At 71.1% G+C, this 55,498-nt stretch carries 52 protein-coding genes and 1 tRNA gene (2 of these 53 cut by a window edge); 18 read left to right on the top strand and 35 right to left on the bottom strand.

Annotated elements, in window-relative coordinates; all coding sequences use genetic code 11:
• Both QBJ89_RS05775 and QBJ89_RS05770 read left to right on the top strand, forming a co-directional pair.
• Positions 1 to 215: the end of a YcgN family cysteine cluster protein gene (locus QBJ89_RS05775; RefSeq protein WP_277979575.1), read on the top strand. The gene continues 229 nt to the left of window position 1, outside the view; only the last 215 of its 444 coding nucleotides appear in the window; its start codon lies beyond the left edge, outside the window; its stop codon occupies positions 213 to 215.
• 7 nt (positions 216 to 222) lie between these two features.
• The gene (locus QBJ89_RS05770) at positions 223 to 945 is read left to right on the top strand and encodes a M48 family metallopeptidase (protein WP_277979574.1); all 723 of its coding nucleotides are present in this window, start codon (positions 223 to 225) and stop codon (positions 943 to 945) included.
• Here QBJ89_RS05770 and QBJ89_RS05765 read toward each other — a convergent pair.
• The 6 genes from QBJ89_RS05765 to QBJ89_RS05740 form a co-directional block, all read right to left on the bottom strand.
• Positions 891 to 3,092 (bottom strand): transglycosylase domain-containing protein, encoded by a 2,202-nt coding sequence (locus QBJ89_RS05765; protein ID WP_431522513.1) that lies wholly within the window; start codon positions 3,090 to 3,092, stop codon positions 891 to 893. The two genes, QBJ89_RS05770 and QBJ89_RS05765, sit on opposite strands and share 55 nt — an antisense overlap.
• 281 nt (positions 3,093 to 3,373) lie before the next feature.
• The gene (locus QBJ89_RS05760; RefSeq protein WP_277979573.1) at positions 3,374 to 4,456 is read right to left on the bottom strand and encodes an NAD(P)/FAD-dependent oxidoreductase; all 1,083 of its coding nucleotides are present in this window, start codon (positions 4,454 to 4,456) and stop codon (positions 3,374 to 3,376) included.
• A complete protein-coding gene (locus QBJ89_RS05755) occupies positions 4,438 to 5,088 on the bottom strand; it encodes a methyltransferase domain-containing protein (RefSeq protein WP_277979689.1) in 651 nt (216 codons plus the stop codon). The genes QBJ89_RS05760 and QBJ89_RS05755 overlap by 19 nt, the downstream gene beginning before the upstream one ends.
• Before the next feature lie 41 nt (positions 5,089 to 5,129).
• Complete coding sequence (locus QBJ89_RS05750) at positions 5,130 to 6,185, bottom strand: type III polyketide synthase (RefSeq protein ID WP_277979572.1); 1,056 nt, start codon at positions 6,183 to 6,185, stop codon at positions 5,130 to 5,132.
• A gap of 112 nt (positions 6,186 to 6,297) precedes the next feature.
• A tRNA-Leu gene (locus tag QBJ89_RS05745) sits at positions 6,298 to 6,384 on the bottom strand.
• Positions 6,385 to 6,476: 92 nt separating this feature from the next.
• Complete coding sequence (locus QBJ89_RS05740; protein WP_277979571.1) at positions 6,477 to 7,298, bottom strand: zinc-ribbon domain-containing protein; 822 nt, start codon at positions 7,296 to 7,298, stop codon at positions 6,477 to 6,479.
• 143 nt (positions 7,299 to 7,441) lie between these two features.
• On the opposite strand from QBJ89_RS05740, the gene ftsE reads away from it, so the two are divergent.
• Genes ftsE through QBJ89_RS05720 form a run of 4 tightly spaced genes read left to right on the top strand, consistent with a single transcriptional unit; the run spans position 7,442 to position 10,261 of the window.
• Positions 7,442 to 8,152, top strand: a complete 711-nt coding sequence (ftsE, locus tag QBJ89_RS05735; RefSeq protein ID WP_277979688.1) for a cell division ATP-binding protein FtsE — start codon at positions 7,442 to 7,444, stop codon at positions 8,150 to 8,152.
• On the top strand, positions 8,149 to 9,021 hold the full coding sequence (locus tag QBJ89_RS05730) for a permease (protein WP_277979570.1): 873 nt from the start codon (positions 8,149 to 8,151) through the stop codon (positions 9,019 to 9,021). The genes ftsE and QBJ89_RS05730 overlap by 4 nt, the downstream gene beginning before the upstream one ends.
• Positions 9,018 to 9,557 carry a YdcF family protein gene (locus QBJ89_RS05725; protein ID WP_277979569.1) on the top strand — a complete coding sequence of 180 codons (540 nt, stop codon included), beginning with the start codon at positions 9,018 to 9,020 and terminating at the stop codon, positions 9,555 to 9,557. Before QBJ89_RS05730 ends, QBJ89_RS05725 begins: the two co-directional genes overlap by 4 nt.
• Positions 9,554 to 10,261, top strand: coding sequence for a lysophospholipid acyltransferase family protein (locus tag QBJ89_RS05720; RefSeq protein WP_277979568.1), 708 nt, complete (start codon positions 9,554 to 9,556; stop codon positions 10,259 to 10,261). Before QBJ89_RS05725 ends, QBJ89_RS05720 begins: the two co-directional genes overlap by 4 nt.
• A gap of 139 nt (positions 10,262 to 10,400) precedes the next feature.
• Here the strand turns inward: QBJ89_RS05720 and QBJ89_RS05715 are convergent, their stop codons facing one another.
• Genes QBJ89_RS05715 through QBJ89_RS05705 form a run of 3 tightly spaced genes read right to left on the bottom strand, consistent with a single transcriptional unit; the run spans position 10,401 to position 13,339 of the window.
• Positions 10,401 to 11,309, bottom strand: coding sequence for a prephenate/arogenate dehydrogenase family protein (locus QBJ89_RS05715; protein ID WP_277979567.1), 909 nt, complete (start codon positions 11,307 to 11,309; stop codon positions 10,401 to 10,403).
• A complete protein-coding gene (gene hisC, locus QBJ89_RS05710; RefSeq protein ID WP_277979566.1) occupies positions 11,309 to 12,457 on the bottom strand; it encodes a histidinol-phosphate transaminase in 1,149 nt (382 codons plus the stop codon). Before hisC ends, QBJ89_RS05715 begins: the two co-directional genes overlap by 1 nt.
• Positions 12,458 to 12,505: 48 nt before the next feature.
• Positions 12,506 to 13,339, bottom strand: a complete 834-nt coding sequence (locus QBJ89_RS05705; RefSeq protein ID WP_277979565.1) for a formate/nitrite transporter family protein — start codon at positions 13,337 to 13,339, stop codon at positions 12,506 to 12,508.
• A gap of 104 nt (positions 13,340 to 13,443) precedes the next feature.
• Between QBJ89_RS05705 and metX the strand changes: the two genes are divergently transcribed.
• From metX to QBJ89_RS05690, 3 genes are read left to right on the top strand one after another with little or no spacing between them, the layout of a single operon-like run.
• Positions 13,444 to 14,574, top strand: coding sequence for a homoserine O-acetyltransferase MetX (gene metX / locus QBJ89_RS05700; RefSeq protein ID WP_277979564.1), 1,131 nt, complete (start codon positions 13,444 to 13,446; stop codon positions 14,572 to 14,574).
• Positions 14,571 to 15,170 carry a methionine biosynthesis protein MetW gene (metW, locus tag QBJ89_RS05695; protein ID WP_277979563.1) on the top strand — a complete coding sequence of 200 codons (600 nt, stop codon included), beginning with the start codon at positions 14,571 to 14,573 and terminating at the stop codon, positions 15,168 to 15,170. Before metX ends, metW begins: the two co-directional genes overlap by 4 nt.
• A gap of 45 nt (positions 15,171 to 15,215) precedes the next feature.
• Positions 15,216 to 15,617, top strand: a complete 402-nt coding sequence (locus tag QBJ89_RS05690; RefSeq protein WP_277979562.1) for a response regulator — start codon at positions 15,216 to 15,218, stop codon at positions 15,615 to 15,617.
• Here the strand turns inward: QBJ89_RS05690 and QBJ89_RS05685 are convergent.
• The 4 genes from QBJ89_RS05685 to QBJ89_RS05670 form a co-directional block, all read right to left on the bottom strand.
• Positions 15,595 to 17,076, bottom strand: a complete 1,482-nt coding sequence (locus tag QBJ89_RS05685) for a sensor histidine kinase (protein WP_277979687.1) — start codon at positions 17,074 to 17,076, stop codon at positions 15,595 to 15,597. The genes QBJ89_RS05690 and QBJ89_RS05685 overlap by 23 nt on opposite strands.
• A gap of 435 nt (positions 17,077 to 17,511) precedes the next feature.
• A complete protein-coding gene (locus QBJ89_RS05680) occupies positions 17,512 to 18,768 on the bottom strand; it encodes an NAD(P)/FAD-dependent oxidoreductase (RefSeq protein WP_277979561.1) in 1,257 nt (418 codons plus the stop codon).
• Positions 18,769 to 18,793: 25 nt separating this feature from the next.
• Positions 18,794 to 19,111, bottom strand: a complete 318-nt coding sequence (locus tag QBJ89_RS05675) for a 2Fe-2S iron-sulfur cluster-binding protein (RefSeq protein ID WP_277979560.1) — start codon at positions 19,109 to 19,111, stop codon at positions 18,794 to 18,796.
• A 74-nt stretch (positions 19,112 to 19,185) separates the two neighbouring features.
• Entirely contained in the window at positions 19,186 to 21,630 is a 2,445-nt protein-coding gene (locus QBJ89_RS05670; protein ID WP_277979559.1) for a TonB-dependent receptor, read from the bottom strand.
• Between the two features lie 211 nt (positions 21,631 to 21,841).
• Between QBJ89_RS05670 and QBJ89_RS05665 the strand changes: the two genes are divergently transcribed.
• From QBJ89_RS05665 to QBJ89_RS05655, 3 genes are all read left to right on the top strand, one after another.
• A complete protein-coding gene (locus QBJ89_RS05665; RefSeq protein ID WP_277979558.1) occupies positions 21,842 to 22,222 on the top strand; it encodes a hypothetical protein in 381 nt (126 codons plus the stop codon).
• Positions 22,223 to 22,335: 113 nt separating this feature from the next.
• Positions 22,336 to 22,665: a UrcA family protein gene (locus QBJ89_RS05660; RefSeq protein WP_277979557.1), complete on the top strand. Its 330-nt coding sequence runs from the start codon at positions 22,336 to 22,338 to the stop codon at positions 22,663 to 22,665.
• 93 nt (positions 22,666 to 22,758) lie between these two features.
• Positions 22,759 to 23,685, top strand: coding sequence for an MBL fold metallo-hydrolase (locus QBJ89_RS05655; RefSeq protein ID WP_277979556.1), 927 nt, complete (start codon positions 22,759 to 22,761; stop codon positions 23,683 to 23,685).
• 184 nt (positions 23,686 to 23,869) lie between these two features.
• Here QBJ89_RS05655 and QBJ89_RS05650 read toward each other — a convergent pair whose 3' ends face one another.
• The 21 genes from QBJ89_RS05650 to QBJ89_RS05550 form a co-directional block, all read right to left on the bottom strand.
• The gene (locus QBJ89_RS05650; RefSeq protein ID WP_431522512.1) at positions 23,870 to 24,817 is read right to left on the bottom strand and encodes a Vgb family protein; all 948 of its coding nucleotides are present in this window, start codon (positions 24,815 to 24,817) and stop codon (positions 23,870 to 23,872) included.
• Positions 24,814 to 25,707 (bottom strand): sterol desaturase family protein, encoded by an 894-nt coding sequence (locus tag QBJ89_RS05645; protein WP_277979555.1) that lies wholly within the window; start codon positions 25,705 to 25,707, stop codon positions 24,814 to 24,816. The genes QBJ89_RS05650 and QBJ89_RS05645 overlap by 4 nt, the downstream gene beginning before the upstream one ends.
• An 88-nt stretch (positions 25,708 to 25,795) precedes the next feature.
• On the bottom strand, positions 25,796 to 27,373 hold the full coding sequence (locus QBJ89_RS05640) for a tetratricopeptide repeat-containing sulfotransferase family protein (protein WP_277979554.1): 1,578 nt from the start codon (positions 27,371 to 27,373) through the stop codon (positions 25,796 to 25,798).
• A 7-nt stretch (positions 27,374 to 27,380) separates the two neighbouring features.
• On the bottom strand, positions 27,381 to 28,310 hold the full coding sequence (locus tag QBJ89_RS05635; RefSeq protein WP_277979553.1) for a response regulator transcription factor: 930 nt from the start codon (positions 28,308 to 28,310) through the stop codon (positions 27,381 to 27,383).
• Positions 28,297 to 29,763, bottom strand: coding sequence for a hybrid sensor histidine kinase/response regulator (locus tag QBJ89_RS05630; RefSeq protein WP_277979552.1), 1,467 nt, complete (start codon positions 29,761 to 29,763; stop codon positions 28,297 to 28,299). Before QBJ89_RS05630 ends, QBJ89_RS05635 begins: the two co-directional genes overlap by 14 nt.
• A complete protein-coding gene (atzF, locus tag QBJ89_RS05625) occupies positions 29,760 to 31,544 on the bottom strand; it encodes an allophanate hydrolase (protein ID WP_277979551.1) in 1,785 nt (594 codons plus the stop codon). Before atzF ends, QBJ89_RS05630 begins: the two co-directional genes overlap by 4 nt.
• Positions 31,541 to 35,152 carry an urea carboxylase gene (gene uca, locus QBJ89_RS05620; RefSeq protein WP_277979550.1) on the bottom strand — a complete coding sequence of 1,204 codons (3,612 nt, stop codon included), beginning with the start codon at positions 35,150 to 35,152 and terminating at the stop codon, positions 31,541 to 31,543. Before uca ends, atzF begins: the two co-directional genes overlap by 4 nt.
• The gene (locus tag QBJ89_RS05615; RefSeq protein WP_277979549.1) at positions 35,152 to 35,778 is read right to left on the bottom strand and encodes an urea amidolyase associated protein UAAP2; all 627 of its coding nucleotides are present in this window, start codon (positions 35,776 to 35,778) and stop codon (positions 35,152 to 35,154) included. The genes uca and QBJ89_RS05615 overlap by 1 nt, the downstream gene beginning before the upstream one ends.
• A gap of 10 nt (positions 35,779 to 35,788) precedes the next feature.
• A complete protein-coding gene (locus QBJ89_RS05610) occupies positions 35,789 to 36,598 on the bottom strand; it encodes an urea amidolyase associated protein UAAP1 (RefSeq protein WP_277979548.1) in 810 nt (269 codons plus the stop codon).
• A complete protein-coding gene (locus QBJ89_RS05605; protein ID WP_277979547.1) occupies positions 36,595 to 37,386 on the bottom strand; it encodes an ATP-binding cassette domain-containing protein in 792 nt (263 codons plus the stop codon). Before QBJ89_RS05605 ends, QBJ89_RS05610 begins: the two co-directional genes overlap by 4 nt.
• Complete coding sequence (locus tag QBJ89_RS05600) at positions 37,383 to 38,201, bottom strand: ABC transporter permease (protein WP_277979546.1); 819 nt, start codon at positions 38,199 to 38,201, stop codon at positions 37,383 to 37,385. Before QBJ89_RS05600 ends, QBJ89_RS05605 begins: the two co-directional genes overlap by 4 nt.
• A gap of 172 nt (positions 38,202 to 38,373) precedes the next feature.
• Positions 38,374 to 39,471 carry a putative urea ABC transporter substrate-binding protein gene (locus QBJ89_RS05595; protein ID WP_277979545.1) on the bottom strand — a complete coding sequence of 366 codons (1,098 nt, stop codon included), beginning with the start codon at positions 39,469 to 39,471 and terminating at the stop codon, positions 38,374 to 38,376.
• Positions 39,472 to 39,636: 165 nt separating this feature from the next.
• Positions 39,637 to 40,575, bottom strand: a complete 939-nt coding sequence (locus tag QBJ89_RS05590) for a LysR family transcriptional regulator (protein WP_277979544.1) — start codon at positions 40,573 to 40,575, stop codon at positions 39,637 to 39,639.
• A 248-nt stretch (positions 40,576 to 40,823) separates the two neighbouring features.
• Positions 40,824 to 41,435 (bottom strand): hypothetical protein, encoded by a 612-nt coding sequence (locus QBJ89_RS05585; RefSeq protein WP_277979543.1) that lies wholly within the window; start codon positions 41,433 to 41,435, stop codon positions 40,824 to 40,826.
• Between the two features lie 34 nt (positions 41,436 to 41,469).
• The gene (locus QBJ89_RS05580) at positions 41,470 to 42,450 is read right to left on the bottom strand and encodes a sterol desaturase family protein (RefSeq protein ID WP_277979542.1); all 981 of its coding nucleotides are present in this window, start codon (positions 42,448 to 42,450) and stop codon (positions 41,470 to 41,472) included.
• Between the two features lie 397 nt (positions 42,451 to 42,847).
• A complete protein-coding gene (gene ssb, locus QBJ89_RS05575; RefSeq protein ID WP_277979541.1) occupies positions 42,848 to 43,408 on the bottom strand; it encodes a single-stranded DNA-binding protein in 561 nt (186 codons plus the stop codon).
• 110 nt (positions 43,409 to 43,518) lie between these two features.
• Positions 43,519 to 45,387 (bottom strand): ferrous iron transporter B, encoded by a 1,869-nt coding sequence (feoB, locus tag QBJ89_RS05570; RefSeq protein ID WP_277979540.1) that lies wholly within the window; start codon positions 45,385 to 45,387, stop codon positions 43,519 to 43,521.
• Positions 45,388 to 45,400: 13 nt separating this feature from the next.
• A complete protein-coding gene (locus tag QBJ89_RS05565; RefSeq protein WP_347342822.1) occupies positions 45,401 to 45,697 on the bottom strand; it encodes a FeoA family protein in 297 nt (98 codons plus the stop codon).
• A 74-nt stretch (positions 45,698 to 45,771) separates the two neighbouring features.
• Positions 45,772 to 46,449: a COQ9 family protein gene (locus QBJ89_RS05560; protein WP_277979539.1), complete on the bottom strand. Its 678-nt coding sequence runs from the start codon at positions 46,447 to 46,449 to the stop codon at positions 45,772 to 45,774.
• The gene (locus QBJ89_RS05555) at positions 46,449 to 47,420 is read right to left on the bottom strand and encodes a DMT family transporter (protein ID WP_277979538.1); all 972 of its coding nucleotides are present in this window, start codon (positions 47,418 to 47,420) and stop codon (positions 46,449 to 46,451) included. The genes QBJ89_RS05560 and QBJ89_RS05555 overlap by 1 nt, the downstream gene beginning before the upstream one ends.
• 88 nt (positions 47,421 to 47,508) lie before the next feature.
• Positions 47,509 to 48,162 carry a hypothetical protein gene (locus tag QBJ89_RS05550; protein ID WP_277979537.1) on the bottom strand — a complete coding sequence of 218 codons (654 nt, stop codon included), beginning with the start codon at positions 48,160 to 48,162 and terminating at the stop codon, positions 47,509 to 47,511.
• A gap of 212 nt (positions 48,163 to 48,374) precedes the next feature.
• Here QBJ89_RS05550 and QBJ89_RS05545 point away from each other — a divergent pair, with 212 nt between their 5' ends.
• Both QBJ89_RS05545 and QBJ89_RS05540 read left to right on the top strand, forming a co-directional pair.
• The gene (locus QBJ89_RS05545) at positions 48,375 to 49,385 is read left to right on the top strand and encodes a histone deacetylase family protein (RefSeq protein WP_277979536.1); all 1,011 of its coding nucleotides are present in this window, start codon (positions 48,375 to 48,377) and stop codon (positions 49,383 to 49,385) included.
• A 16-nt stretch (positions 49,386 to 49,401) separates the two neighbouring features.
• A complete protein-coding gene (locus QBJ89_RS05540; protein WP_277979535.1) occupies positions 49,402 to 50,772 on the top strand; it encodes a sugar porter family MFS transporter in 1,371 nt (456 codons plus the stop codon).
• 144 nt (positions 50,773 to 50,916) lie between these two features.
• Here QBJ89_RS05540 and QBJ89_RS05535 read toward each other — a convergent pair whose 3' ends face one another.
• Positions 50,917 to 51,852, bottom strand: coding sequence for a ribose-phosphate pyrophosphokinase (locus QBJ89_RS05535; RefSeq protein ID WP_277979534.1), 936 nt, complete (start codon positions 51,850 to 51,852; stop codon positions 50,917 to 50,919).
• 80 nt (positions 51,853 to 51,932) lie between these two features.
• Here QBJ89_RS05535 and QBJ89_RS05530 point away from each other — a divergent pair, with 80 nt between their 5' ends.
• The 4 genes from QBJ89_RS05530 to QBJ89_RS05515 all read left to right on the top strand — a co-directional run.
• Positions 51,933 to 53,297, top strand: coding sequence for a glutamate--tRNA ligase (locus QBJ89_RS05530; protein WP_277979533.1), 1,365 nt, complete (start codon positions 51,933 to 51,935; stop codon positions 53,295 to 53,297).
• Between the two features lie 17 nt (positions 53,298 to 53,314).
• Positions 53,315 to 53,662 carry a hypothetical protein gene (locus tag QBJ89_RS05525; RefSeq protein WP_277979532.1) on the top strand — a complete coding sequence of 116 codons (348 nt, stop codon included), beginning with the start codon at positions 53,315 to 53,317 and terminating at the stop codon, positions 53,660 to 53,662.
• A 244-nt stretch (positions 53,663 to 53,906) separates the two neighbouring features.
• Positions 53,907 to 54,950 (top strand): bifunctional diaminohydroxyphosphoribosylaminopyrimidine deaminase/5-amino-6-(5-phosphoribosylamino)uracil reductase RibD, encoded by a 1,044-nt coding sequence (gene ribD / locus QBJ89_RS05520; protein WP_431522511.1) that lies wholly within the window; start codon positions 53,907 to 53,909, stop codon positions 54,948 to 54,950.
• A 9-nt stretch (positions 54,951 to 54,959) separates the two neighbouring features.
• Positions 54,960 to 55,498, top strand: the 5' portion of a protein-coding gene (locus QBJ89_RS05515; RefSeq protein WP_277979530.1) for a riboflavin synthase. The gene runs 85 nt beyond the window's last position; 539 of the gene's 624 nt are visible here — the first part of the coding sequence; it begins with the start codon at positions 54,960 to 54,962; its stop codon lies off the right edge, out of view.

Raw genomic sequence — 55,498 nt, 5'->3', positions numbered from 1 at the left:
GGCTGACGACGAGCAACGTCGACTCGATCGACTGGCTGCCCTCCACCTGCGCCTATCGCCTGCGCGCGAATGGCGAGCCGCTGCCCGACTGGCATTATCTGGTCAGCGGTGACCGCGAGGCGGTGCATCGCGCGGGCCAGTCGGTGCGCGGCTGGACGATCAGCGAGGACGACGCGGGCGACCTGGAACATCATATCGTCGATCGCGATCTCTGATCCGGCCGTGACCGGCGCGACGATCCCCGCGGACTCGATCGAGCTGGTCCGCAACCCGCGCGCGCGGCGGGCCCGGCTTTCGTTCGATCCGACCAGTGGACGCGTGCGGCTGACGCTGCCGCCGCGCGCCTCCGCTGCCAAGGCGCTGGCCTGGGCGGTCGGGCAGCGCGCCTGGCTCGACGCCCAGCGCGCTTTGCTGCCGCAGCCGCGGCCGTTCGTCCCCGGCGCGACGCTGGCGATCGACGACGCGGCGCTGACGATCACGTGGCGGGCGGGCGCACCGCGGCTGCCGCGGGTCGAGGGCGATCGGCTCGTCGTCGGCGGCCCGGCGGAGATGGTCGAGCGGCGTGTTGCGGCATGGCTGCGACGCACGGCGTTGGCGATGCTGGAGGAGGATACCGCGTATTACGCCGCGCTCGCCGGCGTGACGGTCAGCGCGGTGAGCGTCGGCGACCCGCGCGGGCGCTGGGGCAGCTGTGCGCACCATGGCGCGATCCGCTACAGCTGGCGGCTGGTGCTGGCGCCGCGCGCAGTGCGTCGCGCCACCGCCGCGCACGAGGTGGCGCATCGGGTCCATATGGACCATTCGCTGCGCTTCCACGCGCTGGTGGCCAAGCTCTACGGCCGTGATCCTGCGTCTGAGCGCGCCTGGCTACGCGCCAACGGCGCCGCACTTCACTGGTACGGGCGATCGCCCGATGGGTCTCCGGAGGGCGCGCGCGACGGCTGACCGCGCGGTGCGGCGCGGTCGCGGCCCTGATCGCGGCCCTGATCGCGCTGGGGCCGGCCGGTGACTCGATCGAGCCAGTCCTGGTCGAGTCGCTGCGCCGGGGCCGGCGGCGGGGTGGCGCGCGCGTCGGTGCCGTCGTCGGGCGCGGCATCGTCGTCGCGCGCGCGCGGCACCGGCTGCACCACCGGTCGCTCGGGGCCGAACACCGGCGCCTGCGGCTCGGCCGCAGCGCCTGGGTCGATCGCGAGGCCGTCGTCGCCGACGAAGCTGCTGTTGTCGGGTGCGCCGTAATAGCTCTCGACGTCGGGCTCGAGCTGCGCCTCGGGCAGCGTCACCTGCGTGTCGAACGGCTCGATCGGCCGATTGGCCACCGCCTGGCGCATGAATTGCGCGAAGGCGCGCGCGGGCGCAGTGCCGCCGTGCAGCCCGCCGACCGGCTTGGCATCGTCGCGCCCCATCCACACGCCGGTGGTCAGCCCCGAGGAGAAGCCGAGGAACCAGCCGTCCTTGCTGCTGGTGGTGGTACCGGTCTTGCCCGCCACCGGACGGCCGATCTGCGCGGCGCGGCCGGTACCGGTGTTGACCGTGGTCTGGAGCAGGTCGATCATCTGCGCCGCGACGTTGGGCGCCACCAGCACGTGGCTGCGATCGACCTCGTGGCGGTAGATCTCCTCGCCCTCGGCGGTCACGCGCGTGATCCCGAACGGCGTCACCGCCACGCCCTTGTTGCCGACGCTGGCGAAGGCGCGCGTCATGTCGATCACGCGCACCTCGGAGGTGCCGAGCACCATCGAGGGATGCGTGTTGACCGCGGTGGTGATGCCGAAGCGCCGCGCCATGTCGGCCACTGTCTGAAAGCCGACCGCATAGCCGAGCTTGGCGGCGATGGTGTTGAGCGAGAAGGCGAAGGCGGTGCGCAATGTGACCTCGCCCGAGAAGCGGCGCGAGTCGTTGCGCGGGCTCCAGCCGTCGATCGTCACGGGCTCGTCGATCTCGCGGTCCTCGGGCGTGCGCCCGGCCTCGAGCGCCGACAGGTAGACGAACAGTTTGAACGCCGAGCCGGGCTGGCGCTGCGCCTTGGTGGCGCGATTGTAGTTGGAGCCGACGTAATCGGTACCGCCGACCATCGCGCGCACCGAGCCGTCGCGGTCGAGCGCGACCAGCGCGCCCTGCGCGCCCGCAGGGGCATTGGCGCGCACCGCCTCGTCGGCAGCGCGCTGCATCGCCGGGTCGAGCGTGGTCCACACTTCGAGCGGCTTCTCGGTCTCGTCGATCAACAGCTCTAGCTGGGGCAGCGCCCAGTCGGTGAAATAGCGCACGCTGTTCTGCCGCGGTGCGGGCGCGAGGCGGACGTCGTTGGGATCGGCCGCGGCGGCCTGGCTCGAGGTGATGAAGCCGTTGCGCACCATCTGCTGGATCACCACCCCGGCGCGGCCGACCGCGGCTTCGGCGTCGGCGGTGGGGGAGTAATTGGACGGCGCCTTGACCAGCCCGGCGATCACCGCGGCCTCGGTGAGGCTCAGCTGGCTCGCGCCATGGCCGAAGAACTTCCGGCTCGCGGCGTCGATGCCATAGGCGCCGCCGCCGTAATAGACCTTGTTGAGGTACAGCTCGAGAATTTGGTCCTTGCTGAACTTGCGCTCGATCGCCAGCGCCAGGATCGCCTCGCGGAACTTGCGGCCGAACTTCTTCTGGTTGTTGAGGAAGACCGTACGCGCGAGCTGCTGGGTGATGGTCGAGCCGCCCTGCACCCAATGGCCGCGCTCGTAGCGGACCCCGACCGAGCGGATGATGCCGATCGGATCGACCCCGACGTGGCTGCGAAAGCGGCGGTCCTCCACCGCGATCGTCGCGTCGGACATCACGGCGGGAATGCGATCGTAGCTCAGCCACTGGCCGTAGCTCGGCCCGAGCGAGACCAGCACGCTGCCATCGGCGGCGTGGACCCGCACCATCTGGCCGTTGGGCGAGGATTTTAGCGATTCGAAGCTCGGCAGCTGCGAGCGCGCGATATAGACCGCCACGACGAGCGCGCCGATCGCGAGTAGGGCGAGCGCCAGCAGCATCTTCAGCGCGACGCTGAGCCGTCGCCGCCACGGGGAGCGCGCCTGTCGCGAGCGGGAGGTGCGGGAGGGGGCGCGGGCCATGGCGTCGGCGTTGGCGGATAGTGGCTTGAGCCAAGCTTAACAAGCGGATTGGCGCGCGATTAACTCGCCGCGGTGATTGCGAAGCGGGGCGGCGTTGTCGCCGCTCGACACGACGGTTTAGGCGCGGAGTGCTTCGAGACGGCGCTTCGACGAACGCAGCGCCTCCTCGGCACAAACGGGAGAGAAACCGGGTTGTCCAGCGCCGCTTGGCTACCGATGAGCTTCCCCATTCCCGCAGGGGCTGAGCTCGGCGAAGCCTCTTCTCGAAGCGTAGCCGCGCACTACTCGCCCCCGATCCGTGTCCAGCGCGCCAGCCGCTCAAGCATTCCAGCGCGGGCGAGCGGCGCCAGCAGCGGCGCGGCGAGCACCGGATGCTCCGCCAGCGCGCGCACCGCCCCCGCGATCGCCAGCGGCGTGCTCGCGCGGCGAGCGAAGCGCGCCTGCCATGATGCCGCCGCCATCCCGCCGCCGTCCTGCCACGCGCGCGCCGCGCTCATGCCGCTCGCCAGCGCGATTCCCATGCCCTCGCCGGCGAGCGAAGGGATCACCGCGGCCTGGTCGCCGAGCCGGAACAACCCGGTTTCACCCGACCGCGCGCGCCAGCCATAAGGCACGTTCGCGACCGCCTCGATCGCGCCCGCGCTCGCATCGCCGAGCCGCTCGCCCAGCGCCGGCGCCTCCGCGGCGAGCGTCTCGAGCAGGCGCGCGGGCGTTCCCGCCGCGCTCAGCCGCGAGCGGCGCAGCGCGAGGCAGATGTTGGTGCTGCCGTCCTCCTGCCGCACCACGCCGGCATAGCCGCCGCGGAACAGGTGGAGCTCGACCGCGTCGCCGACCAGCCGCGCCAGTGCGGGTGAGTCGGCCCGGCGCGTGCGCAGTCCCAAAGCCGGGTCTTGCTGAGGCGCCGGCCGCGCCGAGCCGCGCACGTCATGCTTGCCGTTGGCAAGGAACAGCGCGTCGCTCGCCAACAGCGCGCCGTCGGCGGTGCGCACGGCGCCGTCCTCGACCGCCCGCGCCGCGACGCCGCGCTCCACCGCTGCGCCCGTCGCCACAGCGTGCGCGAGCAGCAGCGAGTCGAGCCGGTGGCGCGAGACGCCGCGCGCGGGCGCGGGCAGCGGCGCCTCGACCACGCGCCCCGCGGCGAACAGGCGCACGCGTCGCACCACCGCGGCGCCGAGCGCGTCCGGGTCGATGCCGAGCCGCTCCACCGCCGCCAGCGTGCGCCAGCTAAGGAAACCGCCGCAAAGGGCGTCGCCGGTGTCGCGCGTGCGCTCGATCACCAGCGCACGCGTGCCGCGCTGCGCCAGCGTGATCGCCGCGGCCGCACCCGCGGGACCGCCGCCAAGGATCAGCGGCGCTCGACGCATAGCCGGAACGGGAAGGCGCGATAGACGCGGGCGTCACGCACGCCCGCCGCGGCGAGCAGCGGACTCCACTCGTCGGGCCGATAGCTGCGCGCGATCGAGACATGGCCGTCATGGCGCACGATCGGGTGCCAGCCGAAGCCGCGCGCCAGCACCGGCCAGGCGCGGTAGGCGACGACGTGTCGGTGAAGGTCGCTGACCAGCCAGCCGACGCGCGCGTGCCGCTCCATCCAGGCGAGGAAAGCGACCAGCTCGTCGCGCGACATATGGTGCGCGACCAAGCTCGAGATCACCAGGTCCCACGGCTCGTCGCCGAGCGCGTGATAGTCGCCGACGCGCCAGTCGATTCCGAATTCTGCCGGACTGTGCGCCAGCGCGGCGGCGCGGCTGCGCTCGTTCTGGTCGATGCCGACGAGCTCGAGGGCGACGCCGCGTCGCGCCCCCCAGCGCGCGATCCGCCGCAGCATGTCGCCGTCGCCATAGCCGACGTCGAGCAGCCGATAGCGACCGCCAGGCCGGCAGGTGCGGCGCAGGAAAGCGAGCGTGGGGCGCGCGGCGAGCGTCACGACATTGACCCGGGCGAGATCGGCCACGACCGCCGCATAGGTCGCGGGCGCAAGATCGTCCGCGTCCATCAGCTCGTCCGCGATTCGCCGCTCGGCGAGCGGGGACGCGCTCACGGCGCGGTACGGAAGGCGATCCCCTCCGCCGCCATGCCCGGACCGAAGGCGAGCGCCACGCCGTGTCGCACCGCCGCACCGCGGAGCACGCGCGCGAGCACGAAGAGCAACGTCGCCGAGGACATGTTGCCGCAGTCGCGCAGCACCGCGCGCGATTCGGCCAGCGCCTCGCGGGGCAGCGCCAGCGCCTGCTCGACCGAATCGAGGATCGAGCGACCGCCGGCATGCACCGCCCAGCGGTCCACCGGCGCGCCGCCGGTGAGCGCGTCGACCAGCGCGCGGTCGCGCAGCGCGCCGCCGAGCCGCCCCGGCACCTCCCCCGAGAGATGCATCGCGAAGCCGCGGTCGGTGATGTCCCAGCGGATCAGCGAGTCCGATTCCGCCAGCGCGGCGCTGAACGGCCGCTCCAGCGCGAGCCCGCCCGGTGCGGCGGTGACCAGCGCGGCGGCGGCGCCGTCGCCGAACTGGAGCATGGCGAGCAGCGGCTCCAGCTCGTCGCTCGCCTGGAGGTGGAGCGTCGACAGCTCCACCGTCACCACTAGGACGCGCGCCGCCGGTTCGGAGCGGACGATGTGGCGCGCGGTGCGCAGCGCGACCACCGCGGCGTAGCAGCCCATGAAGCCGATCAGCGTTCGCTCCACCGTCGCCGCCAGCCCGAGCCGTCGCGCGATGATCTGGTCGACCCCCGGCGCGACGAAGCCGGTGCAGCTTGCCACGACGAGATGCGTGATGCCGTCTAGCCCGACCTGCTCGGCCAGTGCGCCGACTGCGGCGAGCGCGAGGACCGGGGCCGCCGCGGCGTACAGCGCCATGCGGGCGCCGGTGCCGGGCAGCGTCTCGGCGGCATAGAAGCCCCCCGCGGCGACCGGCGAACCCGCGCTCTCGGGCAGCACCGACCAGCGATGCACGATGCCCGCCCGCGCGGCCATCCGCTCGAACAGCCGCGCGGGCCGCTCAGGCAGGCGATGGCGTGCCCAGTCGACAAAGTCGGTGTGGATGTCGTGCGTCGGCGTCGCGGTGCCGATCGCTTGCAGGTACGCGGTACAAGTCATACGCGAGGCATAACGCTCGGGAGCGGCGCTCGGCGCCGACGAGCGGCTGTTCCCGCTTGGGACGAGCCGCGCGGACCGGCCGGTCCGCGGTTCCCGCGCCTAGGCGGGAAGGTGGTGCGGTCGAGAAGACTCGAACTTCCACGTCCTTTCGGACACAACGACCTCAACGTTGCGCGTCTACCAATTCCGCCACGACCGCACGTGATGTCCGCCGGGGCAGGCCCGGCGGCTGGCAGGAGCGGGCCCCTAGCAAAGCCCTGGGGGGCTGGCAACACGCTTTCGTCGCCCGGCTCAGCTTTCCTCGCCGACGAAGCTGAGGTCGAGCCGCTTCGACGTGGCGGGAACGTCGACTTGCGCCGAGTTGAAGTCGAGTTCGCCATTGGGCAGCAGGGTGCGCTGCTGCGGGGTGATCGTCCAGCTGAACACGATCTTGCCCTGCGCATCGCGCAGGTCGGCGCGGATGTCCGGAACGCGCTGGCGCGTCGCCGAAGGGTTGGTGATCTGCCCGCTGACCGCGAACAGCTCCGAGCCATTGGCCATCTTGCGGCGCTCGATCGGGTGATCGACGATGCGCAACGGCAGCTCGGCCGGCCCGATCGAGAGGCCGACCTGCTGCGCCAACCCGGGCGCGGTGGTCCACAGGATCACCGCGACCGCGGCGAGCATCAGCAGCCCGGCGGCGAGGCTGGCGATGGTGCGCATCCGCGCGGTGTTGCGCTCGGGCCGGAACGGCGGGCGGTGCGCGAAGGCGTCGTAGCCGGCGGCGACCGCGGAGGGCTCGGGATCGGCCTCGACCAGCGCGGGCGCGATCGGCGAGGGCGGGGTTGAAAGCGGCGCCGGTGCCGCGATCGGCGGCGGCACGGCGACCGGCTCGGCAACGCGCGAGGCAGGGACGGGAGCCGGCTCGGGCTCGGACGGGTAGGCGGCCGGAACGGCGACACCAGGGGACCCGAGCTCCTCTTCCTCCTCATAGTCGTCGACGAGAAGCTCGTCCTGCGGCTCCTGGTACCAGCTGTGGCGGCAATTGGCGCAGCGCACGGTGCGGCCGGTCGCACCGACCGTGCCGTCCGGCACCTGATAGCGCGCGCGACATTCGGGACATTCGATGATCATGGCGGGCCACCGGCAGGAACTGATCGCGATTCTAAGCACGTGCGAGCCACCTGAGGCAAGCGGCCCGTCGCCTGCTTGATGCGCGCGGGCACGCGTGCGATGGCGGGGGAGCGATGCGCAGGCGAGAGGTGGTGAGCGGCCGGGTGGCGGGGATCGTCCAGTTCGAGAATGTCGGGCTGCGCTACGGCCAGGGCGAGGAGGTGCTGCGCGACGTCAGCTTCGCGCTCGCGCCCGGCGAATTCTATTTCCTCACCGGCGCGAGCGGCGCGGGCAAGACCTCGCTGCTGAGCCTGCTCTACCTCGCGCAGCGCCCGAGCCGCGGCATCATCCGGCTGTTCGGCGAGGATGTGGTGACGCTGCCGCGCGCGCGCATGCCCGGGTTCCGCCGCCGCATCGGCGTGGTCTACCAGGACTTCCGCCTCGTGCCGCACCTCAGCATCGCCGACAACGTGGCGCTGCCGCTGCGCATCGCCGGGGCCGACGAGTCCGACGTCGCCGAGGCGGTGCACGAGATGCTCGCCTGGGTCGGCCTGTCACACCGTGCCACGGCCCGGCCCGTGACGCTCTCGGGCGGCGAGCAGCAACGGGTCGCGATTGCGCGCGCCGTAGCGGGGCGGCCCGAGCTGCTGCTGGCCGATGAGCCCACCGGCAACGTCGACGAGGCGATGGCCGATCGGCTGATGCAATTGTTCACCTCGCTGAACGGTCTCGGCACCACGGTGGTGGTGGCGACGCACGACCCGCAGCTGCTGCGACAGGTGAAGGCCGCGCAGCTGATGCGGCTGGCCGACGGGCGTTTGCTCGACCCGACCGGCGCGCTGCGCTTCCCGCCGGCGCGGGTGAGCATGGCATGAGCACGGCGATCGCCCGCGTGCTCGACCCGACGCGCGCCGGGCGCGCGATGGTGGGCGTGCTCGCCATCATGCTGTTCATGACGCTGCTCGCGGCGGCGGCGGGGATCGGCGCGGGACGCGGCGCGGCGGCGCTGGGCGCGCGGCTGAGCGGTCGCGCGACGGTGCAGCTCACCGATGCCGATCCCGTCGCGCGCACGGCGGCGGCGGCGCGCGCGCTGGCGGCGCTGCGCTCCTCGTCCGCGGTGACGAGCGCGCGCGCGGTACCGCGCGCCGAACTGGAGAAGCTGGTGGCGCCCTGGCTCGGCAGCGCGGCGGACGATCCCGACCTGCCGATGCCCGAACTGATCGATCTCGAGCTCGCACCCGGCGACGACGCGCTCGCGACGGCGCGCGCGGTGCTGCGCCGCGCCGCGCCAAGCGCCGTGATCGACTCGCACGGCGCCGCGGTGGCGCCGCTGGCGCGGCTGCTGCGCGTCGCCGCGGTGGTCGCCGCCGCTGCCGCGGCGCTGATGGTGGCTGCCAGCGCTGCGGTGGTGGTACTCGCCGCGCGGGCCGGGCTGGAGGCGCACCGCGCGACGATCGCGGTGATCCACGGGCTCGGTGCGACCGATATCCAGGTTGCGGGTCTGTTCCAGCGCCGCGTCGCACGCGATGCCGCAACCGCCGCGCTGGTCGCGACCGCATCCGCCGGCGCGGCTACAGCACTGCTGGTGCGCCCTTTCGCCGCGGGTAGCGGCGCGCTCGGCGACGCCGTCGCGCTCGGCGCGCAGGGCTGGGGCGTGCTCGCGGCGCTGCCCTTCGCCTTCGTCGGCTTCGCGGCGCTGGTGGCACGCCGCACCGTCACCCACGCGCTGGCACGAACGCTGTGATCAAGCGGCTGGCCGCGCTGGCGCTGCTCGGCTGGGCGCTGGGCTTCGCATTGTTCATGCTGGCGCTGCCGGGCACCCCCGACGCGGCGCTGCGCACCGACGCGATTGTGGTGCCGACCGGGGCGGCGGGGCGGATCGCGCGCGGTCTCGACCTGCTGGAGCAGCATCGCGCGCGGCGCATGCTGGTGACCGGCACCGCGCCGGGCGTCACGCGCGCCGATCTCGCGCGCATCAGCGGCCATGCCGGCACCTTCGCCTGCTGCGTCGACCTCGGTGCCGAGGCGGTCGACACGCGCGGCAACGCCGAGGAGACCGCTGTCTGGGTCAAGGCGCATGGCTATCGCTCGATCCGGCTGGTCACCTCCGACTGGCACGCCCGCCGCGCCGCGCTGGAGCTCGCCGCCGCGCTCGGCACCTCGGTGAGCGTCGCGGTCGAAGGCGTGCCGAGCGAGCCGACACTGGCGCAGGCGGTCAACGAGTATAACAAGCTGCTGCTGCGCGCGGTGGTGCTGGGGTGGGAGCGGATGAGACGGTGAACGCGCTGAGATCCTGGCTCTTCCGGCTGGTGTTCTACGCCGGCTCGGTACCGATCGTGCTGGTCGTGCCGATCGTCGCGCTGTTCGGCCAGCGCGCGATGATCCCTTACGCGCACGTATGGTCCTATTATCATCGCTGGGCGGCCGCGACCTTTCTCCGCGTCCGTCCGCGGCTGGTGGGCGAGCTGCCTGCCGGGCCGGTGCTTTACGCGGTCAAGCACGAGGCGATGTACGAGACGGTCGAGCTCCAGCCGCTGCTGCGCGGCCCGGCGGTGGTGCTCAAGCGCGAGCTGTGGCGCATCCCTTTCTGGGGCTATGCGACGCGGGTCTATGGCGGCATTCCGGTCGATCGCGAGGCCTCGGCCGGCGCGCTGCGCCAAATGGTGCGCGACGCGAAGGTGGCGCGCGCGGCACGGCGCTCGGTGATCGTCTATCCCGAGGGCACCCGCGTGCCGCACGGCGAGGCGCCGCCGCTGCGTTCGGGGTTCGCCGGGCTGTACAAGGCGCTGGGCTATCCGGTGGTGCCGATCGCGCTCGATAGCGGACGGCTCGGGTTGCGGCGCGGCACGGTGACACCGGGCGAGGTGACGATCCTGCTCGGTGAGCCGATCCCGCCCGGTCTGCCGCGCCGCGAGATCGAGGCACGCGTGCATGCGGCGATCAATGCGCTGAACACGGGGTCTGCGAGCACCGGTGCGGCCTAGACGTCGATTGTGACCGTTGGCGTCCTCCAGAGCTCGTCTCAGGATACACCGCGCCGCACATCCTGACACCGTGGCGCTTGCGGGCCGGTGGAGGCTGAAACGGATTCAGCAGAACGGCTCTCTGTCGGAGGAGGTGCCCTCAGTCGTGCCGGCGGCCGAAGTCGGCGGCGGCGTCGTCCTGGCCCTGGTCGACGATCGACCGGCGGATCGCGCGCGTCCGCGCGAAACGGTCGTACAGCGCGTCGCCGTCACCCCAGCGGATCGCGCGCTGCAGCTGGCTGAGATCCTCGCTGAAGCGCTGGAGCATCTCCAGCACCGCCTCCTTGTTGGCGAGGAAGACGTCGCGCCACATCACCGGGTCGGACGCGGCGATGCGGGTGAAGTCGCGAAAGCCGCCGGCGGAGAATTTGATCACCTCCGATTCGGTGACCTGGCCGAGATCATCCGCGGTGCCGACGATCGTATAGGCGATCAGGTGCGGCAGGTGGCTCGTCACCGCCAGCACGCGATCATGGTGGTCGGGCGCCATCCGCTCGACGTCGGCGCCGAGGCGGTGCCAGAATTCCTCGACCCGCGCCACCGCCAGCGGATCGCTCTCCGCCAGCGGGGTGACGATGCACCAGCGGCCGCGGAACAAGGAGGCGAAGCCCGCCTCGGGGCCGCTCTGCTCGGTCCCTGCCACCGGGTGCGCGGGCACGACGCGCTCGGGCGGCAGCACCGCGGCGAGCGCCTGCGCCACCGCGGTCTTGCAGCTGCCGACGTCGCTGACGATCGCGTCAGCGGGCAGCTCCTCGGCGATCTCGGCGGCGACCGCGCCCATCGCGCCGACCGGCACGCACAGGATGACGAGATCGGCGTCGGTCACCGCCGCGGCAGCGCTGTCGGCGACGTCGTCGACCAGATCGACCCGCCGCGCGGTCTCGCGCACCTCTGCGCTGGCGTCATGTCCGGTGAGCCGCACCGTCGGCAGATACTGGCGCACCGCGCGCGCCACCGACGAGCCGATCAGCCCGAGCCCGATGACGGTGACGCGGCTGAACGGCAGCATCAGCCGCGCTCGATCCCGGCGTCGGCCGCCTCTGCGTGCACCGGCGCGGTGCCGCGCTCGACCAGCGCGCGCAGCGCCGCGGCGACGCCGCGCGTCTCGTCCTCGGTGCCGATGGTGATGCGCAGGCCCTGCGCGAGCCCTTGGCCGGGCAGCCAGCGGACGATATAGCCCGCGTCCATCAGCCCCTTGTAGGCGGTCTCCGCGGTCAGCGCGCCGTCGAACACGACCAGCACGAAATTTGCCTCGCTCGGGATCGAGCGCAGCCCGGCGTTGCCCAGCTTGGCGATCTCGTCGACGAACCAGGCGCGCCAGACCGCGTTGTGCGCGCGCGTGTGCTCGACGAACGCGCGATCCTGGATCGCGGCGACGGCGGCGCGCTGGCCACCGATGGTCATGTTGAACGGCAGCCGGATGCGGTGCAGCGCCTGGACGATGTCGGCATGCGCATAGCCCCAGCCGATGCGCTCCGCGGCGAGCCCGTGGATTTTGGAGAAGGTGCGCGTCACCAGCACGTTGGATGCGGTTGCGGCGAGCTCGAGCCCGCCATCGTCGTCCTCGTCGGCGAGATATTCGGCATAGGCCTGGTCGAGCACCAGCAGCACCGTCGGCGGCAGCGCGGCGTGGAGCCGCGCGATCTCGGCGCGCGGCGCGAAGGTGCCGGTCGGGTTGTTGGGGTTGGCGACGTAGACGACGCGCGTGCGCTCGCTGACACAGGCGAGGATCGCATCGACGTCGGTGGCATAATCGCGATCGGGCGCGATCACTGGGGTGGCGCCGACGCGCCGCGCCGCGATCTCGTACACCGCGAAGCCGTAGCGGACGAAGATCACCTCGTCGCCCGGCCCGGCGAAGGCGCCCGCGGCGAGGTGGAGGATCTCGTCCGAGCCGTTGCCGTAGATGATCCGCGCCGGGTCGAGTCCGAAGCGCGCCGCGATCGCCTCGCGCACGATCGTTCCGCTCGCGTCGGGATAGCGTTCGAGCGAGTCGGCCGCCGAGGCGAAGGCGGCGCGCGCCGCGGGCGAGGTGCCGAGCGGGTTCTCGTTCGAGCTGAGCTTGGCGACCTTGCGCCCGTCGTCAGTGGTGGAGCGCCCCGGAACATAGGGGGCGATGTCCATGATCCAGGACTTGGGGCGGGGCGCGTCACTCATGCGCGATCGGGTAGCCGGTGTGAGGCGGCGGGGGAAGAGGGCGGGGCGTCACAGCTCCTGGCGCACCTGCGCGTGCGCGAGCAGCGCGAACAGCCCGGTGCCGCCAATCACGTTGCCGATCAGCGCGGGCAAGATCAGCCCGACGAGCGCGTGCGTGAAGCTCACCTCGCCCGCGAGGGCGAGCAGCCACGCCTCGCCCGAGCCCGCCACGACATGCGCGAAACCGCCCAAAGCGATGAAATAGGTGAGCAGGAACACTACCCAGAATTCCTGCCCGCGCGACGAGGGCAGCGCCCAGGGCACCGCCGCGATCAGGAAGCCGGCGGGGATGCCGAGCCGCAGCGTCGCCCAGAAATCATGCGCGAGTAGCTCACGCGACGTCTCCAGCATCGCCGCGCCGCCCTCGGGCGAGCCGATCAGGCGATAGTGAACCAGTCCCGCGATCAGGAGCGTGCCGAGCAGGTTGGTGCCGAACACCAGCGCCCACAGCCGCAGCAGCCGCGCGAAATTGCCGAGGCTCGGATGGGTCGCCACCGGGATCACCGCGGACAGCGTGCTCTCGGTGAAAAGCTGAAGTCGCCCGAGGATTACCACGAGGAAGCCGAGCGTGTAGCCGACGCTGGTCACCAGCGGCGTCCAGCCTGCCTCCGGCAGGTCGCGCGCGATCAGCGACTTGCCCAGGATCGAGGCGCTGATTGCGACCCCGCCCGCGAGTCCCGACCAGACCAGCGACCAGCTCGGCCGTTCCAGCTCCTCGTCGCCGGCACGGCGGATCACCTCGTGGACCACGCGCGGGCTGACCGACTGGCGCTGCTCCACCGCGGCGCGCTCGTCGGGATCGAGATCGATGTCGCGCTCGCGCGCCGCGGCGTCGTCCGCCATGAAGGGGCTCCCCGCGTCGGGGTGACGCGCTACGCCAACGCGGCGCAGCCGTGCGCGGGTCCGGCTCGACTTGGGCGGGGCGGCGCGGGTAAAGCGGCTGCCCGATGCTCACCACGCCCTCCTCGCTGGACCAGCGCTTCGGCCTGTCGCGTCACGTCGTGCTGCCGGGGCCGTTGCGGCTCGACGGCGGCGCCCTGCTCGCGCCGGTCGAGATCGCCTATGAGACCTATGGCACGCTCGCGCCCGACGGCGGCAACGCGCTGCTGATCTGTCACGCGCTCACCGGCGACCATCACGTTGCCTCGGCACATCCGCGAACCGGCAAGCCGGGCTGGTGGCAGCGCATGGTCGGCCCAGGCCGCCCGATCGATACCGACCGCTTCTTCGTGATCTGCGCCAACGTGCTCGGTAGCTGCATGGGCAGCTCGGGGCCGGCGAGCGCCGATGCGGCGACCGGGCGGCCGTACGCGATGGCGTTCCCGGTCATCACGATCCGCGACATGGTGCGCGCGCAGGCGCTGCTGCTCGACCATCTCGGCGTGGCGAGGCTCGCCGCAGTGGTGGGCGGATCGATGGGCGGGATGCAGGCGCTGAGCTGGGCGGCGACCTTCCCGGAGCGGCTCGACGCCTGTCTCGTCATCGCCTCCACCGCGCGCCACACCGCGCAGAACATCGCCTTCCACGAAGTGGGGCGCCAGGCGATCATGGCCGACCCGAATTGGGCGGGTGGTGACTATTACGACGGCATGCCTCCCGCCGCGGGGCTGGCGGTGGCGCGGATGGCGGCGCACATCACCTATCTCTCCGAAGCGGGGCTGACCGAGAAGTTCGGGCGACGGCTCCAGGCGCGCGAGCAGAAGTCGTTCGGCTTCGACGCCGATTTTCAGGTGGAGAGCTACCTGCGCCACCAGGGCCTGGCCTTCACCGACCGGTTCGACGCCAACTCCTATCTCTACATCACCCGCGCGATGGATTATTTCGACCTCGCCGAGGAGCATGGTGGGCTGCTCGCCAACGCTTTCCGCGCCGCGCGCGCGCGCTTCTGCCTCGTCAGCTTCGACACCGACTGGCTGTACCCCACCGCCGAGTCGCGCGCGATCGTCCAGGCACTGGTGGCGGCGAGAGCCCCCGCCAGCTTCGTCGAGCTGTCGAGCCCTTATGGCCACGACGCCTTCCTGCTGGATTCGGCCGAGCTCGACCGCGTGATCGGCGGCTTCCTCGGGACCGGCGCGTGAGCCTGCGCCCCGATCTCGCGATCATCGCCGCGCACGTGCCGCCGGGCGCGCGCGTGCTCGACGTCGGCTGCGGCGACGGCGAGCTGATGAAGGCGCTGCGCGACACCAAAAGCGTCGACGCGCGCGGGCTCGAGCTCGACCCGCGCAACGTCGCCGCCGCGGTGTCGCGCGGACTGTCGGTGATCCAGGGCGACGCCGACACCGACCTCGCCGGCTATCCCGACCAGAGCTTCGACTACGCCATCCTGAGCCAGACGCTGCAAACCGCGCGCGCGCCCGACCGTGTGCTCGACGAATTGCTGCGGATCGGGCGCCACGCCTTCGTCAGCTTCCCCAACTTCGCGCACTGGCGGGTGCGGTTGTCGCTGCTGTGGGGCGGCCGGATGCCGGTGACGCGGCTGCTGCCCGAGCGCTGGTACGACACCCCCAATATCCACCATCTCACCGTGGACGATTTCCGCGCGCATCTCGCCGAGCGCGGTGTGGCGACCGAAAACGCCTGGTTCCTGTCGGGCGACAAGCGCACCGGCAGTGCGGCGGCGAACTTCCTCGCCGAGCATGCGGTTTTCCTGCTGCGCCGGAACCCTGCCGATTGATCGGGGTTAATCCGAGCCAACCACCGGAGTAATCGAAGCGACGTCATGCCCAACACCGCGCTCATCGTTGAGGACGAGATCTTCGTCGCGCTCGACCTCGAGCGGATCCTTGAGGACGCGGGATTCGTGGTCGCCGCGATCGCGGCGGATGCGGAGAGCGCTTATCGCGCCGCGCCGGGCTGTCAGTTCGCCTTCGTCGACGTCAACTTGCGCGACGGCGCAACCGGGCCCGTGATCGCCGAGCGGATTGCGCGCGAATATGGCGTCAAGGTGGTGTTCGTCACGGCCAACCCCGGGCAGATCACCGACCCCGGCAGTGCGCTCGGCTATATTCGCAAGCCGTTCAACGATGAGGCGATCCTCAGTGCGGCGCTGACCGCGACCGAGATGGCGCCGGCCGATGCGGCGACGCCTTCCGAGTTCGTCAGGTGGCCGCGGCGCGGCTGAACGCGGGCAGCGGCACTGTCACCACCAACTCCAGCCCGTCCGGATGCCAGGTGCGCGTCACCGCGCCGCCGAGCTGTCGCACCGCGCTGAGTTCGATCAGCTGGCTGCCGAAGCCGCCCCCCGGCGGGGGTAAGTCGAGGGGAGGACCGTCGCGCTCGCGCCAGTCGAGGCGTACCGTGCCGTCGCCGCGCGCCACCGCGAGGTCGATCCAGCCGTGCTCGGCCGACAGCGCGCCATATTTGCTCGCGTTGGTGGCGAGCTCGTGGAACAGCAGCGCGAGCGGCGTGGCGGCGCGATCGTCGACCGCGACGTCGTCGCCACTGATCGTGATGCGCTCGCCCGCCACGCGCTGATACGGGGCGAACAGCTCGCCGAGCAGGCCGTGGAGGCTGTCCTGCGCGCGGTTTGGGCGGGACTCGTTGCTGTGCGGCCGGACGAAATCATGCGCGCGGCCCAGCGCGATGATACGCTGGCGCAGGTCGTTGGCGACGGTCGCCAGCTCGGGATGCGCGCGCGCGGCGAAGTGGATCAGCCCCGAGATCACCGAGAAGATGTTTTTGATGCGGTGGCTCAGCTCCTGGCTGACCACCTCGCGCTCCTCAAGCGCCAATTTCTGCTCGTGGATGTCGGTGCAGGTACCGAACCAGCGCGTGATCGCGCCGTGGCGATCGCGGATCGGCAGCGCGCGGCCGAGCACCCAGCGATAGGTGCCGTCGGCGTGACGCAGCCGATACTCGATCTGATAGGCCTCGCCGGTCTCGAGCGAGTGGCGCCACACCGCCCAGGCGCGCGCCTGATCGTCGGGGTGGAACACGCCGTTCCACTCGTCGCCGTCGGTCGTGCCCTCGGGCATGCCGGTGAACTCGTACCAGCGCGCGTTATAATAATCGTGATAGCCGTCGGGCAGCGTTGACCACACCATCTGCGGCATCGTGTCCGCCAGCGTGCGGAAGCGCGTTTCGCTCTCGGCGGCAGCGCGGCGTGCTTCGCCCGCGGCCTCGCGCCACGCCGCGTCGTCGCGCGAGCCGCGCAGCCGCGCCATCACGTCGGCGGCGAGTACGCGCAGCCCGTCGCGCTGCAACGCCGTCAGTCCCTCCGGGCGCGGCGCCATATCGAGCACGCACAAAGCGCCGAGCGGGACGCCGTCGTCGGCCACCAGCGGCATTCCGGCGTAGAAACGCACGCCCGGGTCACGCAGCAGCGGGTTGCCGAGAAAGCGCTCGTCCGCGGTCAGGTCGGGGAAGACGGTGACGTCCTCCTCCCACATCGCGTGCGCGCAGAAGGATTCGGAGCGCTTGGTGCCGTCCATGTCGGTGCCGGTCGCCGCGAGGAAGGTCTGGTCGGCCTCCTCGATCAGCGTGATCAGCGCGATAGGCGCAGCGCACAGCTGCGCGGCGAAGTCGGTGATCTGGCGCAACGCGGCCGAGCGGCGCAGCGTGGCGAGGTTGAGCGAGTCGATCGTCGCACGACGCCGCGCCTCGTCGACCCGCCAACCGCGCGCGGCGATCCCGGACCTACCGGGCTCGATCACACTGCCGGGCGACGCGCCCACGCTAAGCGCGCCCACGCGCGCAGGCCGGCGAACAGCGGTAGAAAACGGAGTTGTCGCCGAAATTCGCCGTAAGATCAGAGGGATAAAACATCGACTTTGTCGCAATCTGAGAAAGTGCCGGTCACGCTACCACGCGGTAGGTGACCTATCGAGCGTTCTGCGGGCAACACCGCTTATCTTCAACGCTCAGCGGGATAAAACGCCGCAACACCCCGAATAGCGCCGTAGCGAGCCGAGAAGCGCGAATGCGATACGTACCTGTCCGGGATGGGCCAGGGGCGCGCAGCGCCGCTTCGACGATGATGAGACGAGCGAAACGGTGTCCGCCCGACCGCCTCCCGCCTAGGCCGCACGGATCGGAACGATGCCCTCGCTCTGAAGCGCCTGGATAAGCGGAATAGCCGTGTCGACGATCAGGTCGGACCGCACCTCGACGCCCGACTCGACCAGCTTGCGCCCCTGCACATAGTCCTTTGTGGCGTTGACGCAGTCGAGCGCGATGACCCGGCCCTGGCGGAGGTAGATCACCGAGAAGGAACGCGCGGCGACGGTGCCGCGCAGCACCGCGAGATCGTGTCCCGCGGCGAGGCCGACCGTCTGCAGGCGCAGGTCATATTGGTTCGACCAGAACCACGGCACCGCGTAATAAGGATGCGCGACGCCGACGATCGCACGCGCGACCGTGCCCGCCATGTCATTGGCGTTCTGCACCGACTCCAGCCGGATCCGCGCGCCGTCGGCGAAGGCGTTGGCGTGCGTGGCACAGTCGCCGATCGCGTAGACGTCGGTCAGACTGGTCCGGCACAGCGCATCGACCTCCACGCCGTTGCCGCCGCGCGCGCCGGCGGCGAGGAGCGGTGCCACCGCCGGGACGATGCCAACGCCGACGATCACCAGGTCTGCCGGGACGAGCTCGCCCGAGGTGAGGCGCACCCCGCAGGCGGCGCCGTCATGCTCCTCGATGCCGTGGACGGTGGTGCCGAGCCGCAGCGTCACCCCGCGCGACCGATGCTCGGCCTCAAGGAAGCGCGCCAGCATCGTCCCCGACATGCGTGCGAGGACGTGCTGCTGCGCCTCGATCAGCGTCACTTCCTTGCCGGCGCCGACCAGCACCGCCGCGGCCTCGAGCCCGATATAACCGCCCCCGATCACGACGACCCGGCGCGCCGCGGGAAGCTCGCTCGACAGGAGATCGGCGTCCGCGCGCGAGCGCACCGAGTGCACCCGCGCGAGCGCGGCCCCCGGGCAGTCGAGCCGGCGCGCCGCCCCGCCGGTTGCCCAGACGAGGCGACGATAGCCGATGCTGCTGCCGTCCGCCGCGGTGACGCGGCGCGCCGCGGGGTCGACCGCGACGATGCGACAGCCCGGCCTGAGGTCGACCGTCTTTTCCTGCCAGAAGGCGGCCGGCCGGATCAGCAGACGCTCGAAGCTCTTCTCACCGGCGAGATACGCCTTGGTCAGCGGCGGTCGCTCGTACGGCAGCTCGTGCTCGTCTCCGATCAGCGCGATCGTGCCCTGGTAGCGGAGCTGGCGCAGCGCGATCGCCGTCTGGGCACCGGCCTGGCCGGCTCCCACGATCACGACGTCATAGTCGCTCACCGCCGCCTCGCTCACCGCCGCACGCTCACGACTCCGGGGCGATCGTCACGCGGAGGCCGTCGAGCCGCTCGTCAAACGCGATCTGGCAGCCCAGCCGCGACGTCGGCGCGACATGGTCGAGCCCGTCGAGCAGCTCGCGCTCGGCCTCGCTGGGTGGCGGTAGGGTGAGCGCCTGCGCGGGATCGACGATGACGTGACAGGTCGCGCAGGAGAGCGAGCCGCCGCACGCCGCCAGCAGCTCGTCGATGCCGTTGTCGCGGATCACCTCCATCACCGAGAGGCCGGCATCGGCGGGGAGCGGCCGGGTGGCGCCGTCGCGGGTGGTCACGATCAGAGAGGCCATGGGTAGTTCCTGCTGGGTGTGAAGGAGCGACCGGGCGCCGCGCTCGTCCGCCGGGAGCGAGGCGCCGGCAGCGATCAATAATGGAAGCGGAAGTCGATCCCGACGCGGCGCGGGGTCAGCACGCCGCGCGCATAATAGCGCTCCACCACATCGGTGCGGACCTGGTTGAGCGACGAGATATCGTTGCTGATCGCGGTCACTGCATATTTGTTGGTGAGGTTGTCGGCGAAGAGGCCGATCTCGAACTGCTTGCTGACATAGTTGAGCGAGGCGCTGTGCGTGACATAGCCGGGTATCGCCTCGCCGTTGCCGCGCAGCCCGACGCGCGAGTAGATCTCGCCGCGATAGATCGTCGCCCAGATCGCCTCGATCTTGCGGTCCTGGTCGAGCGCGTGGCTGTAGATCACCTGCGCGCTGCCCGAGTTCTTGGCCGAGCCCGGCAGTCGGTCTCCCTCGAAGGCGTCGTAGCGGACGCCCTGGCTCACGACGAGCCCGGTGACGTCCTGGGTGAGATGCGCGTCGACGTAGGAATAGGTGCCGATCACGGTCAGTTCGCGAAGGGGGCGCAGCGTGGCCTGCACGTCGAAGCCGCGCGAGACCGCGTCGGCGCCGTTCACGGTGATGCCGATCGCGCCGTTGACGGTCTGGCTCGGCACCTGGACCCCACTCCAGTTGATCTCATAGCCGTCGACGGTCAGCTGGAGGCGCTTGTCGAAGAGGCTGGCGCGAAGGCCGATCTCCTTGTTGCGGGTGCGGTCGGGGCCGTAGACCAGCTCGTTGGGCAACGCGCAGAGGTTCTGCCCGGCGGGCAGCGGCTGGATGCAGGGGACGACCCGGTTGACACCGCCCACGCGATAGCCGGTCGAGTAGGTGAAATAGGCGAGCAGCCCCTCGCCGAACTTGTAGGAGGTGTTCGCCTTCCAGACGAGGCCGTCCTTGGCAGTGTCACCGGTGCGGATCCGGCTCGGGTCGATCGTGAAGGAGGGGTAGGGCATGCGGGCCAGCCCGCCGCTCAACAGCGGCAAGTCGGACCCGCCGCTGACCTCGGCGTCATATTTGAAATAGCGCAGGCCCCCGGTCACCTGCCACGCCTGGGTGAGGTGGAGCGTGCCCTCGCCGTAAGCCGCCTTCTCCACTGTCTTGCTGTTGACCTGCGAGATATATTCGAGGTTGTCCGGCCGCGGGATGTCGAAATATTCGGCGAAACCGGGTGTGTACTCCTGCCGGTTGCTGTCGAACTTGAGCCGGTTGTAGAAGCCGCCGATCACCCAGTTGAACGGGCCGCCGTGTGTCGAGACGAGCCGGACCTCCTGGTTGAACTGCTTATAATGCTGCTCGTTGTCGGCATAGGAGGAGAATTGCGGGAAGGCTTCGTAGCCATAGTCGAGGTCGAGCAGCAGGTCGGTGTTGTCGTCCACCGAGGTGATGTGCTGCTTGGTATAGGCTGTGGTGCTGACGAGCTGCGCGATGCCGCCGAGATTGATGTCGAACTCCGCCGCGAACAGATCGGCGTTGCGCTCGACCGGCTCGAGATAGCGCCACGGTCCCTCGTAGCGGCCGGTACCGAGCACGCCGGCGGCATTGGCCTGGCGCCCACCGGTCTTGGTGTTCTGGTGCGCGTAGGTGAGATACGCCTTGATGTTGGGATTATACTCCAGCAGCAGCTGATTGCGCGTGGTGAAGGTGTGCTCATAGTTCACATCCTTCTTGCGCTTGAAGTTGCTGCCGTAATTGCCCGTGTCGAGCGAGCCGGTCGAGGTGTCTGTGGCGCGGCCGGGCTGCGGGTCCGAGACGCCGGGCTCTTGCAGCAGATAGTTGTAATCGATGAAGCCGGCGTTGGCATAATAACCGGTGGCGGTACGGAACGCGATGTGATCGCGCACGATCGGGACGTTGAGCGCGACGTCGCCAACCGCGCCGAAATCGTCGGAATACGATTGCGCATAGCCGCGGCCGTGGACGTCGAGGCTGAAGCGGTCGGTCTCGGGCCGGTTGGGCAGGTAACGCACCGCGCCGGCGAGCGTGCCGAGACCGTAGAGCGTGCCCTGCGGCCCCTGGAGCACCTCGACCCGGTTGATGTCGATCAGCTTGAAGTCGAGGTAGAGCGGCACTTCGCCGAGATAGACCCCCACCGCATTGCCGCTGTCGGCGCCGCCGACGCTGGTGTCGCCCGACGAGATGCCGCGCAGGATGATCCCGCCGGTCGAGCCCGGGCCGGTGTCCGCGACGGTCACGCCGGGCGTGAACGACGCGAGCGAGCGGATGTCATCGAGCCGCTGCGACGCGATCGTCTCGGCGGAGACCGCGCTGATATTGATCGGTGCGTCCTGCAGCGTCGTGCGCCGCCGGCTGCCAGTGACGACGATCTCGTTGCCGTCGATCGCGGCGGCGGTGTCGTCGGGTGCGGCGGTGGTCGGTGCCGCACCGGTCGCGGCCTCCTGCGCCAGCGCCGGTCCACCGGCGACGCCCATCAGCGCGGTCGCGCACAGCCACCCTGCGCGGGAGAAACGTCCTGCCATCAAAGCCCCCAATCGGTACGTTGAACGAGTCGCCCCTCCGCGACTGTCGGCCGGCGTCGGCCCTCGCACGGAGCCGATCGCTGCGGTGCGAGATTGTTGGCACCCGCGGCAAATCGATATGGGGTGTTTGACGTAAGCGGTCGCGCCGGCGCTGGCGCCTACGTCAATTGGCGCATGTCGGTTGTGCCAGGCCGCGCGCTATGCCGATCGCATGGTCCGATCCTTCCTTCTCGCGCTGAGCGGCTGCGCTGCCCTCTGCGTCGGACTGCCCGCGGCGGCGGAGCGCACGCCCACCGCGCGGCTGGTCCATTGCGGCGGCGAGACCTGCCTGCGGCTCTCGGGCCGGCGTGTCGGCGCGGCGACCGCGGTGCGGGTGGACGGCCGCGACCTGCCCGTCGTCGGCGAGCGCTCCTGGCAGGTGACGGTGCCGCTCGCCGAGGCGAGGAGCTGGCGGCTCATCCGCGGCTATGCGGTGCCGATCACGCTGGTCGATCGCGCGAGCGGGGCGGAGCGCATGCTGGCGGTGCCGGTACCGCCCGGCGCGCTCGGCGCGCGTATGGAGCTGGCGTCGCTGATCGTCCGCGCGCGCTGACCCCGCGCGGGACGCTACGTTCTTCGCCCCGCGCTTGTGCCGGCGCAGGCGCGATCCTACATGGCTGCGACCCGATCGCCGGAGAGCGATGGGCAGCGATGCAGGAGATGAGGATGAAGATCGGTCTGGCCGCATGTGCCGCAATCCTGATGGCCACGCCCGCGCTCGCCGCGCCCGGCGCGGACCCGCTCTCGGCCGAGAGCAGCGTGCTCAACCTGCGCGGCATCGATCTCACCAGCGTCGAGGGGCAGCAGCGTCTCGCCATCCGCATGGATCGGGTCGCCGATACCGTTTGCGGGCAGGGGATGAGCAGTGTCCATCTCGCGCTCGCCGCACAGGCGCGTGAGTGCCGCAGCGATGTGCTCAGCGACATGCGCAGCCGAGTCGCCGCGGCGACCGCGGCGCGGGACCTTGGCGGCGCGACCCAGCTCGCGATGCGCTGAGCGGCGGACGCGAGTGGTCGCCGGCCGATTGCTCGCGCCGCCTCGTCAAACGGCGTATGGTGACGGGTGAACCGGCGGGGCACGCTCCGGCTCATGTCCCGTTCCTTCCTGTATCGCATCGAGCGCCGGGTGTTGACCCGGCCGCGCCCGTTCGCTCGCGTGCTCGTCGCCTCCCTCCTGCTCGGCGCGGCGCCGGCGCCGTTCCCGCGCTTCGCTCCTTGGATCGACGGCACCGCCGACGAGGCCGAGACTCAGGTGCAGCGGATCGATCCGGACACGTTCGTCATCCGCCAGTCGGTGCGGACGAATTTCGAGGCGCCTTTCCTCTACCTGCTGTTCGGCCGCGACCGCGCGCTGCTGATCGACACGGGGGCGGGCGGGCTGCGGGTGCGACCTACCGTCGACCGGCTGATCGCGACATGGCGCGGCGCGCACGCCAACCGGACGGTCCGACTGATTGTCGCGCACTCGCACGGCCACGGCGACCATCACGCCGGCGACGGCGAGTTCGCCGATCGGCCCGACACGCAGCTGGTCGGGCTGTCGCCCGGCGCGGTCGCGGCCTTCTTCGGCATCCGCGACTGGCCCGAGCAGGTCGGCCGCTACGATCTCGGCGGGCGCGTGCTGCGCATCGTCCCGACGCCGGGGCATGAGCCGGCGCACATCATGGTCTATGACGCCCGGACGCGGCTGCTCTTCTCCGGCGACATGCTGTATCCCGGCCGGCTCTACGTGCCGCGCGACCAGACCGCGGTGTTCCGTGCCAGCGCCGATCGGCTGGCGCGGTTCGCACGGCAATACCCTGTTCGCGCGCTGCTCGGCGCGCATGTCGAGATGACCCGCACGCCGAGCCAGGACTATGCGATGCGCGCGCCCGCCCACCCTGATGAGCACGGGCTCGCGCTCCCGCCCGCCGCAATTGACGAACTCCAACGGGCGGTGGCCAGCGCGTCTACGCCGGCAGAGATCGACCGACATGCCGATTTCATCGTCTACCCGGTCGCACCGCGCGCGCCCTAGGTTGATCGACACTCGGAGGGACTGGTCGATCCACCCTGTAGGAAGAGGTGGCAGTCCGTCGGGCTGACGGAGGGCAGTCACCGCTAGTGAAATCCAGCCACGTGCGCGGGCGGCGAGACTCCCGTCTTTGTGCGCGACGCCACCTCCCCTTGCAGCGGAGAATGTGCGCTTAGTGGATCAGCCGTCAGTCCCCGATCCGGCCGGGCTTCTTCCACCACGACAAGGTGTGCGCGTCATGCGCGCTGGTCCACAGCCCGGCGCGCGTGTAGCGCAGCGCTCCGCTGCCCGCCGCCCGGCCGACGCGCGCGGTGATTGCGAGCGAGAGCGGGTCGATGACCACGAAGGTCTGCCCGGCGGTGGTGCGCAGCCATACCTTGCCGCCGCCCGCGTCGATGTCGCCGTACTGAAGCGTCGCGTCGACCTTGACCCGTCCCGTCACGTCGCCGCTCGCCGGATCGATCCGAGCGACGGTGCCGTCGCCCTGCTCCTGCACCCACACCGCACCCTCGCCCGCGACCAGGAAGCCGGGCTCGCGCCCCAGCGCGGTGCGATGGACGACCTTGTTGCTGGCCGGATCGATCTTCTGCAGGCTCTGCCCCGCCGCACTGACGGCCCATAGCGCGCCCATGCCGAACGACAGATAGAAGGTGCCGGGATCCACCGCGATCGAGGCGGCGACGCGGTCGGTGGCGGGATCAATCCGCGCGACGGTACCCGCGGCGTCGCTCGCCACCCAGACCGAGCCGGCGCCGGCGCCCACGTTGAGCTCGCCCTTGGGATTGGCGATCCCGGTCGGGATGGTGGCGGTGATCGTGGCGGTGCGCAGGTCGATCCGGTTGACGCTGAGCGTGCTGCAGTCCGCCACCCAGAGCGAACCGGCAGCGATCGCCATCGCGCCGCACGGATGCGCCATCGCCACGTCGGCGAGCTTGCCGCGGCGCGACCAGCGCTCGACCCGGCCCTTGTTGGTGGCCCACACCGAGTCGCCGTCCACCGCGAGGAAATCCGCGAAGCCGGGGACCTGGATCACCTGCTCGCGCGGCGTCGCCGTCCAGCCCGGCGTCGGTGCCGCGCCCGCGAGCACCGCGGCGAGCGCGATCGTCGCCGCGCGCGTCGCTGCCCGCGCCGTCAAGCGGCGGCCTCCGCACCGTCGCGCTCGTGCTGGTCGTCGTGCGCCTTGTAGCGCGCGATCAGCGGCCGCGCGGGGAAGAGGAACTGCTCGCCGATCGATAGCCGCCGGCGCTCGTCCTGGCCGACGATCTCGGCCTCGCCCTCGCCGAAGGTACCGAAAATCCGATCCAGCAGGATCAGCGAGTTGCCGTAATTGCACCGAGTCTCTGCATAGCCGGTCGAATGGTGCAGGCTGTGGTGGCGGATGGTGGTGAAGACGAAGGCGTACCAGCGCGGCGGATCGAACCGCGTGTTGGCGTGCGCGAAGGTGGAGACCACCGCCAGCACGTTCAACGCGCAGAACATCGCGGCCTGCGGCAGGTCGAACAGCGCCAGCACGCTGAGACTGATCAGGAACAACTCGATCGGATTGCCGACCGCCCCTTTCATTGCGTTGAGCTGGGTGAGATGGTGGTGCGGCGCGTGGGTCGACCAGAAGAACGCCTGATTGTGCATCAGGCGGTGCATCCAATATTGCCCGAACTCGACGAGGAAGACGGCCAGCGCCACCTGGGCCACGAACGGCAGGTGCATCGCCCAAAGGGTTGTGATCCCGAGCCCGTGCTTCAGCGCGGTCAGCGGCTCGTCGGCGAGCGTCTTCGACGCCCAGGCGATCACGGTGTAGCTCAGCGTCACGTAGAAGACGTCGGTGAAGAACTCGCGCCAGGTGAGCCGCCAGCTGGCATGTCGCTCGTTGACCCACTCGAGCGCCTGGATCATCGCGGTGGTCGACAGCGTCGCGATCACGATCGACCAGGCGCTGCCCGTCCACGCCGCCGGCGCGAGCGCCCAGAACAGCAGCACGGCCGCGACCATCACCGGCTGCACGTAGCTCATCATCGCCTGCTTCATCGTCACCCGCTCGCACACATCAGAGTCGTGCCATGGAGGCTAAAGCAAGCGCTGCATCGCTCGCAGGTGGGCGAATGACGTAGCCGCGTCACTCGACCGCAATGCCGCGGCTTCGCAGGAAGGCGCGCGCCGGTTCCAGCGCCTCGGCGTGCCGGCGCCAGCGTCCGACGGCGTCGCGGTACAGCGGACGGCGCACCTGCGCGGCGCTGGGGGTGGACACGGGCGCGGCATTCGCCTGGAAGTCGAGGCAGGCATCGGACCAGCTCAGCCCGCAATGGTCGAGCAGCCGGCGCGTCTGCCCCGCCTGATCCTCGACCAGCGCCTCGTAGCCGAGCTCGAGCACGCGGCCCGGCAGCGCCGCGCGCCAGAGCGCCATCAGCCGGTCGAAGCGCTGGTAATAAGCGGCAGTGTCGAGCAGGTCGTAGCTATAGTTGTAGTAGCGCGAGCCGACCGCGAACAGGTTGCGGAAGTTGGCGAGGACGGTGTCGAGCGCGTCGCGTCGCAGGCACACGATCGCGGCCTGCGGCAGCGCGCGCGCGATCAGGCCGAGGTACAGGAAGTTGCCGGGGAATTTGTCGACGAAACGGGGTCGGCGTCCCGCCACGTGCGGTGCCGCCCGGGCGAGATAGTCGCGCCCGATCGCAGCCGGGTCGGCGCGCGCCGCGGCGCGGATCGTGTCGGGGTCGAGCACGCGGCGCTCGCGCGTGCCGGCGGCCGCCTTGACCGCCAGCGGCAGCGCCTGCAACTCGCCCGCACTCTCCACCTCGGGGTGCGAGGACAGGATGCGGTCGACCAACGTGGTGCCGGTGCGCGGCATGCCGACGACGAGGATCGGTGCCGCGCTCGGCGTGTCGGATGCCGGTTGCGCCGCGGCAGTCGCCCAGCACGCCTCGATCGCGTCGAAGATCGCCGCATCGTCGGCGAAGCGGTAGGGCAAGGTGGCGCGGTGCTCGGCATTGGTCTGCGCCAGGATCGCGAAGGCGCCGTGCGGGTCGGCGAGGTCGTCCAGCTCCTTGGCGAGCGCGTAGCCGAGCAGCAGCCGGTCGCGCGGCACCGTGGCGGCGGCGCGCGCGGCGGCGAGGCGGTCGACATGGTGACGCTCGGGCGTCTGGCGCCGCAGCCCGGCGAGCAGGTGGTGCGCGCGCGCGTCCGCCGGCGCGCGCGCGATCAGCGCCTCCAGCGCGTCCTCGGCCTCCGCCTGCCGCCCGACGAAGCTCAGCGCGGCGGCGTGATTGTAGCGGAACGCGGGGTTTGCCGGCTCAAGCCGCACCGCCGCGGCGAAGTGCGGCAGCGAGGCGGCATGATCGCCCAGCCGCGCATAGACGCAGCCCATCGTGTCGCGCCCCAGCGCGTCTCCCGGCGGCGCGGTCTCGGCCGCCGCCAGCGCGCGCGCGGCGGCATCGTCGCGCCGCACCAGCGTGTACAGCCGCGCGAGCTGCGCATGAAATTCGCCGCGTCCGTCGCGCTCGATCGCCTGCTCGATCAGCGCGATCCCGGCGCTGACCTGGCCGAGCATCGCGCTCGCCACGCCGGCGAGGAAGAAGGGCTCGGCCGCGTCGGGCGCGGCATGGCGCCAGCGGTCGGCCGCGGCGAGCGCCGTCGCGACCTCGCCGCGCGCGAGCGCGCCGCGGATCGCGTTGGCGGTCGCGTCGGGCGGTCGATCCATCGTCCTTCTACCGTGTCAGCGTGGTGACCGCGATCGCCGTCGCCGACGCGCGATTCTCCACGCCCATTTTCTCGAAAATCTGCTCGAGATGCTTGTTCACCGTACGCGGGCTGATCTGGAGAATTTCGCTGACCTCGCGGTTCGGCTTGCCGCGGCTGATCCAGAGCAGCACCTCGGCCTCGCGCGAGGTCAGGCCGTGCTGCGCGGCGAGGATCGTCTTCTCCTCGCCCTCGTGCCGCTCGGACAGGCGGAAGACCCATTGCGCCGCCGGCGTGCAGCGCAGCAGCCCGGCCTCCAGCGTGCGCTCGCCCGCGGACACGCTGATCCGCGCGCCCGGCGCCGGTGCGCTCGCCTGGAGCTGGCGCAATGCGGCGGCGAAGGGCGCGGGCAAGGTGCCCGACGCCGCCGACCAGCCGGGGAATAGTCGCTCGAGCATCGCGCCGGCGACCGGGGTCAGCCACTGCGGCTCGCCCGCGCGATCGACCGCCAGCGCCGGTCGCCCGCTGGTGTCGAGCGCGAGCTGGCTGCCGTGCGCCACGCGCGCGGTGGCGAGATGGACGCGGATGCGCGCGAGCAGCTCGTCGAGCTCGAACGGCTTGCTGACAAAGTCGATGCCGCCGGCGTCGAGCGCACGGACGACATGCTCGGTCTCGGTCAGCCCGGTCATGAAGATGATCGGAAGGTGCTGGAAGGCGGGGTTGGCCTTGATCTGCCGCGTCGTCTCGAAGCCGTCGAGCTGCGGCATCACTGCGTCCATCAGGATCAGGTCGGGGGTGACGCGCTGGAGCAGATCGAGCGCGGCGCGGCCATTGATCGCGATCAGCACGTTCATGCCCGCGTCCTCGAGCGTGCTGGTCAAGAAGCGCAGCGCGTCGGGCGTGTCGTCCACCACCAGGACGACGGGTCGCGACGAGTCCGTCGGGTCAGCGCGTCGCATCGTCGATCGTGCCGAGGAGCGCGCGCAGGTCGAAATCGCCGAGCTGCCGCCGCAGCACCGCGGCGAGCGCGCCGGCGGCAGGGATCGCACTCGCGAGATCGTCGATCGCGCGCTCGACCCCGCGCACATGGCCGACCTCGACGAGTTCGCGCACGCGCGCCAGCAGCGGCGCGGCGTCGGGCGGTAGGCCAGTCTCGGGCACGGCAAGCGAAGCGGCGGGCGCGACCGGCTCAGCCTCCTCCCAGCGCAGCCCGAGCTGCGTGCCGATCAGCGCCACGAGCGTGTCCAGCTCGACCGGCTTGGTGACGAAGGCGTCGTGGCTGCTGCGCCCGTCGCCGCCGGCACGGAAGGCGTGCGCGTCGGCCGAGACCATCACGATGCGCAGCGCCGCGCCGTGCACCGCGCGCAGCCGCTCGGCGACCTGCCAGCCGTTGAGCCCCGGCATCTGGATGTCGAGCAGGACGATATCGGGCGTGACCTCGGCGGCGAGCGCGATGCCTTCCGAACCGTCCGCGGCGGCGTGCACCACGAAGCCGAGCCCGCCGAGCAGCGCGCGCAGAATGTGGCGCTGCGCCGGGTCGTCGTCGATCACCAGCACGGTGCGACGCGGTCCCTCATAGCCGGTGATCCGCCCGCGCCGGCCGCCCGTCCGCGCCGGCACCGCGGGCGACGGCAGCATGGCGCGGAAGCGGAACGTGCTGCCCGCGCCCGGCGTGCTGCTCACCGCGACGTCGCCGCCCAGCACGCGGGCGAGCACGCGCGTGATGGCAAGGCCGAGCCCGATCCCGGGCTGGCGCTGCGCCGCCGCGAGGCTGCCGCGATCGAACGGCTCGAACACGCGCTCGAGGTCCTCGGGAGGAATGCCGATGCCGGTGTCGATCACCTCGATGTCGGCGACCTGGCTGCGATAACCCACCGCGAGCGTGACCTGACCCGCGGGCGTGTATTTGATGGCATTGGAGACGAGGTTGATGAGGATCTGGCGCAGTCGCTTCTCGTCCGCCTTGACCTGATCGGGTAGCCGGTCGCGCACGTCGAGCGTCAGCGTCAGCCCCTTGGCGCTCGCCTGCATGCGGAACATGTCGACAACGTGCTGGAGCAAAGCGCGCAGGTCGACGAGGTCCTGCCGGATCGTCAGCACCCCGCTCTCGATCCGCGAGATCTCGAGCAGCCCCTCGACCAGATTCGTGACATGCTCGGCCGAGCGGCGGATGATCGTGCCCGCCTCCGCGCCCGAGAGACTGTGGTCGCGCTCGAGCAGCTGTGCGTATCCGTAGATGACGTTGAGCGGCGAGCGGATCTCGTGGCTCACCGCGACGAGGTAGCGCGTCTTGGCCTCGTTGGCCGCCTCGGCCGACTCCCGCGCGCGCCGCAGCTCGGCCAACGCGTGCGCGTGCGCGTCAGGCTCGGCGTCGAGCGGCGCGCCGTCGGTAGGGTCGGCCGCGGCGGTCACGCCCCGGCCGGGCGCGACAGGCCGTCGATATAGGCACGCCAGCCGCCGAGCGCGGTGATGTCCTCGGCGCCCTCCATCGCGCGCGGCTCGGCCACGAAGCCCTTCACGACCGCCCCATCTGCGAGCGTCACCGAACCGATCGCCAGCGGCGCGGGCACCTCCGCCACGAAGCTGCCAAACGCGGCGACGTCGAGTTCGTACACCTCGACGGCGATCGCGGCGCCGTCGGCGGCGTGGATCAGCGCTGGCTTCGGTGGCGTGCTGTTCGCCATCGCGTAGAGCCGGTAGCTGGGCGCGGTGGTGGTGGCGGCGACCAGCCGCGCCCCGCGCGAGGTGAGTTGCCAGTGCAGCGGCATGCCCTCGAGATGGGCGCCGACGACGGCGAGCTTCACTGTGTCCATTCTGTCCTCAATGTGAAGTGGCGGGGGAGGGGAGAGTGCGGCGGCGTCGAGATAGGCCTGCCCGGCGTCGAGCAGGCTGACGTCGCTCCACGCCGGCGCGATCAGCGTGACGCCGAAGCCGGTGCCATTGTCGCGCCAGCCCGCCGGCACGGCCAGTGCGGCCATGTCGAGCAGGTTCACGAAGTTGGTGTAGAGGCCGAGGTTGCTGTTGAGCGCGATCGGCGCGGCACGCATCTCGGCGATGCGGTAGATCGTCGGCGCGGTCGGCAGCGCGAGCAGGTCGACGCGCTGCCACATCGCGTCCGCCGCGCGCTGCAGCTCGGCGAGGCGGTACTGGCCGCGGAACACGTCCACGCCGCTGGTGTCGCGCCCATCTTCCAGGATGGCGCGGACGGTTGGGTCGAACGCTTCGGGCCGCTCGTCGAGCAGCGGCAGCGCCGCGGCGATCCGCTCCGCCACCCACGGGCCGCCGTACAGCAGCATCGCCGCCTCGCGCAGCGGCGTCATGTCGAGCTCGACCAGCTCGGCGCCCTGCGCGGCGAACATGGCCAGCGCGCGCTCGTACAGCCGCTCCGCCGCGGCATCGCCGAGGAAGAGCCGCTGGTCGGGTCGCGGCACGCCGACGCGGCGCGGCGCGAGTGCGCGCTCCTCGCCGTCGCGCGAATAGGCGTCGGCCGGGTCGAAGCCGGCGACCACAGCATCGACGATCCGCGCGTCCGCGATCGTGTGAGTGAGCACGGTGATGCAGTCGAGTGTGCGGCAGGCGGGCACCAGTCCCGTCGTGCTCCACCGCCCTTTGGTCGGCTTGAGCCCGATCAGCCCGTTGAACGCGGCGGGGACGCGCCCCGATCCGGCGGTGTCGGTGCCGAGCGCGAAGGCGACCAGCCCGGCGGCGACCGCCACCGCCGAGCCCGAGCTGGAGCCGCCGCTGACATAGGCGCGGTTGAACACGCAGGCGGGCGCGCCATAGGGGCTGCGCGTGCCGTTGAGCCCGGTGGCGAACTGGTCGAGGTTGGCCTTGCCCACCGGCACCGCGCCCGCGGCGACCAGGCGCTTGACCACCTCGGCGGAGTCGGCGGGTGTATAGGCGAAGTCGGGGCAGGCGGCGGTGGTCGGCACCGCGGCGAGGTCGATATTGTCCTTGATCGCGAAGGGCACGCCCGCGAGCGGCAGCGTCTCCCCCGCCGCCACGCGCGCGTCGACGGCGGCGGCGGCGCGCAGCACCGTTTCCTCGTCGAGCCGTGTGATCCACACCGCGGGCTGCACCTCGGCATAAGCGGCGACCCGCGCCAGCGCTTCGCGCGCGACCGCGACCGCGCTGGTCGCGCCGGCGTTGACCGCGGCGGCGAGCGGGGCGACGTGGCAGCGCGGCGCGCTCATGCCACCTCCACCGCCAGCATCGCGCGCCCGGGCGAGAGCGCCTGTTTCTCCTGCACGTAGATGCCGCGCACGACCCCGCTGACCGGGCTGATCACCGCCGATTCCATCTTCATCGCCTCGATGATCGCGATCGTGTCGCCCGCGCTCACGCGCGCGCCGTCGGCGACGAGCAGTTTCCACAGGCTGCCGCCGAACGGCGCTTCCACCATCTCACATCCGTCGGGCAGCACGATCTCGGTGTCGGTCGCGGCGGAGTCGGCCTCTTCGGTCAGCGCGGCGACCCGGTCGAACTCGCCGTCGCGCTCCCAGGCGGCGCGCTCCCCGTCGAAGGCGGCCTGGCGCCGCGCCTGGAAGGCGTCGATCGTCTCGGCATTCTCGGCGAGGAAGGCGCGATAGTCGGAGAGGCGGAACACCTCCTCCTCGATCCGGATCGCGCGCCGGCCGAGCGGGAAGTCGCGTCGCCACTCGGTCAGCTCGTCGTGGCTGACTGGAAAGAAGCGGACCCGGTCGAAGAAGCGCAGCAGCCAGGGCTTGCCGTCACGAAAGGCATCGGTCTGCCGCCACGCGTTCCACACCTGGATGGTGCGGCCGAACAGCTGATAGCCGCCCGGCCCCTCCATGCCGTAAATGCACATGTACGCGCCGCCGATGCCGACCACGTTGGGCGGGGTCCAGGTCCGCGCCGGATTGTATTTGGTGGTGACGAGGCGGTGGCGCGGGTCGATCGGGGTGGCCACCGGCGCGCCGAGGTAGACGTCGCCCAGCCCCATCACGAGATAGTCGGCGTCGAAGACGATCCGCTTGACCGCGTCGAGGCTGTCCAGCCCGTTGACGCGGCGAATGAACTCGATGTTGTCCGGACACCAGGGCGCGTCGTCGCGCACCGACTCCATGTACTTGTCGATCGTCTGGTAGATCGCCGGGTCCTGCCACGACAGCGGCAGGTGGACGACGCGCGAGGGGATCTCGAAGTCGTCGAGCCCGCCCAGCCGCTCCTCCGCCGCGACCAGCGCGTCGAGCAGCGCCGCCTGCGACAGCAGCCGGCTGTCGTAATGGAGCTGGAGCGAGCGGATCCCCGGCGTCACGTCGATGATGCCGGGCAGGCCGGTCCGCTCGACCTCGAGCATCAACGCGTGGACGCGCAGCCGCAGCTCGAGGTCGAGCACGATCGGGCCGTATTCGACCAGCAGGTTGCGGTCGCCTTGCTGGCGATAGGTCACCGCCGGGCGCACGCCCTCCGCCGCGATCCGGTGCAGCACGGGCGAGCCGAGCGCGTCGTCGCGCGGCGAGGGCTCCTTCGGCGCGCCGGTGAGCGTGGCGACCAGTTGGTCCTGCGCGCGCTCGGCGGCGGCGGCGCTGGCCTCGTCAATCGGCGCGAAGCGGACGCTGTCGCCGGGGGCGAGCTGGCCGACCTTCCACAGGTCCGCCTGCGCGACGACGAAGGGGCAGACGAAGCCGCCGAGCGACGGCCCGTCCGGCCCGAGGATGATCGGCATGTCGCCGGTGAAGTCCACCGCGCCGATCGCATAGGCATTGTCGTGGATGTTGGACGGGTGCAGCCCGGCCTCGCCGCCGTCGGTCCGTGCCCACTCTGGCTTGGGGCCGAGCAGGCGGACGCCGGTGCGGTTGGAATTGTAATGCACCTTCCACGCCGTCTCGCGCAGCATCGCGATGTCGCCGGGGGTAAAGAAATCGGGCGCGCCGTGCGGGCCGTAGAGCACGCGCAGCGTCCACTCGCGCGTGATCGCGGGGCGGTCGGCGGGAGCGAGCGTCCCCCCGACTGGCAGAGCGGCCGGGGTGCGCGCGAGGTGCAGCGTGTCGCCGATCATCACCGCGCGCCCGGCATGGCCACCGAACTCGCCCAAGGTGAAGGCACTGCGGCTGCCGAGAAACAAGGGCACGTCGAGCCCGCCCGCGACCAGGATATAACCGCGCATCCCCGCGCCGGTGACCCGCCCGATCTTGAGCGTCTGCCCCGCGGCGACGTCGATCGGCGCGTAGCAGCCGAGCGGCACGCCATCGAGCGTGGCGCCGAAGTCGGCGCCCGTCAGGCAGACGCGCGCCGCGGCGTTGAACAGCAAGGTCGGCCCGGCCGCGGTGATCTCCAGCCCGGCGGCGTCATCGGCGTTGCCGACCAGCCGGTTGCCCAGCCGGAAGGCGAGCGGGTCCATCGGCCCCGAGGGCGGCACGCCGACGTGCCACAGATGGAGCCGACCGGGATGATCCTGCACCGTGGTCGAGGCACCCCCCGCCAGCACGCGGATCGTGCGCGGCATGTAGGCGATGTCGGCGAGCGCGCGCGTCGACACCGCGCCGCTGGTGAAGACGTCGGAGCGCACCACCGTGCGCAGCCAGTCGAGGTTGGTCTCGATCCCGGCGATGGCGGTGCGGTCGAGCGCGTCCTGGATCGCGGCGACGGCGGCGTCGCGCGTCGGCGCGGTGACGATCAGCTTGGCCAGCATCGGGTCGTACCAGGCGGAGACCTCGGTCCCCGCCGCGACCCAGGTGTCGACGCGCGGCCCCTCCGGGAAGCTGACGCCGACGAGCCGGCCCGAGCTCGGGCGATAGTCCTGCGCGGGATCCTCGGCGTAGAGGCGCACCTGGATCGAGGCGCCCCGCGGCGCGGCGACGAACCCGTCGAGAAAGCCGAAGTCACCCGCGGCGCCACGCACCATCCACTCGACGAGGTCGACCCCGGTGACCTGCTCGGTGACGCCGTGCTCGACCTGGAGCCGGGTGTTGACCTCAAGGAAGAAGAAGTCGTCGCGCTCGGCGTCGTAGAGGAACTCGACCGTGCCGGCCGAGCGGTACGACGCGGCCGCCGTGAGCCGCACCGCGGCGTCGATCAGCGCCTGTCGCGTCGCGGGCGGGAGCAACGGGGCGGGGGTCTCCTCGACCACCTTCTGGTTACGCCGCTGGAGCGAGCAGTCGCGCTCGCCGAGCGCGACGACATGGCCCGCGCCGTCGCCGAACACCTGCACCTCGATGTGTCGCGCGCGCGCGACATAACGCTCGAGGAAGACGCCGCCGTCGCCGAAATTGCCCGCGCCGAGCCGCGCCACCGTGGCGAAGCCGTCGCGCACGTCGGCGGCGTCGGCGCAGACCTTCATGCCGATGCCGCCGCCCCCAGCGGTCGCCTTGAGGATCACCGGATAGCCGATCCGCTCCGCCGCGGCGAGCGCGGCGGCTTCGTCGCGCAGCAGGTCGGTGCCGGGGGCGAGCGGCACGCCGTGCGCGGCGGCGAGGTCGCGCGCGGTGTGCTTGAGCCCGAAGGCGCGGATATTGTCGGGCGTCGGCCCGATGAAGGCGATCCCGCGCGCCGCGCAGGCCTCGGCGAAGGCGGTATTCTCCGAGAGGAAGCCGTAGCCGGGGTGGATCGCCTCGGCGCCGGTCGCCTCCGCCGCGGCGAGGATCGCCTCGACGTCGAGGTAGCTCTCGGCCGCGGGGGCGGGGCCGATGCGGACCGCCTCGTCGGCCTGCGCGACATGCGCCGAGCCCGCGTCCGCGTCGCTGAACACCGCGACCGAGCCGACGCCCATCTCCCTGAGCGTGCGGATGATGCGGCAGGCGATCGCGCCGCGATTGGCGATCAGGACCTTGGTGAACATCAGCCGATCACCTGCATGCGCACGGGCGTGGGATTGAAGCCGTTGCAGGGATTGTTGATCTGCGGGCAGTTGGAGACGACGACGATCACGTCCATCTCGGCGCGCAGCTCCACCGTGAGCCCCGGCGCGGAGATGCCGTCGACGATCCCGAGGGTCCCGTCGGCCTCGACCGGCACGTTCATGAAGAAGTTGATGTTCGACACCATGTCGCGCTTGCCGCGGCCCGCGCGGGTGTTGGCGTCGAGGAAATTGTCGACGCAGCTGTGCTGCGCCTTGGTGTGGTGGCCGTAGCGCAGCGTGTTCGACTCGCACGAGCAGGCGCCGCCGATCGTGTCGTGATAGGCGACGCTGGTGGCGGTGATCGTCATCATCGCGCGCCCCTCGTTGGACAGCAGCACCGCGCCCTCGCGCAGGAAGATGTTGCGCTGCGCCGCGATCGTATCCTGCGCGCTGTAGCGCTCGGCGTCATCGTCCGCGGCGTACATCAGGAAGTCGACCGCCTGATTGCCCTCGAGGTCGATGATACGCAGCGTCTCGCCGGCATGGACGCGGTGCATCCACGGCGCGCGCGCGGGCACCACCTCGTCGTGGCGGAGCGTGCCGGGGAGGGGAAGGTCAAGGCTCATGTCGCTCCCTTCAGCGCGCATAGAGATCGTCGGTGTTGAGAAAGGCGCGCTCGCCCTCGGGCGTCGCCACGCGGATCGAATCGTCCGCGGCGGCGGGCGCGCCGCGCCACGCGGTCGCGCGCAGCGGCGTGACGGTGTAGTCGGGGCGGGGGTCGAGCACGTGCGGGCAGTTGGCGAGGACGACGATCACCTCCATCTCGGCGCGCAGCAGCAGCGTGCGCCCGGGCGCGAATGGCCCGACCTGCGGCTCGGTCGCGCCGTCCGCCGCGACGCGGACGCCCTTGAACCAGGTGACACAGGGGTGGACGTCCTTACGGCCCAGGCCGTGCTTGGCGACCGCGAGCATGAAGCGGTCGCGCGCGTTCGGATGCGGCCCGTAATTGGCGCCGTCACCATAAGCGCGCGCGTTGGAGGCGGCGGTGGAGGCGCCGCAGAAGGCGTCGTGCGTGCCCGCCCCGTCCTCCAGGATCGTCATCATGACGCGCCCCATGTCGGAGAGCAGCAGCCGTCCCGCGCCGAGATAGCCGTTCCACTGCACCTTCAGCGTGTCGGCGACGTTGAGCCGCTCGGTCGGCATGTCGGCGTTGAACAGCAGCATCGCGGCGCAGGCGTCGCCGGCGACGTCGACCAGCCGCAGCCGCGTGCCGCGCGCCAGTCGCCGCGCCGCATAGCCGCCGGGTGCGATCGTCTCTTCCCACACCACGCCCGCGGGTGCGTCATCAGCTGCGGCGGGGAGCGTGGGCATGGCCTCTACGCGGGTGCCGGCCATGGCGCGGGCGTGGTCGCGGGCGCCGGCGGGATCGGCGGTGCTGGTCGTCATGCCAAGTCTCTCTGCGGAAGGTCGTCGCCGCCGAGCGCCTCGACCAGCGCCGGCGGCGGCAGGGTCTTGCGGTCGAGCGACAGGTCGTAGGTGACGGTGGCGCCGTAGCGGTGCGGCGCGTGCGGGTCGTGGCGGCGCTTGTCGAAGGCGAGCACGCGCGTGCCGAGCTTGAACGCCTCGCCGATGTCGTGCGTGACCATCAGGATGGTCAGCCCGTGCTCCTGCCACAGCCGCGTGATCAGCGCGTGCATGTCGAGTCGGATGCCGGGATCGAGCGCGCCGAACGGCTCGTCGAGCAGCAGCACGCGCGGGTGCTTGACCAGCGCCTGCGCGATCGCCAGCCGCTGCTGCATCCCGCCCGACATCTGCGCGGGATAGACGTGCAGGCTGTGCTCGAGCCCGACCGCGGCGAGCATCGCGGCGGCGGTGTCGCGCGCGGCGCGGCGGCGCGCGCCGAACAGCCGAGCGGTCAGCGGCGCGCCGGCGCACTCGATCCCGAACAGCACGTTCTGCAGCGCGGTGAGGTGCGGGAACACCGAGTAGCGCTGGAACACCACGCCGCGGTCCGGCCCGCACTCGGCGCGCATCGGGGTGCCGCCGAGCAGCACCTGCCCGCGCGTCGGCGCCTCCTGGCCGAGGATCAGGCGCAGGAACGTACTCTTGCCCGCGCCCGAGGGGCCGACCACCGCGACGAAGCCACCCTCGACGAGCTGGAGCGAGACGCGCTCGAGCACGATCTTGTCGCCATATTCGACCCAGACGTTGCGGAGCTCGACCAGCGCGCTCATCGGCCGCCCCCGTGCGCCCAGGGAAAGGCGCGGCGGCTCACGAGCAGCAGCAGCGCGTCCGCGGCGATCGCGAGCAGCGAGATCCAGGAGACATAAGGAAGGATGATGTCCATCGCGAAATAGCGCCGGACCAGGAAGATGCGGTAGCCGAGCCCGACGTCGGCGGCGACCGCCTCGGCCGCGATCAGGAACACCCACGCCGGCCCGAGCGACAGCCGCAGCGCCTCGATCAGCCGCGGCATCAGTTGCGGCAACGCCACGCGCAGCGCGAGCTGCCAGCTGTTGGCGCCGAGCGTCTGCGCCTTGGCGATCTGTTCCGCCGGCAGCCCCGTGACGAAGCCGGTGAGGTCGCGCGTCATGAAGGGGGCGACGCCGATCGCGATCAGCGCGATCTTCGACGCTTCGTCGAGCCCCAGCACGATGAACAGGATCGGCAGCACCGCCACCGGCGGGATCACCGCGATGATCGCGATCACCGGGCCGAGCAGCGCGCGGGCGAGCGGCACGACGCCGAGCAGCAGCCCCAGCACCAACGCGCTGCCGGTGGCGATGGCGAGCCCGAGGCCGAGCCGGTACAGGCTCGCCAGCGTGTCGGCGACGACCACTATGCGGTCGCTGGCGGGGTCGCGATCGGTGCTGAACGCGTGGATCGCCTCCGCCATGGCGGAGAAGGTCGGCAGCAGCTTGTCGGCGGGATTGGCGGCATGGCGCGCCTGCGAGGCGACCAGGTAAACGAGCAGCAGCGCCACGATCGGCAGCGCCCCGAGCAACAGGCGGGCGCCGCGGCGCGGGCGCAGATCGACGAGCCGGGTCACGCGCAGCCCGCCCTCGGCGCGGTGGTCTGCCGCTCGAGCCCTGATCCGTCGCTGTGTTCGCCTCGCTCGCTCATCTCGTTCCCGACATTGCCCGCGCTGTTAGCGGGCATGGTTGCTCGATCGCCGCGACCTGCCGGTGCGGCGCCCGTCGCTCGATCGTCCGCCTGCGCGGCTACAGCTTCCCGTCCGCCGCCATCTTCATGTAGCTGGGGTCGAAGCGCAGCTTCACGTTCTTCGGATCACCGAGCGACTTGCCCCCGGCGAAGCTGATGCCGATCGCGTCCACGGACTTCGCGCTCGGACCGAACAGCCCGTGCGCGAAGCTGAACTGGCGCACGCGGTCGGTCACGGTGACGAGGTCAGGATTGGCGGCATAGGCCGCGGCGTCCTGCGCGCGCGCGTAGAGATGCGTCGTCTTGAGCTGGTCGTCGAAGCTCTGCGGCGTGGTGCCGGCGGCCTTGGCCATCGCCGCGCGCGCGGCGCGGCCCGCCGCGTCGTCGCGGGTCATGATCGCCGTCGTCTCGTACCAGATGCCGGCCAGTGCCTTGCCCAGGTTCGGGTTGGCGCGCAGCGTCTCGGTGCTGACGTTGAGCGTGTCGAGGATCTCGTTGGGGATCTTGGAGCTGTCGAACACCTCGGTGGCGCCCTTGGTCGCGCGGATCGTGGCGAGCTGCGGGTTCCAGGTGGCGACCGCGTCGACGCTCGGCGCGGCGAAGGCGCCGACGATGTCGGCGTCGCCCGTGTTCACCGTCTTCACGTCGGCGAGCGTCATCCCGCTCTGCTCGAGCCCGCGGGCGAGCAGGAAGTGCGACACCGACAGCTCGACCAGCTTGACCGAGCGGCCCTTGATGTCGGCCATCGAGCGCGCGTTCTTGAGCACGACGCCGTCGTTGCCGTCCGAATAGTCGCCGATCAGCAGCACGGTGGTGTCGCGGCCGCCGGCGGCCGGGATGGTCAGCGCGTCCATCGTGGTCGAGACCACGCCGTCGAGCTTGCCCGCGGCATATTGGTTCACCGACTCGACGTAGTCGTTGACCTGCACCAGGCGGATGTTGATGCCGTATTTGTCGGCCCATTTCTTCACGATGCCGGCCTGCTGCGCGTACGGCCACGGCATCCAGCCGGTGTAGATCGACCAGCCGATGGTGAAGTCCTTCTTCGCCGCCGCTGCCGCATCGCCGCCCGATCCTGCCGGCCCGCTGCCGCAACCGGTCAGCGCCAGCGCCAGCGCGGCCGCCGCTACGCTGCTGAACCATCGTCGTGCTGCCATCCGCGAACCCCCGTCATCGCCTTACCGCCGTCACCGACCCGCCGATCCCGTGGAGAATGGGACCAAAAGCGGCGGCGAGACCAAGGCGGCATCGTCAGGAGCACGTTGCCGGCGAGCTACTCATCAATGAAGATCGAAAATGATGATGTAAGCCATCAATCAGATCTATGAGCGATGCTGCGCGCGGCGTCGCCGCAGCACCTCGTCGAGGAACAGCTGGGTCGGGGTGTCGCGCGTCCCCTCGGCGCGGGCGAGAAGGAAGATGTCGTAGAAGGGCTCCATGTCGGGGTGGAGCAAAGGCCAGAGCTGGCGTTGCTCGACTGCCTGCCGCGCCGCCATCACCGGCAGGAAGCCGATCCCGACACCCAGCGTGATCAGGCGCTTGGCCTCGTTGATGTCCTCGGCGCGGCCGGTCGCGCGCGCGCCGAGCCGGTAGCGGCGGCGTAGCCGCGTAACGGTGTCCAGCTCGTCCTCGCCGGTCAGGACGAAGCCCTCGTCCTTGAGCTCGCCGAGCCGCTCGACGCGATGGCCGAACAGCGGATGGCTGCGCGCGCAATACAGCTGCTGCCGCTCCACGAAGAGGGGCTCGTAGAGCAGGCCGCCGCGCACGTTGCTGTCATAGCCAACGCCGATCTCGGCCTCGCCCTGCTCCAGCGCGTCCAGCACCGCGCGCCACGGCGACACGCGCAGCTCGATGTGGATGTGCGGATTGCGGCGGTGGAAGCTGGCGATCGACTCGTCGAACTCGGGCGAGGTGACCGCGGAGATCAGCTGGATCCGCACCGCGCCCTCGACCCGCCGGGTCGCCTGCGCGACCTGGTGCGGCACCATGCGCGCGGTCTCCAGCATCTCCTCGCAGAGGCCGAGCAGCGCGCTGCCCGCCGCAGTGGTCTTGATGCCCGTCGGCGAACGCTCGAGCAGCTGGACGCCGACCTGCTCCTCCAGCCGCTTGAGCGCCGCGCTGATGCTGGGCTGCTGCTTGTGCAGCTTGCGCGCGGCGGCGCCGATGCCGCCGGCACGGACGATCTCGACGAAGGTGCGCAGCAGGTTCCAATCGACCCGGCTGGCGAAATGCTTGTCGAGCACCGCTCCACGATCCACCAATAGCCCGCTCCCGTCCGCCCGCTCGGCTTTATCTTACGGGCGGGCTAGTCGGGTGCAACGAGGACACGGCGAAGAAGCTGCCCGACGCCCGCCCCGGGCGACGTGACGCGGACTCGAGGTCGGTCCATTCGCGCCGAAGCGTGCTCCCGCGCACGCGGTAGCCCAGAGTCGCACCCCGTGACGCGGGTGGCCCTGGGCTCCGGCGTTCGCCGGAGCACGCTGAAGCTTCGAATAGGGCAAACCAGGCGCTAGAGCGCGGACAGCCGCGACTCGAAGAGTCGTCTGACGAGCCGCGCCTGTCCGACGCGCCCGACCAGGTAGAGCATCGCGAAGATGCCGGCGAAGACATAGGCCGCGGTCGGCCGCGGCTTGTCGTCGTTGTCTTTGCTCTTCGGGTCCTTCTTCTTGGGCTTTTCGGGCGCGGGCGCGCCGAGGAACTTGTCGATCGGGCTCATCGGCAGCTTGGCCTTGGCCTCCTCGCGCTTCTCCTTGGCCGCGATCTCGGCGGGGGTCGGCTTGTTATACTCGCCGACCATCACGGTAAGCCGCGCGACGCCGAGGAACAGCAGCGGAGCAAGGAAGCAGAACAGCAGCGCCCGGCTGGTCAGATGGTAGCGCAGCACCGGCACCTCGGCGTCGCGCTCGACCCGCAGCTCGCCGCCGTCGAACACCGCCATGCGGTCCTGCGCGGCCTGGTCGCGCTTGCGGAAGCTGAGCCGGCTGCCGTCGCGCTGGCGTGTCGTGCCGGTCTCGCGGAACAGCGGGTCGAGGCGGGCGAAGACCTCGTCGCTGGTTTGGCCGGGAGGCAGCGCGAGGCTCCCCTTCACGTGCCAGATCCATTGTACCAGGCGGTGGTTCATCGCTGTTCCTCTGATCGCGGCTGCGGGCGCAGCGTCACTCCGCCGGAATCGCCGAGCGGCGGCCGAGCCGCTCCTTCAGCGTGCGCCAGCCGTCCGCGAAGGGATAGACCATGGTCTCGCGGATCGACATCGGGCGGCCGCCCTCCATGCCGAGCAGCTCGGCCTCGCCGTCGACGCAGGTGCCGAACAGGCGGTCGATGACGACCCAGGTGCTGGCGTAATTGCTTCGGCTCGCCTCATAGTCACGCGAGTGGTGGACGCTGTGGTGCTCGGTGGTGTTGAAGAGGAAGCGCCACCAGCGCGGCGAGTTGAAGCGCACGTTGATATGCTGGTAGGTGCCGACCGCCAGGCCGAGGCTGCCGGCGAGCAGCGCCGCCCGCGGCAGGAAGTCGAACAGTCCGCCGATGCCCAGCCCGATGAGGAAGAGTTCGACCGGGTTGCCGACCGCGCCCTTATTGACGTTGAGCTGGGTGATATAATGGTGCGGCGCGTGCGTTACCCATAGCGGGTACCAATTGTGCATGCCGCGGTGCATCCAATATTGGCCAAAGTCGAACACGAACGAGATGATGAACGCCTGCAGCAGCAGCGGCAGGCCGATGAACCAGGCAAGCTTGTGCCAGTCGAACGAATCCTGCACCGCCTCGATCACCGCGTCGCTGCCGATGAAGCCCTCGATCAGGCGCAGCACGGTATAGCCGAGGCTGACGTAGAAGAGATCGACCGTCAGCTCCTTCCACGTCAGCCGCCAGCTCTCGTGCCGCGGGGCGAGCCACTCGAGCCCGAGCAGCAGGATCTTGAAGCCGATCCCGATGCCGACGGCGGTGGAGGCCTTGGCGATCGAATTGGGCGCGTAATACCAAAGGGCGATCAGCGCGAGCAGCATCGTCGGCTGGAACCAGGTGAAGAAGAAGAGGCGCAGCGGGCCGCCCTCCACCTTGGGAATGTTCTCCCATCCCACCGTTACCGGTGACTGCGCGCCGATCACCCTTTTGCCGACTCGAACCCCGTGCATCTCGTCCTCGTGCCGTCAACCTCCGGCAATAATGACGAAAAAGCGGGGCGGACGTGATACGTCATCGGACGTAGACGGGTCGATCAGCGCCGGCCGTCCAAGCCTCGGCATGACGAGGGTCGCGCTGATGTCGAGCACGGCCGAGTCCTGCGCAAGGGAGCAACGGGGTCGCGGTGGGCTGGCCCAGACGTGGCGGCCTGTCGCTGCACCTTCAAGCGACCATGTGCCGACAGCCGCGGACTAGATCGACCGGAAAGCACGAGCGCCCCACTGGCTGCATCGACGTCTCGCCGATGATCGGGCGAGACGAACCTGCGGTCAGGCTCGTCCCCGCCGATCTCGTCGTCGCACGGGTATCAGCACTCGAGCGGGCGCGTTCTTCGTCGCCGATCTCTTCTTAGAACGGCACGTCGTCGTCGAGATCGTCCGCGAAGCCGCCCCCGAAGTTGCCACCGCCGCGGCTGCCGCCGGCCGCGCCGGCCGCGCCGGCACCGCCGCCCGAGCCGCCGCCGCGTGGCCCGCCGCGTGCGCCGCCGCCGCCGCCGCCGAAGTCGTCACCGCCGCCGAAATCGTCGCGGCCACCGCCGCCGCCGCCGCCGCTACCCTGCGGGCCGTCCAGCATGGTCAGCACCGAGTTGAAGCCTTGCAGCACCACCTCGGTGGAATATTTATCGTTGCCCTGCTGGTCCTGCCACTTACGCGTCTGCAGTTGGCCTTCGATGTAGACCTTGCTGCCCTTGCGCAGGAATCGCTCGGCGACGTTGGCGAGCCCCTCGTTGAAGATCGCCACCGAGTGCCACTCGGTCTTCTCCTTGCGTTCGCCGGTGTTGCGGTCCTTCCACGATTCGGACGTGGCGATGCGGAGGTTCACCACCTTGCCGCCGTTCTGGAACGAGCGCGACTCGGGGTCGCGCCCGAGATTGCCGACGAGAATGACCTTGTTGACGCTGCCTGCCATCGAATCCTCTGCGCGCCGGTACCGCCGGCGCCTGCTGGTGAGTGCCGGCCCACGCCGGCGTCCCGCGGCGCCCCCACCCGAAGCGGGTCGGCGACCGATGGCCTAGATAGTCACAGCCCCGCCGCCACCGCCAGCCAATAAGTGATCCCCGCCATCACATAGGCCGCGGCGAACAGATAGCCGATCATGAACAGCGGCCAGCGCCAGCCGTTGGTCTCGCGCCGCGTCACCGCGATGGTCGAGATGCATTGTGGCGCGAACACGAACCACATCAGGAACGCCAGCGCGGTCGGCAGCGACCAGCGCCCGCGCAGATGATCGACGAGGCTCTTCGCGCCCGAGGCGTCTTCGGTATCGTCGATCGCATAAGCCGTGCCGATCGCCGCGACCGCGATCTCGCGCGCCGCCATCGTCGGGATCAGCGCCAGGGCGATATCGTGATTGAAGCCGATCGGGCGTACGATCACTTCCAGCCCGCTCGCGATGCGACCGCCGATGGAATATTCGACCTGCTTCTGCCCCGCGGGCGCCTGGGGGAAGCTGAGCAGCGCCCACAGCACCACGGTGGTCAGCGCGATGGTGGTGCCGGCGCGCTTGAGGAAGATCTCGGTGCGGCTCCACAGCCCCAGCGCGACGTCGCGCAGCCGCGGCATCTGATATTTGGGCATCTCCATCATGAAGCCCGATGACTCGCCCTTGGTCACGGTACGCCGCAGCACAAGCGCGGCGACGAAGGCGCCGACGATGCCGAGCAGGTAGAGCGCGAACAGCACCAAACCCTGCAACCCGACGAACGGCAGCACCTGCCGCGCCGGGATGAAGGCGCCGATGATGATCGTATAGACCGGCAGTCGCGCCGAGCAGGTCATCAGCGGCGCGATCAGGATCGTGGTGAGCCGGTCCTTCTCGTCCTCGATCGTGCGCGTCGCCATGATCCCCGGCACGGCGCAGGCGAAGCTGGAAAGCAAGGGGATGAAGGCGCGCCCGGACAGCCCGACCTGCGCCATCAGCCGGTCCATCAGGAAGGCGGCGCGGACCATGTAGCCGCTCGCCTCCAGCACCAGGATGAAGAGGAACAGGATCAGGATCTGTGGCAGGAACACCACCACCGCGCCGACGCCGGCGATCACGCCGTCGCTCAACAGCGAGCGCACGAAACCGTCGGGCAGCACGCCCTTTAGCCAGGCCTCCGCCGCGGTGAAGGCGCCCTCGATCCAGGCGATCGGCGCCTCCGACCAGCTGAACACCGCCTGGAACATGACGAACAGCAGCGCCACCAGCAGCACCGGCCCGAAGACGGGGTGGAGCGCGACCGAATCGAGCATGTGGTTCCAGCGCCGAACGGGCGTCTCGCTCACCGTCGCCGCGGCCGCGACGACACGCGCGCGGCGCTGGAGCGTGACGATATCGTCCGCGACGCTGCCGTCCGAGGCGCGCAGCCGGCGCAGCCCCGCCGCGGTCGAGCCGCCGACCAGCGCGGTGAGCTGGCCGCGTAGCACATCGATGCCGCGCCGCCGCACCGCGACGGTCGGCACCACCGGCACGCCGAGCTCGCGCTCGAGCACCGCGGGATCGAGCACCAGCCCGTCGCGCTCGGCGAGGTCGACCATGTTGAGCGCCACCACCACGGGCAGCCCCAGCGCGATCAGCTGCATCGCGAAGCGCAGATGGTTGTCGAGATTGGAGGCGTCGATCACGACCAGCAAGGCGTCGGGCAGCCGCTCGCCCGCCTGCGCGCCGGTGACGACGTCGCGCGTCACGCGCTCGTCGGGCGAGGCGGGATCGAGGCTGTAGGCCCCGGGCAGGTCGACCAGCTCGACCGGGCGGCCATCATCGAGCGCAAGCCGGCCCGAATGCCGCTCCACCGTGACGCCGGGATAGTTGCCGACCTTCTGCCGCGCCCCGGTCAGCGCGTTGAACAGCGCGCTCTTGCCGGCATTGGGATTGCCGACCATCGCGACCAGCGGCGGGAGTTCCATCAGGAGCGGCGGGTCATTCCGCCGGCAGCGGATCGGGCGAGACGCTGATCGCGCGTGCGACCGCGCGCCGCAGCGCCACCGTCATCCGCCCGATACGGCAGGCGATAGGCCCGCCGCCCAGTCGCGAGCGGTGCAGCACCTCGATCGCGACACCCTCGTCGAAGCCGAGCTCGCGCAGCCGCCGTGCCTCGGGCGAGGCGAGGCGCGCCCACTCGATCGTACCGACCACCGCCGACTGCCGACGCGGCAGCGTCTCGAGCGTGAGCGAGTCGGCCGCGTGGTGAGCGGCGGAGTGGCGGGGGGAGCGGATCGCGGTCACCGACTCGGTATAGGGCGCATGCAACTGATTATCAATAAGCTGTGACGCCCGATCGCCGCGCCGGGTCAGACGACGGGGTAACGCAGGCGTCCGACGAACCGGCTCAGGCTGGGGCGGCGCGTGGCGCGCTGCTGGAACGCCGCCTTGCTCTTCTCGAAGCGCATGATGCCGTCGATCCGCCGCGCCAGGAAGGCGCTGGTGTCGGCATGCGCCTCGCTCGTGTCGTCGAGGAACACGGTGGTGGTCGCGGCATAGACCGCCAACAGCATCGCGCGCTTGGTGTAGTGGTTGTAGTCGGTGGCGCGGTCACCCGCGAGCCGCCACATGCGATCGACCCCGCGCCAGCCGAGTCGCGCCGCGCGCGCGACGTTCTGCGGCAGCGCCAGCACCGCGCGCGCGCGCCGCAGCGCCTCGCGCTCGGGCGCCAGCACCGCCAGCCGTGCCTCGACCAAGGCGGTGATCCGCTCGCGGATCTTCATCGCGCCCAGCCGCTCGGGCGGCAGCGCGCGCGCCATTGCGGCGTCGACATGGTCGAACCAGGCGTCGATCATCGCCATCGGCCCATCGGCGAAGGCGAGCCGCGCCACGTCGGCGTCGATGTCGTGGCTCTCGGCGGCGAGGTCGCGCGCGGCGTCGCCCCAGCCGTCGAAGGCGGCGTTGGCGGCGATCGCGGGGGCGAGCAGCGCGCGCACCTCGTCGAGCGTCAGGTCCTGCGGCGCGACCGCCGCGGCATCGTCACTCATCACGCTTCCTCCGTCACCGGGTTGCCCGCCGGCGTCTCCGCCGGCCTAGCATTCTCGCGCTCGCGCCGCACCAGCACCAGCGCCGCCGCGATCATCGCCACGCCGACCAGATCGGGCGCGCCGAGCGTCTCGCCGAACCAGATCCAGCCCACCGCGGTGGCGACGATCGGCTGGATCAGCAGCGCCAGCCCGATCACCAGCGGCGAGGCGCGCCCCAGCGCGTAGATCATGCAGCCCTGGCCGATCACCTGGCTCACCAGTGCGACGCCTAGCAAGGGGCTCCAGTTCCCCGGCATGATCCGCTCGCCCAGCGCGAGCGCGATCACCAGCAGCGGCAGCAGCGACGCCGCCGACGAGAGCGCCAGCGCGGGCAGCGGCGCCATCGCGCGGCGCACGTCGGACATCAGGATGAAATAGATCGCGTAGAGCACGCCCGCGCAGACGCACAGCAGGTCGCCGCCGAGTTGGCGCGGGTCGAGCTGATAGGAGCGGCCCATCAGCAGCGCCGCGCCGGCAGCGGCGAGCAGCAGCGCCAGCCCCTGCCACCGCGTCGGCCAGGTGCGCGCCACCAGGAAGCCCCACAGCGGGAACAGGAAGGTCGCCGAGTTGCCGAGCAGGGTGGCATTGGCCATCGTCGTCTGCAGGATTCCGGCGTGCCAGGTGCCGAGATCGGCCGCGAAGGCGATCCCGGCGAGGGCGAGCAGCCACCAGTGCCGCGCCGATGCGGGCGTCGCCGGAGCGACCCCGCGCGTGCGCCGCGCCGCCACCAGCGCGGCACCGCCGAGCAGCGGCAGCGCCAGCGCCATGCGCCAGAAGGCGGCGGCGACCGGGCCGACGTCGGCGAGCCGGACGAACAGCGGCCCGAAGGCGAGCGCGCTATTGGCGACCACCAGCGCGACGAACGCCGCCGCGCCCGTCTCCGGGTGCGCGCGCGCCGCGGCGAGCGAGGTGGCGCTGGTCGGCTGGTCCATGGCGCGACCCTTAGGCCGCGTTCACGGCGCGGGAAAGCGCGGCGGTGACCCGCGCCACCCGGTCAGGCCGGGCGGCGCGGGGCGCGGCTCACTTCGCGGGCGCCACCGCGGCGACGGGCACGGCGGCGGCGACCGGTGCGGCCGCCGCGGCGGCGACGATCGGCGTGGCGGCGACCGGCACGTCCTCGTCGACGAAGCCCTTCACCGGTGTGCCGATCGCGAGATGCGCGCTGGTGCCGGTCATGAAGAAGCCCGCCGGCAGGAACACCAGCGCCGACACCGCCGTGGCCCCGATGCCCCCGGCGGTGCCCTTGTCGTCGAAGCCGCCCGACAGCCGCACCTGGCGACCGTTGACGGTGAGGTACAGCAGCCGCGCCGCGAAATGGCCCGACTTGCCCCACATGCCCTTGTTGCGCACCTCGGTGAGCTCGCCGACCGCGGGCGTGCCCGCCGGCACGACGGTGGTGCCCTGCACCAGCAGCGGCTCGGCGGTCTCGAGGTGGATGCGCTGGCCGATCTTGAGCTTCTTGCCCTTCGTGGTGAGCTCCTCGGTGAGCTTGAGTGGCACCTCGGTGCCGGTGCGCAGCACCGCCTGACCGGTCATCGGCGCGGCGATCGGCGCGACGGCCGCGGGCTGCGCGGGCACGGCGACGGTCTGGGCGCCGGCGGCGCCGCCGGTCTGGGCGCCGGCGGCGCCGCCCACGAGCAAGAGCGCCGCGGCCGCGGCGTACAGATAAATCATGATGTGAACCCCCGTTTCGGCCCGCCCCCGCGGGCCGCGGCGGAACCGCGCCGAGCCCCCCGCCGCCGTCAAACGAGATCGTAACGGAAGTGGATCGGATCTGGGACAATCTTCCCGCTGACTTGACGCGGACGCGGTGCCGGCGGCACGGCATGGAGATCGTCCAGAGGTCGCGCGAGAGTCCGATTGACCGTCAGCCACGAACGCCCGCGATGAAGCGCTTCTACGCGCCGCAGCAGGCGCTGCACGCGCCCGCGCTGGAGCTGCACAACGGTGCCTTCACCGCCTATGCCGAGGTGCCGCAGCGCGCCGCGATGATCCTCGCCGCCATCGGCGGGGCGGAGGCGCCACCGGATCGAGGGCGGGCGCCGATCGCGGCGGTGCACGATGCCGGCTATCTCGACTTCCTCCGCGACGCGCCCGCGCTGTGGCGCGCCGCGGGGCGCGCGGGCGACGCCATCCCCTATGCCTTCCCGATCGTGGGCCGGCGCCCGCTGGCGCTGTCGCGCGTCGACGCGCTGCTTGGTGCGCACGCCTTCGACGCGACCACCCCGATTACCGACCAGACCTGGGACGCCGCTTACTGGAGCGCGCAGGCCGCGCTCGCCGCGACCCACGCGGTGCTGGAAGGCGAGCGCGCCGCTTTCGCCTTGTGCCGGCCGCCCGGCCACCATGCCGGGCGCGACTATTGCGGGGGCTATTGCCACGTCAACGTCGCCGCGGTGGCGGCGCAGGCAGCGCGCGACGCGGGACGGAGGCGAGTCGCGGTGCTCGACATCGACTATCACCACGGCAATGGCACGCAGGACATCTTCTACGCGCGCGACGACGTCTTCTACGTCTCGGTGCATGCCGATCCGGCCAGCGACTATCCCTTCTACTGGGGCCATGCCGACGAGCGCGGCGAGGGGGAAGGAGAGGGTGCCACGCTCAACCTGCCGCTGCCGCGCGGCGCCGCGCTGCCCGGGTTCCGCGCCGCGCAGGCGCGTGCGCTCGACGCGATCGCCGCCTTCCGCGCCGACTTTCTCGTGCTCAGCTTCGGCGCCGACACCTGGGAAGGCGACCCGATCAGCCACTTTCGCCTTACCACCGCGGATTATGCCGTGCTGGCCGGCGACATCGCCGCGACCGGGCTGCCGTGCGCGATCGTGATGGAAGGCGGCTATGCGGTCGACGCGCTGGGTGGCAATGTCGCCAGTCTGCTGAGCGGGTTCGCGGGCTGAGGGAAGGACAGGACGAATGGCGGTGACGGCGACGGGCCCGGACCAATCGGGCGGCAGCGCGCCGCCACTCAACGCCGGGCTGCTCGCCTGCATCATCACCGCCGCGCTGGCGGGGCTGCTGTTCGGCTTCGACACCGCGGTGATCTCGGGCACCACCGTGTCGCTGACGCGCGCTTACGGGCTCGACAGCTTCTGGCTCGGCATCACCGTCTCCTCTGCTCTATGGGGGACGCTGATCGGCGCGCTGTTCGCGGGCATCCCGGGTGATCGCTTCGGCAGCCGCAACACGCTGCGCGTGCTCGCGCTGTTCTACGTCGCCGGCGGGATCGGCTGCGGGCTGGCGTGGAGCTGGGAGTCGCTCGTCTTCTTCCGCGTCATCGCCGGACTGGCGGTGGGCGGTTCGTCGGTGCTGGCGCCGGTCTATATCGCCGAGATCGCCCCGCCGGCGCGCCGCGGCGGGCTGGTCGCGGCGTTCCAGTTCAACATCATTCTCGGCATCCTGCTGGCCTATGTGTCGAACGCGATCATCGCCGCGCTGGCGCTGGGGGCGGACGATTGGCGCTGGAAATTCGGCGTCTCGGCCGCGCCCGCGATCGTCTTCCTGCTGCTGCTGCTGCGCATCCCGCACTCGCCGCGCTGGTTGATGGCGAAGGGTCGCGTCGCCGCGGCGCGCGACGCGCTCGCCCGCGTCGGCATGGGAGAGGAGCAGGCCGAGAAGGAGCTGGCCGCGATCCACGCCGGCTTCGCCGCCAAGCCGAGCGGCGAGAGACTGTCATGGCGGCGCCACCGCAAGCCGATCATGCTGGCGCTGCTGGTGGCGGGCTTCAACCAGCTCTCGGGCATCAACGCTTTGCTCTATTATCTTAACGACATCTTCGCGGCGGCGGGGGGCGCGCTTTCGGCCGATGTGCAGGCGATCATCATCGGAATCGTCAACGGCGTCTTCACCGCGGTCGGCATGCTGCTGATCGACCGGCTCGGGCGCAAGACGCTGCTGATGGTCGGCTCGGCCGGGATGGCGGCGAGCCTCACCGTCGCGGGGCTGGCGCTCGGCGGGACGCTGCCGGGCTGGATCGTGCTGCCCGCGCTGATCGGCTTCATCGCCTTCTTCGCGCCGAGCACGGGCGCGGTGATCTGGGTCTATATCAGCGAGGTCTTCCCCACCGCGGTGCGCGGCCGCGGCAGCGCTGTCGGCGCCTCGACGCACTGGGGGCTGGACGCGATCATCGCCGCCGCCTTTCCGACCGTGGCGGCGCTGTCGGTGAGCCTGCCCTTCTACGTGTTTGCCGCGATGATGCTGCTGCAGCTTGTCGTGGTGGCGCTCTACTTCCCCGAGACCAAGGGCGTCCCGCTCGAGGAAATGGAGCGGCGGCTGGGAGTGAGCTGACGCCGGGACGCGGGGGAGCGGTAAGCCGTTGGCGAGCCGTGCTCCCGCGAACGCAGGCGCCGAGGGTGACGAAGCGGGACGCTCGCGGCTCCGGGCTCGTGCGTGCGCAGCAGCACGTCTAAGCGCCGTGCGCCGTCGCCGGCCTCAGTCGAACAGGCTGCTGACGCTCGACTCGTCGGCGATGCGGCGGATCGCCTCGGCGAGCAGCGGCGCGATGGTGAGATGACGGATCTTCGCCGCCCCACCGATCGCCTCGTGGTTGCCGATCGAGTCGGTGATGACCAGCTCATGCAGCGCCGAGCCCTCGACCCGCGCCACCGCGCCGCCCGAGAGCACGCCATGGCTGACATAGGCGACCACGCCCTCCGCGCCCGCCTCGCGCAGCGCGGCGGCGGCGTTGCAGAGCGTGCCGGCCGAGTCGACGATGTCGTCGATCAGCACGCAGAAGCGCCCCTCGACGTCGCCGATGATGTTCATCACCTCGGACTCGCCGGCGCGCTCGCGGCGCTTGTCGACGATCGCGAGCGGGGCGTTGTCGAGCCGCTTCGACAGCGCGCGCGCGCGCACCACGCCGCCGACGTCGGGCGAGACCACCATCAGGTTCTTCTCGCCGAAGCGCGCGCGAATGTCCTGTGACATCACCGGCGCGGCGAACAGATTGTCGGTCGGAATGTCGAAGAAGCCCTGGATCTGCCCAGCGTGCAGATCGACCGAGAGAACGCGGTCGGCACCCGCGGTCGTCACCAGGTTGGCGACCAGCTTGGCCGAGATCGGCGTGCGCGGCCCCGGCTTCCGATCCTGCCGCGCATAGCCGAAATACGGCAGCACCGCGGTGATCCTTTTCGCCGACGCGCGCTTCAGCGCATCGATCATGATCAGCATTTCCATGAGATTGTCGTTGACCGGGTAGCTGGTCGACTGGACGACGAAGACGTCCTCGCCGCGCACGTTCTCCATGACCTCGACGAAGATCTCCTCGTCGGCGAAGCGGCGCACCAGCGCCTCGGTCAACGGTACCTCGAGATAGTCCGAGATCGCGCGCGCCAGCGGCAGGTTGGAATTGCCGGTCATCAATTTCATCGAGAACACCCCTTCGCGCCCGTCGCTCTAGGCTGGGGGGCTGGCGAGGGGAAGGGGCGGCGCGTAAGCGCGGGCGGGCCATGACCAGCCCTTCCTCTCCCACCGTCACCCGCTTCGCCCCCTCGCCGACCGGCCGGCTCCACGTCGGCAACATCCGCACCGCGCTGCACAGCTGGATGCTGGCGCGACGCGACGGCGGTCGCTTCGTGCTGCGGATCGACGACACCGACGCGGAGCGCAGCGAGGAGCGCTACGTCGACGCGATCCGCGCCGACCTCGCTTGGCTCGGGCTCGAGCCCGACCAGGAGGTGCGCCAGTCGGAGCGGTTCGCGCTCTACCAGCAGCGGTTCGACGCGCTGGTCGCGGTGGGGCGGATCTATCCCGCCTACGAGACCGCGCAGGAGCTCGACCTGCGGCGCAAGGTGCTGCTCGGCCGCGGGCTCCCGCCGGTGTACGACCGCGCCGCGCTGCGCCTCACCGACGCCGAGCGCGCGGCGCTGGAGCGCGACGGCGTGCGCCCGCACTGGCGCTTCAGGCTCGACCATGACGCGCCGATCGAATGGGACGATCTCGTGCGCGGCGCGCAGCGCTTCGATCCGGCGACGATGAGCGATCCCGTCGTGCGCCGCGCCGATGGCTCGTGGCTCTACATGCTTCCCTCCGCGATCGACGACGCCGATCTCGGCATCACGCATGTCGTGCGCGGCGAGGACCATGTCTCGAACACCGCGCTGCAGCTGCAGATGTTCGCTGCCATGGGGGTGCCCGCGCCCGCCTTCGCGCATGCCGCTTTGCTGACCGGGAGCGAGGGCAAATTGTCGAAGCGGCTCGGGTCGCTCGGGGTCGATCATTTCCGCGGGAGCGGGATCGAGCCGGCGGCGGTGCTGTCGCTGCTGGCGCGGATCGGCACCAGTCAGCCGGTCGAGCCGCTCGCCGACCCGGCACCGCTGATCGAGGCGCTCGACTTCGCGCAGTTCGGCCGCGCGCCGGCGCGGTTCGACGAGACCGAGCTGGCGCAGGTGAGCGCGCGGATCGTCCATCAGCTGTCGTTCGACGCGGTCGCGGATCGGCTGCCCGCGGGGATGGACGCGCCGGCGTGGGAGGCCGTCCGCGCGAATCTTGCCGCCGTCGCCGAGGCGGCGGACTGGTGGGGCGTGATCGAGGGGCCGATCGACCCGCTCGCCGCGGGTGAGGACGATGCCTATCTCGCGCAGGCCGCCGCGGCGGCGCGCGCGATCGACTGGGCGGGCGACCCGTGGCACGCGCTCACCGCCCGGCTCAAGGAGGAGAGCGGGCGCAAGGGCAAGGCGCTGTTCCTGCCGCTGCGCCGCGCGCTGACCGGGCGCGACCACGGCCCCGACATGGCCGCGCTGCTGCCGTTGATCGGGCGCGATCGCGCGCTTGCCCGGCTCGATGCGGCGGCGGACTCGAACCGCGGCGGCTGAGGCCCTATATCGCCCCGATGCAGTTCTTCGCCCGACTGTCGCCGCTGCGCGCCGCGCGTGACCTCCGCTTGTTCTTCCACACGCGCGAGCGCTACGAATGGGGGTTCCTTGCGCTCTCCGTGGCGATCACCGGTTTTCTGGTGTGGGCGTTCTTCCACGATTCGTATTTCGAGAAAGAATATAAGCCCAACATCATCTACTTCGAGCAGTGGAAGCTGGATCGCACCGACGCGCAGATCATCGCGCAGCAGCAGATCGATCAGGCCAAGCGCGAGATCGCGCAGCGCGAGCAGCGCGCGCGCGAGGAGAAGTTGCGCCAGGGCTTCAAGCGGCTCGACGACAAGCTCAACGCGATGGGGATCTGATCGGGCGGAGTGGATGGCCTGCTGTGGCGGGATGGCGGAAAGGTCGCCTTTCTCCCTTGTTCCCCGGCGAAGGCGGGGGTCTTGGCGGGAGGACCGTTGTGCAACCCACAGACGCTTCCGACTGGGCCCCGGCGTTCGCCAGGGAACAAGACCGACGGGGGCGGTCGGTAGCGCCCGGCCCACGACAGGGCGCCCAACCCTTTGACCATGCATGCACCCCGCTGATCTCTCCCACGCCCGCTGGATGGCCGCCGCGCTCGCGCTGTCCGAGCGGACACGCGCGCGCACCTACCCCAACCCGAACGTCGGCTGCGTCCTCGTTCGCGATGGGGCGGTGGTCGGCCGCGGCTGGACCCAGCCCGGCGGTCGCCCGCACGCCGAGGCGATGGCGCTCGACCAGGCGGGCGCGCGCGCACGAGGCGCCACCGCTTATGTCACGCTCGAGCCCTGCGCACATGCCAGCCCGCGCGGCCCCGCCTGCGCCGACCTGCTTGTCGCGGCGGGGATCGTGCGCCTGGTGGTGGCGCTCGGCGACCCCGACCCGCGCACCGACGGCAGCGGCCTCGCGCGGCTGCGCGCCGCGGGGATCGCGGTCGAGCTCGGCCGCGGCGCGGACGCGGCGCGGCGGGCGATGGCGGGCTTCCTCACGCGACGCGCGCTGGGGCGGCCGCACGTCACGCTCAAGCTGGCGCTGTCGCTCGACGGTGCCGCGGCGATGGCGGACGGGCGCAGCCAGTGGATCACCGGGCCGGAAGCGCGCGCGCACGCGCATCTCGAGCGCGCCCGCCACGAGGCGATCCTGGTCGGCCGCGGCACCTGGGAGGCGGACCGGCCGCGGCTCGACGTGCGGCTCGCGGGGCTGGAGGGCAGGGCGCCGCTGCGGGTGGTGCTGTCGTCGGGCGCTGGTCGAGGCGCGATGAGTGGCCCTCACCCTTCCAGCGTTGACGCGCCTCCCTCCCTCTCCCGCGGGGAGCGGGAGGGGGTCCGCCCGGCGCGGCCGGATGGGAAGAGCGAGGGTGACCCGCGCTGGATCACCACCCCCGCCGCCATTGCCTTTCTCCCCGCCGATCACCTGCTCGTCGAGGGCGGCGCGCGCACCGCCGCCGCCTTCCTGCGCGAGGACCTGGTCGACCGTTTGTTGCTCTACCGCGCGCCGATCCTGATCGGCGGCGGGCGCACGCTGCCCGACATCGGACTCGCCGCGCTGGGCGACGCGCACGCGCGCTGGCGGCTCGCCGACTCGCGCCAGCTTGGCAGCGATCGGCTCGAAGTCTACGAGCGCGGCTGAGAGGTCATCATGTTCACCGGCATCGTCTCCGACATCGGCACCATCCGCCAGATCGCGCAGCGCGGCGACACGCGCGCGGTGATCGACACCGCCTATGACGTCGCCACGATCGAGCTGGGCGCGTCGATCGCCTGCTCGGGCGTGTGCCTCACCGTTGTTGACAAGGCACCGCATGAGGACGGGCAGGGCGGCTGGTTCGCGGTCGACGTCTCGCACGAGACGCTCAGCCGCACCGCGCCGGCGCAATGGGCCGAGGGGCGCAGCCTCAACCTCGAACGCGCGATGAAGCTCGGCGACGAGCTCGGCGGCCATATCGTCACCGGCCATGTCGACGGCGTCGCGAGGGTGGAGGCGATCACCGCGGATGGCGACTCGCGCCGCCTCGCCTTCCGCGTGCCGGGCGAGCTGGCGCCGTTCCTCGCGCCCAAGGGCTCGGTGACGGTCGATGGGGTCTCGCTCACCATCAACGCGGTGGAGGACATGGCCGACGGCACGCGCTTCACCGTCAACCTGATCCCGCACACCCAGGCGGTCACCACGCTCGGCGC

Origin of the sequence: Sphingomonas phyllosphaerae (assembly GCF_029623345.1) — a bacterium.
GTDB classification, from domain to species: domain Bacteria; phylum Pseudomonadota; class Alphaproteobacteria; order Sphingomonadales; family Sphingomonadaceae; genus Sphingomonas; species Sphingomonas phyllosphaerae_C.
The sequence above is the reverse complement of the archived record's forward strand: the minus strand, read 5'-3'. Positions and strand labels throughout refer to the sequence as shown.

Excerpts from the sequence above, each read along its gene's own strand:
- QBJ89_RS05765 (WP_431522513.1), bottom strand. The coding sequence starts at position 3,092 with ATGGCCCGCGCCCCCTCCCGCACCTCCCGCTCGCGACAGGCGCGCTCC.
- QBJ89_RS05760 (WP_277979573.1), bottom strand. The coding sequence starts at position 4,456 with ATGCGTCGAGCGCCGCTGATCCTTGGCGGCGGTCCCGCGGGTGCGGCC.
- QBJ89_RS05755 (WP_277979689.1), bottom strand. The coding sequence starts at position 5,088 with ATGGACGCGGACGATCTTGCGCCCGCGACCTATGCGGCGGTCGTGGCC.
- QBJ89_RS05750 (WP_277979572.1), bottom strand. The coding sequence starts at position 6,185 with ATGACTTGTACCGCGTACCTGCAAGCGATCGGCACCGCGACGCCGACG.
- QBJ89_RS05740 (WP_277979571.1), bottom strand. The coding sequence starts at position 7,298 with ATGATCATCGAATGTCCCGAATGTCGCGCGCGCTATCAGGTGCCGGAC.
- QBJ89_RS05730 (WP_277979570.1), top strand. The coding sequence starts at position 8,149 with ATGAGCACGGCGATCGCCCGCGTGCTCGACCCGACGCGCGCCGGGCGC.
- QBJ89_RS05715 (WP_277979567.1), bottom strand. The coding sequence starts at position 11,309 with ATGCTGCCGTTCAGCCGCGTCACCGTCATCGGGCTCGGGCTGATCGGC.
- hisC (WP_277979566.1), bottom strand. The coding sequence starts at position 12,457 with ATGAGTGACGCGCCCCGCCCCAAGTCCTGGATCATGGACATCGCCCCC.
- QBJ89_RS05705 (WP_277979565.1), bottom strand. The coding sequence starts at position 13,339 with ATGGCGGACGACGCCGCGGCGCGCGAGCGCGACATCGATCTCGATCCC.
- metX (WP_277979564.1), top strand. The coding sequence starts at position 13,444 with ATGCTCACCACGCCCTCCTCGCTGGACCAGCGCTTCGGCCTGTCGCGT.
- QBJ89_RS05690 (WP_277979562.1), top strand. The coding sequence starts at position 15,216 with ATGCCCAACACCGCGCTCATCGTTGAGGACGAGATCTTCGTCGCGCTC.
- QBJ89_RS05675 (WP_277979560.1), bottom strand. The coding sequence starts at position 19,111 with ATGGCCTCTCTGATCGTGACCACCCGCGACGGCGCCACCCGGCCGCTC.
- QBJ89_RS05670 (WP_277979559.1), bottom strand. The coding sequence starts at position 21,630 with ATGGCAGGACGTTTCTCCCGCGCAGGGTGGCTGTGCGCGACCGCGCTG.
- QBJ89_RS05665 (WP_277979558.1), top strand. The coding sequence starts at position 21,842 with ATGGTCCGATCCTTCCTTCTCGCGCTGAGCGGCTGCGCTGCCCTCTGC.
- QBJ89_RS05660 (WP_277979557.1), top strand. The coding sequence starts at position 22,336 with ATGAAGATCGGTCTGGCCGCATGTGCCGCAATCCTGATGGCCACGCCC.
- QBJ89_RS05655 (WP_277979556.1), top strand. The coding sequence starts at position 22,759 with ATGTCCCGTTCCTTCCTGTATCGCATCGAGCGCCGGGTGTTGACCCGG.
- QBJ89_RS05645 (WP_277979555.1), bottom strand. The coding sequence starts at position 25,707 with ATGAAGCAGGCGATGATGAGCTACGTGCAGCCGGTGATGGTCGCGGCC.
- QBJ89_RS05640 (WP_277979554.1), bottom strand. The coding sequence starts at position 27,373 with ATGGATCGACCGCCCGACGCGACCGCCAACGCGATCCGCGGCGCGCTC.
- QBJ89_RS05635 (WP_277979553.1), bottom strand. The coding sequence starts at position 28,310 with ATGCGACGCGCTGACCCGACGGACTCGTCGCGACCCGTCGTCCTGGTG.
- atzF (WP_277979551.1), bottom strand. The coding sequence starts at position 31,544 with ATGAGCGCGCCGCGCTGCCACGTCGCCCCGCTCGCCGCCGCGGTCAAC.
- uca (WP_277979550.1), bottom strand. The coding sequence starts at position 35,152 with ATGTTCACCAAGGTCCTGATCGCCAATCGCGGCGCGATCGCCTGCCGC.
- QBJ89_RS05615 (WP_277979549.1), bottom strand. The coding sequence starts at position 35,778 with ATGAGCCTTGACCTTCCCCTCCCCGGCACGCTCCGCCACGACGAGGTG.
- QBJ89_RS05610 (WP_277979548.1), bottom strand. The coding sequence starts at position 36,598 with ATGACGACCAGCACCGCCGATCCCGCCGGCGCCCGCGACCACGCCCGC.
- QBJ89_RS05605 (WP_277979547.1), bottom strand. The coding sequence starts at position 37,386 with ATGAGCGCGCTGGTCGAGCTCCGCAACGTCTGGGTCGAATATGGCGAC.
- QBJ89_RS05595 (WP_277979545.1), bottom strand. The coding sequence starts at position 39,471 with ATGGCAGCACGACGATGGTTCAGCAGCGTAGCGGCGGCCGCGCTGGCG.
- QBJ89_RS05585 (WP_277979543.1), bottom strand. The coding sequence starts at position 41,435 with ATGAACCACCGCCTGGTACAATGGATCTGGCACGTGAAGGGGAGCCTC.
- QBJ89_RS05580 (WP_277979542.1), bottom strand. The coding sequence starts at position 42,450 with ATGCACGGGGTTCGAGTCGGCAAAAGGGTGATCGGCGCGCAGTCACCG.
- ssb (WP_277979541.1), bottom strand. The coding sequence starts at position 43,408 with ATGGCAGGCAGCGTCAACAAGGTCATTCTCGTCGGCAATCTCGGGCGC.
- feoB (WP_277979540.1), bottom strand. The coding sequence starts at position 45,387 with ATGGAACTCCCGCCGCTGGTCGCGATGGTCGGCAATCCCAATGCCGGC.
- QBJ89_RS05560 (WP_277979539.1), bottom strand. The coding sequence starts at position 46,449 with ATGAGTGACGATGCCGCGGCGGTCGCGCCGCAGGACCTGACGCTCGAC.
- QBJ89_RS05555 (WP_277979538.1), bottom strand. The coding sequence starts at position 47,420 with ATGGACCAGCCGACCAGCGCCACCTCGCTCGCCGCGGCGCGCGCGCAC.
- QBJ89_RS05550 (WP_277979537.1), bottom strand. The coding sequence starts at position 48,162 with ATGATTTATCTGTACGCCGCGGCCGCGGCGCTCTTGCTCGTGGGCGGC.
- QBJ89_RS05545 (WP_277979536.1), top strand. The coding sequence starts at position 48,375 with ATGAAGCGCTTCTACGCGCCGCAGCAGGCGCTGCACGCGCCCGCGCTG.
- QBJ89_RS05540 (WP_277979535.1), top strand. The coding sequence starts at position 49,402 with ATGGCGGTGACGGCGACGGGCCCGGACCAATCGGGCGGCAGCGCGCCG.
- QBJ89_RS05535 (WP_277979534.1), bottom strand. The coding sequence starts at position 51,852 with ATGAAATTGATGACCGGCAATTCCAACCTGCCGCTGGCGCGCGCGATC.
- QBJ89_RS05530 (WP_277979533.1), top strand. The coding sequence starts at position 51,933 with ATGACCAGCCCTTCCTCTCCCACCGTCACCCGCTTCGCCCCCTCGCCG.
- QBJ89_RS05525 (WP_277979532.1), top strand. The coding sequence starts at position 53,315 with ATGCAGTTCTTCGCCCGACTGTCGCCGCTGCGCGCCGCGCGTGACCTC.
- ribD (WP_431522511.1), top strand. The coding sequence starts at position 53,907 with ATGGCCGCCGCGCTCGCGCTGTCCGAGCGGACACGCGCGCGCACCTAC.